This window comes from Treponema sp. OMZ 788 (assembly GCF_024181245.1).
Classification (GTDB): domain Bacteria; phylum Spirochaetota; class Spirochaetia; order Treponematales; family Treponemataceae; genus Treponema_B.
This window is the reverse complement of record NZ_CP051199.1, coordinates 2,479,871-2,537,541: the sequence shown is the minus strand read 5'-3', so window position 1 is coordinate 2,537,541 and position 57,671 is coordinate 2,479,871. Positions and strand designations below refer to the sequence as shown.

Here is a 57,671-nt window from a genome sequence, read left to right as displayed (position 1 = left end):
TTGAATGGTAAGGCATAAGTTTACCTCGTTGGCTGTTACATATTGTCCGACATTGGGAAGGTTTGCTGTTTGGATGCTGTCCAAAAAAATCAAAAAAGAAAGAATCTTATCATAGGCCGTTTTTTCCGGTGCGGATAATTTTCGATAGTCTTGAATATCGGTGGTCATGTTTATTTCTTCCGGTATCCAAAAATTATTCATAGCCTGTCTGTACCAATCGCTTGCCCATGAATACTTCATATTGTTAAAATCGTTTAAGTTAGTTGTATTTCCTCCGATCATCTTGCGCTTGTGAGTTTCTATATCTCCATTTTCGTTAAACAAAGCCTTATGCGGCAAAATAGTTTTTTCCGTTATCATAAATTTTTCTCCTTATACTAAATGTTCAAAACTGTCATCTTCATTTTCTTTTTTTTCTTCTATATCCAATGCCATATCCAAAATTGTAAAGAACAAAATTACAATCATCGGCCCTAAAACAATTCCGTCAAATGAGAACATACTTATTCCGCCCAACATTGAAAAAAAGATTAAAAGAGGATGTATCTTTATTCTATCCTTTAAAAAGAAGGGGCGTAAAAAATTATCCATAAAGCTGATTATTGAACCTGCAACGACCAAAAATACCAATCCCTTTACAAGGCCGTCCGTAAAACATAAGCCCACTCCGACAGGGAACCAAATTAGGCCGCAGCCGACAAGAGGTAAAAATGAACTGAAAAATGTTAGAATTGCAAGCAATAATGCACTTTGAACTCCGAAAATAAGATAAACAATCAAAGATGCAAGACATTGGTAAAATGAAACCAAGAAAAGCCCTTTAAAAAGATTAGTCGTAATTTCTCCTATTTTAGAAAACAGCTTGCTGGATGTTTCATTATCTATCGGGATGGCATGTTTTAATAAACTGAAAAGATATGCTCCGTCTACATAAAAAAAGTAAAGAGCAAAGGCAAAAAAAACAAGGGACAGAAAAAAGGAGCCTGCATTTTTTACAAGGCTTGTTGCATACCGCAATATCCGATCCGATGAGGCTGATAAAAGACTTAAAAATTCTTTTTGTAAATCAAGGTTTGAAATATCTACCGTCCCCATAGACAATCGGTTTACGGCTGCAGCTATATCGGTTTTGGAAAAACCGGATTCCGAATTATTTATGTTTTCTAAAAAGTTCTGAATATTTTGAACAAGAATTTTACCTTGGCCGAATATTTTTATCACTACAAAAAACAAGACCCCGGCAACAACAAGAACTGTCATTATTGCAAAGCTGCCTGCAAGCAATCTTTTTTTTATATGAAAAGTTTTTTTCTCTTTATTCATTTTTGATAATATTTTATTGTATATCGGGCTTACTAAAATATACATTACTGCCGACCACAATAAAACACTTGCATAAGGCAAAAACAACTTACCTACAAGAATCAGCATTCCTGCAAGTAATACAAAAAACGAGATAGTTTGCAGCCTGTATTTATTATCCTGATGCATTAGTTTCTTTTTTCCTTTTCTATATCCAAAAAGTATTTTACCGTTTTTACCTTAAGCTCATCGGTAGCTTCATCATCGCATATTATAATCGATTTGGGGTGAAGTTGTAAAGCACTTACAGTCCACATATGGCTTATCCCACCTTCCACTGCATGATGCACCGCCTCAGCCTTAGCGTGTCCTGTTGCCATTATAAGAACTTCTTCAGCATCCATAATTGTACCTATACCTACGGTCAAGGCTGTCTTTGGAACAAGGTCTTCGTTTCCCTCAAAAAAGCGGGAATTCATTATGATGGTATCGCGTGTTAAAGTTTTTTCCCTTGTACGGGATGTTAAAGAAGAATAGGGCTCATTAAAGGCTATGTGTCCGTCAGCCCCTATTCCGCCTAAAAACAAATTAATTTTTCCGTAAGAGCGGATTGCTTTTTCGTAATCTTCACATTCTTTTTTCTTATCTTTTGCCATTCCGTTTAAGATGTGAATATTTTTAGGGTCGATATCGATGTGATTAAAAAAATTATCCATCATAAAGTAGTGATAGCTTTGCGGATGAGAGGCTTCCAAGCCCACATACTCATCCATATTAAAGGTAACAACATGCTTAAATGATAAAACACCTTCTTTATTCTTTTTTATAAGCTCTTTGTAAATACCTAACGGCGTTGAACCTGTAGGAAGGCCTAGAACAAAGGGCCTTTCCTTTGTAGGATTAAATTCGATAATTTTATTGCCTATATAATCGGCAGCCCATTTTGAACAATCGTCATAATTATTTTTTATGATAAGTCTCATAGAATTTCTCCTCTTAGACTAAAAGTCTAAGGACTAAATAATACAAAAAAACCGGAATTTAGTAAAGAAATGCGGCAGCTTTTAAGTTTACAATTTTACCAGATTCCCATAACCTTTTGCATAAGCAGACTAACAATAGTAATGGATATCCAACAGCTTGCACCCAAAAAAAGAGGCTTGCCGCCGGTTTTTATTAACTTTAATACATTGCTGTTAAGGCCTACAGCCGCCATCGCAGCAGTAATAAGCACCTTACTCAATGTCTTTGCCGGGACAAAAACCGATGATGGAACTCCTAGATTTGATAAAACGGCTGTGATAACCGAAAGAGCTATAAAATACAAAATAAAAAAAGGAAAGATTTTTTTTAGATCTACCTTTTTTTCGGCCGAATTTTTCATCTCTTTTACCCTCAAAAAAGCAAGAGTAAAGGTAATCGGAATAATAGCGAGGGTTCTTGTAAGCTTTACTGTTACAGCCTTATCCAAGGTTTGAGAGCCCAGACTCCACATACTGTCCCATACCGCAGCAGCGGCCGTTACTGAAGAAGTATCGTTTATTGCAGTTCCTGCGAATATGCCGAAGGCCTCTCCTGAAGCCGTATCAAAACCTAATACCCTTCCAAGAGTTGGAAAAATAAGGGCTGCAAGGACATTAAAAAAGAAAATAACAGAAATTGCCTGAGCCGCATCTTCGGCATCTGCATCTATCACCGAGGCAGATGCCGCAACAGCCGATCCTCCGCAAATTGAAGAACCCACACCGATTAATATCGCCGTATTTTTATTAAGCTTCATCAATTTATAAAGAACAAAAGAAATCAAAAGCGATATACCGATTGTACATAATATAATGGGAAGAGATTGCGCTCCCGTTTTTAAAATAACCGTATAGTTTAAACCTGCACCTAAAAGCACAACAGCCCATTGCAAAACCTTTTTTGAAACAAAGGTAATTCCCTGAGCAGCCGGACCCTTATCTTTCCATAAAAGCGTAATAGTCATCCCCATTAGAAGCGCTATTACCGGAGCTCCGGCCAGCGGAAACATTTTGCCCAAAAACCATGCAGGTAAACAAATCAATGCAGATACCGCTATACCTAAAAAATTATTTTTTATTGTTTCCATAAATCAATTCTCCAAATTTGCCGGAATTATATCTCTTATATAATTATGATGTCAATATAAATAAATTACAACTTAAGAATTCTAAAAAGGCTTGACAGCAAAAAAAAGGGATGATAAACTGTACGGCATAATAACTATAGGAGGCTTTTTAATGAAAAAGTATGTACCGGAACCATTTAGAATTAAAATGGTTGAACCCATCAAAATGACAACACGTGAGGACCGCATTAAGTATCTTGAAAAAGCAAAATATAATATGTTTAACTTACGCGGCGAAGATGTCTATATTGACTTACTGACAGACAGCGGAACCAACGCAATGAGCGATAAGCAGTGGGGCGGTGTTATGGTCGGAGATGAGGCCTATGCCGGAGGAAAAAGCTATTTCAAATTAGTTGAAGCCGGTCAAGATATTTTCGGATATGAATTTATCCAGCCCGTTCATCAGGGAAGAGCTGCAGAAAAGGTATTATTCCCCTTGCTGCTTAAAAACGGTCAGGTTGCTATTTCAAATATGTTCTTTGATACGACCAGAGCTCATGTAACTCTGGCAGGCGGAAGACCGCTCGACTGCGTATGCAAAGAAGCAAAAAAACCTTCCGAATATGCTCCTTTTAAGGGAAATATGGATGTTGAAAAACTTGAACAGCTTATTAACGAACACGGAAAAGAAAAAGTCGGCATGATTGTAATGACAATTACAAACAACTCTGCCGGCGGACAGGCTGTTTCAATCCAGAACATTCGTGATGTTGCCAAAGTAGCAAAAAAATACGGCATTTTGTTCAATATAGACGCTGCACGGTTTGCAGAAAACGCATACTTTGTAAAACAAAGAGAAGAAGAATTCAAGAATAAATCCATTAAAGAAATTATCCGTGAAATGTTCAGCTATGCCGACACCTTTACAATGAGTGCCAAAAAAGATGCTATCGTTAATATGGGCGGCTTGATCGGTATTAAAAATAATCAGGAAATCTATCAAATGATTAAGGGTAACTGTATTTCTTTCGAAGGTTTTATCACCTACGGAGGTCTTGCAGGACGCGACCTTGAAGCCTTGGCCATCGGTTTGTATGAAGGTATTGATGAAGAATATCTGAAATACCGAAATGCTTCTATGGAATACTTAGCTTCTCAGCTTCTTGATGCAGGTATTGCAATTCAAAACCCTGCAGGCGGGCACGGCGTTTATGTTGATGCAAATGCCATGTTCCCTCACATTCCGTATTATGAATTCCCCGGCCACACTCTTTGCGTAGAATTATACAAGGAAGCCGGAATCCGAACATGCGACATCGGTTCTTTCATGCTCGGAAACGACCCCGAAACCGGAGAACAAATCAAATCCGAATTTGAATTCGCCCGCCTCGCAATTCCTAGACGAGTATATACACAGTCTCACTTAGATGTTATTGCAGGAGCTTTAATTAACATTAAAGAAAGAGCATCTCAAGTTAAGGGATACAAAATTATCTGGGAACCCCCGATTCTTAGACACTTCCAAGCTCATTTAGAGCCTATAAAATAACAGCCCCTTTTAAATAAGCATACATACCGATTAGTCTTGTAGGCTAATCGGTATTTTTTTGTAAAATTATAATATACCGGCTCGCTCTGCCATCCATCTTATTTGATTTTTCAGGATATCTATGCAGATAAACGGAGTCATTTTTAAAATCAGTTAGTAGTTATTAAAAAATATGATTTTAAGAATCGGGTAATTAAAGAATATTTTAATCAAGTATCAGGCATACCTTGATCTAAGTAAAGCTGTCCGGCTCAAAATCGAGTCCGGACAGCTTTACAAAATGATATTCCTCAGTTTATTTTAGCTTGGCGGGTAAAAATCGTTTTTGAACATATGCAAGTGTTGAACCTTTTGGAACATTAGTCCCTGCTTTTGTGTCAACAATACTAAATTTAAAAAGTTTTAAACCCACATTCTCCTCTTCCAGTTCTTTTTTTATGTCCGCGGCAGACAGTTCGTTACGCTGTACTTTTACGGTTAATTCCACAATAAAGTTACTATAAATGAATTGCTGTTCTTTATCTAAAACAATCCAACCGGGCTGGGTACATGAACTAAAAAGCACTAGCATACTTATTGCTAAAAAAGCACCCATTAAAACATTGATATTTCGTTTCATAATATCACTCCTTTTTTTGTAAATTGAATTTACAAAAGTATAATTTTTTAAGTTTCACATACGCAAAACTTTCTTCTATTATATCCCCCCCCGAAAATGTCAAGAACAAAATTTTAAATACCATAAAAATATCAAGATTTTTACATATACTTATTATAGAGAGACCCTCTAGTGTAAAATTTCCCACTTCGCCAGACACCTTGAATAATAAACGAATTTAATATAGAATAAAAAAGCCATCATTAGTAATTGGCAAATTATTTTAAATTTTATATAAATTTTTTGGAGGCATTATGGCAAAAGTCGCTATAAAAGGAGCAAGCTACATTCTAGTTCATGCTCCCGATCTTCTTTTTCACAACGGTTCAACTCAAACAGGCACAAGGCTTGCAAACCCTGAGGATGAATATTTAAAGGCAATCCCCTCTCATTTACGCAGCTTTGAAGAGGCAGTAAACTATCCGCCTAACCAGGTTTATATCGGAAACATGACTCCCGAAGACTTGGAAGCAATTCCCGAACCTTGGTACAAGGATGCAAAAAAGGCCGAAAGAAACGGAAAATTCGGCGAGATTATGACTCAGGCCGAGTTCTACATCTTGATGAAGCATTCCGATGTTTTTGAACTCGTTTATTTCTCAAAGGAATTCACAGCCGAAGCTGCAAAACTCATCGAAAATCATCCGATTATGAAAACCCAAGACATTAAGCTCGGAGAAGGCCACGACATTGCCGAAATCCAAAAAATGGTAGATGCTCACACGGCTGAAGGCCTCTACGAACAGGGAAAACTCATCGGTTGTGTAAAGCAGGCTCACGACACAGACGAAAACTTGAGTGCCCACACCATGCTCGAAAACCTCGCCACAAAGGCTTCCGGTATTCTTTCCGCATGGCACATGGGAAAACTCGAAGGCATCGATATGAAGGATGTCGAATACATCATCGAATGTTCAGAAGAAGCCGCTGGCGATATTAACCAGAGAGGCGGCGGAAACATTGCAAAGGCAGTCGGAGAAAAAATCAGGCTGTGTAAACGCAACTGGTTCGGACGTTCGAGGCTTCTGTGCAGCTCCCGTTCACGCAATAATCCACGGAGCCGCCCTTGTAGCAGCAGGTATCTTTAAAAACGTATTGGTCGTTTCGGGAGGTTCAGTACCCAAGCTCGGTATGAACGGAAAAGACCACGTAAAAAAAGACCTACCCCTCTTTGAAGACATGATCGGAGGCTTTGCCGTTATGCTCAGTGCAGACGACGGAGTAAACCCCGTTATCAATACCGAAGTTGTAGGAAAGCACGTAATTTCTTCCGGTTCCGCCCCTCAGGCCGTTATGAGCGTATTGGTTTACGATCCTCTTAATGCAGCCGGCTTAAAGATGACCGACATCGAAAAATACTCGGCAGAGCTTCAAAACCACGAAATTACCGCTCCCGCAGGTGCAGGTAACGTACCCGAAGCAAACGTAAAGATGATTGCAGCCTTAAGCGTTATGAAAGGCCAGCTTGAAAAAGCTCAAATTGCCGAATTCGTAAAAAAACACGGAGTTGTAGGTTTTGCTCCCACTCAGGGACACATCCCCTCAGGCGTTCCCTTCATCGGACATGCTCGCCGCGATATGATGGCAGGAAAACTCAAAAATACAATGATAATCGGAAAGGGAAGTTTGTTCCTCGGCCGTCTTACAAACCTCTTCGACGGCTTAAGCTTCTTGATTGAAGCCAATGACGGAAAAGGCTCCGCTTCTGCAGGTCAGGACACAGCCGGAATAAAGAAGATTGTTGCCGAAGCAATGAGAAACGTAGCCGAAAATATTCTCAAATCCCAAAACTAAGGAGATAAGAATATGGCAGATAAAAAACAAATTGCTGATTTATTTTTAGGACTTGCCGAAGGGCTTGAAGGCGGCTCATTTGCCGGCCGATTCCCCGTCGGTTTAACCATTCCGGGAAGCGAACACGGCGAAGCAGAGCTTGTTTATGCCGCAGAACTTGCCGCAAAAAGGAACCCCGATTTGGATGTTATCCTTATCGGAGGCCCTGAAGTAAAGGGCTTAAAGCATTTCCCTGCAGCAACTCTCGAAGATGCTCATAAAGAAATGGAACGCCTTTTTAAAGAAGGAACAATTAAGGCCTGTGTTACCATGCACTATAACTTCCCCTTGGGCGTAAGCACCGTAGGAAAGGTTGTAACCCCCGGTAAGGGACGCGAGATGATTCTTGCTACTACTACGGGAACAACCGATGCAAACCGCTATAAGGCCATGCTTTTAAACGCTATCGGCGGTATTGCCGTTGCTAAGGCTTCAGGAATAGCCGAGCCCACAGTAGGTCTTTTGAACATTGACGGCATCGCCGTTATCGAAAAAGCCTTAAACAAGATGAAGGAAAGAGGCTACAAGGTAAGCTACACTGAATCAAACCGTGCAGACGGAGGCGTCCGCATGAGAGGAAACGACCTCTTGCAGGGAACTCCCGATGTAATGGTTTGCGATACCCTTACAGGAAACCTGCTTATTAAGCTCTTTTCTTCCTTTGTAACAGGAGGAAGCTATGAGGGTTCAGGCTTCGGTTACGGACCCTGTATCGGTTCAGGCTATGATGATGTTGTCGGAATTATTTCGAGAGCATCCGGAGCTCCTGCAATCGCAAATGCCCTAAAGTTCGTTGCAGACTGCGCAAAGAACAATGTTCACGGCATCTACGCAGAAGAACTGAAAGCCGCTAAAAAGGCAGGCTTGGATGAGCTCTTGGAAGATATGCCCGGAGCAAAGCCTGTTGCTGCAGCCGCTGCTGAAGAGGTAAAGGCTCCGCCCAAGAAAACGGTTGATGCCGGTATCCCCGGAATCGACGTTATCGAAATCGAAGACGCTTGCAAGGCTCTTTGGAAAGAAGGTATCTATGCCGAAACGGGAATGGGTTGTACCGGCCCCGTAATCATGGTAAGCGAAGAAGACTTACCCAAGGCAAGGGATATACTCCGCAAAGCCGATTACATTTAAAAACAAAAAAGGCGGGTTGCTTTAAAAGCTCCCGCCTTTTTTTTAGATATGCTTTGAAACAAAGTTTACAAGGCTCTTTTTATCCATGTAACCTATGTGTCTATCCACCTCTTTTCCATCTTTTAAAATAACCAAAGTGGGAATAGACATACACTTAAATTTAATTGCTAATTCGCGTGCATGATCCACATTAGACTGTGCAATCACAGCCTTGTCACCGAGTTCCGCCTCGGCAGCCTGCAGCTCAGGACTGAGCTGTACGCATCCCGGTCACCAAGGAGCCCAAAAATCAACTAAAACGGGCTTGGTAGTCTTTAGGGTCTCATCAAAGTTAGCATTTGTAATATCCAATACTGCCATAATCATCTCCTTATAATTTTAGATTAGAAAAAATCATTTTTCCCGATTGGTTAAAATATACGGAATTCCAAAATACACGGCAATACATAAATTCCATTTATTTTCCCAATTTTTATTGACTTTTTTTTCGATTGCCTGTATTATGAGACTGGACAGTAGTCATTTTTTAAGGAGCATACCAATGAATTGGATTTTGTATGTGATCCTTCCTGCTGTCTGTATAATTCTTGGATGGACGATTCGCTGGCTTTATGCCAGATTTCAACTATCTGCTTCTGAACAACGTGCAGAACGGATCTTACAGGAGGCAATAAAAGATGCGGAAGCTCAGAAGAAGGAATTTCTTCTTGAAGCAAAAGAGCAGCTGATTCGGGAACAAAAACAGCAGGAACGGGAAAATAGGGAACGCAGGAGCGATCTCCAGCGTTTTGAACGCAGATTGACACAAAAAGAGGAACTCCTCGATAAGCGTGTCGAAACTGTAGAAAAGCAAGAAAAAGAACTTGTCAAGAGGGAAGCCGCACTTGATGAGCGTGCTGAAATTTTAAGCGGCGAAGAAGAAAGATACAGGGAAGAATTGGAAAGAATTTCCGGTTTGACCCAGCAGCAGGCAAAGGATTTGATTATCCGTGACTTAGAAACTGAAGCAAAGCATGATGCGGTTACTATTATAAACAAGATAGAACAAGAAGCTCAGCTTACGGCAGAAAAAAAAGGCGCGGGATATTTTAATTACGACGATCCAGCGTCTTGCAACGGAAACGGCGAGCGACATTACTGTCTCAACGGTCAGCTTGCCCAGCGATGAGATGAAAGGTAGAATTATCGGCCGCGAAGGCCGCAACATTCGAGCCTTGGAAACTCTGACCGGTGTAGACATAATAATCGACGATACACCTGAGGCTGTTGTAGTATCTTGTTTTGACCCTGTACGCAAGGAAATTGCAAGGGTTGCCTTAGAAAGATTGATTCTTGACGGCCGAATTCACCCGGCCCGCATTGAAGAGATTGTGCAAAAGGTAACCAGAGAAATTTCGCAAAAGGTTTATGAAGAAGGAGAGAGGGTTTTATTCGACCTCGGTATCCATAACATGAACCAAGAAGGCGTAAGGGCCTTGGGAAGGCTCTACTTTAGAACGAGCTACGGACAAAATGTTCTACATCATTCTAAAGAGGTTGCCATAATAGCCGGAATGATTGCAAGCGAAATCGGCGCAAATGTCGAAATCGCAAAACGCGGTGCCTTGCTGCATGATGTCGGAAAGGGTGCAGAAACCGACTCCGATAAAAACCATGCAGAGATAGGAATGGAACTTGCAAAGAAGATCAATGAAGATCCGAGGGTTGTCAATGCCGTAGGTGCTCACCACAACGATATAGAGCCCACCTGCATTGAATCGGTAATAGTGCAGATTGCAGATGCAATTTCAGCCGCCCGTCCGGGTGCAAGACGCGAAACTATGGATAACTACGTTAAGCGGCTTGAAAACCTTGAACAGCTGGCTGAAGGCTTTAGCGGAGTCGAAAAAGCCTATGCAATCCAAGCCGGAAGGGAATTGCGGGTTGTTATCAACAACGAAAAGATTTCCGATGCCGATACCAAGATTTTAGCCCGGGACATTGCAAAAAAAATCGAAAACGATTTGCAGTACCCCGGAAGAATCCGCGTAACCCTAATACGGGAAACACGTATCGTAGAATACGCCCGCTAAAAACCGCTTAAGCAAAAAAAGCCCTCGATTCCGAGGGCTTTTTTCATTTATACCGAGCACTTTGCTTTTTGATCGTAATCTGAATAAAAGGAATTATCGAAAAAAAATTATTTTTAAAGTTTAAAGGCTTTGAAGTCATTCTTTTTTAGTAATAGCTTTAACAGCCCAAAGATAACCGGGAGAGACTCTAATTTCCATATCGTCTTTAAGGGTTTCTGTGTATTCATTTGAGCCGCTTAACATTCCCTTCCATTCAACAAAAACATATCCGGGCATTAACTGTATATATTTTTCGGCTTCTTTTTTAGCAGCAGCCCACTTTGTGCCGGGTTTTACCCTAAAGGTATCTTCTTTTACAATTATACCTTTGTCTCCTTCCACAACAACAGAAACAGGATGTATAAAAAGAGAACATCCTATAGTTGTCATTATCATAAGGATCAAAATAATAAGTTTTATTTTTAAACTATATTTCATAAATACTCCCATAATTCTAATCTATATTTTTATTTTTAAATAATTATCCACATTATAAATAAAGAAATGTTATTGTCAACTTAAACTTTTTATGTAGAATAGTTTTTTTCTATCAACTTTTTATAAATCTCCTCGTTTTCCTTTCCAAAGCAGACGATAAAAACCTTCATATTCCTATACTCTTTTAAAAAGGCGGAAATTTCTTTTAAGGCAATTTTTGCAGCTTCTTCCTTAGGATAACCGTAAACTCCCGTACTTATACAAGGAAAGGCTATGGATTTACAGCCGTATTCAAGAGCCAAATTTAAGCATGATCTATAAGAACCGGCTAAAAGTTCAGCCTCTCCGTTTTTTCCGCCTTCATAGACAGGACCCGGTGTATGAATTACATATTTTGAAGGCAGTTTATAAGCCTTTGTTATCTTAGCCTCCCCTGTCTTACAGCCCTTTAATTTTCTACATTCCTCCAATAATTCAGGGCCTGCAGCGGCATGAATAGCCCCGTCAACCCCGCTTCCGCCTAAAAGAGTGGTATTTGCAGCGTTTACAATGGCATCAACCCTTAATTTTGTAATATCGGCATTGATTATTTCTATAGATGAAGTACTTGTATTTTCCATAAATTAGATTATAACACAAAAAATCAAAATAAAACACTAGATTTTGATTGTATAACCCCTGTATTTTTTTTAGAATATATGTTAATATATAGCCAAGTTTTGTGGATAATTCTTTTATCACTGTATAATCAGTAATAAAATGTTTATAATTTTACGGACTTATAAATATTATAACTCTATATTCAATATAGAATTAAGCAGCTTATCAACAAATTCACAAGGCTTACTACTATAACTACTAATTATTATAATATAGATATTATAAAACAAGGAGAAAAAATATGAAAATAAGTTTTGACAGAGACACTCTTTTAAAAGAAATCTCTATCGCTCAGGAAATTATCGCTACAAAGACTGCCTTAACAATTCTTTCAAACGTATTGTTATCGGTTAAAGACGGAAGCCTAACTATAAAAGCAACCGACATAAAGGTCAGCTTTGAAACAAAGATACCCGTAAATATCATTGAAGAAGGCTCAACAACAGTTTTTTGCGATAAATTCGCCGGTATTCTTTCATCCTTGCCCTCAGGTGAAGTAGAAATAGAACAAAAAGATCAAAAGCTCACAATAAAATCGGTAGTAAAAAAGGCTAAATTCCAGCTTAAAACAATACCCGAAAACGACTTCCCTGCTTTCACAGAACCTACAAATGTAAACTTCTTCAACATTCCTACAAAAGAATTTAAAGAAATGATTCATCAAACTATTTTTTCGGTTTCAGATGATGAAACTCGATATTTTATGAACGGTGTTTATATTGAAAATAAAGAAGATACCTTATACTTTGTTGCAACCGACGGAAGGCGCCTTGCTCATATTAAGAAAAATTTCGGAATCCCTATCCCCGAATTTAAAGGAGTTATTGTTCCTCCTAAAATTTTAAACATCATCAATAAAAGAGCATCGGATGAAGGAAATATAGAAGTAGGAATAGGCGAAAAAAACATATTCTTTAACTTTAATTCTTATAAATTCTCCTCCGTTTTGATTGACGGTCAATTCCCTAACTACGAAAGGGTAATCCCTGAAAATCAAAACCTTTCATTTGAAGTTTCAAGGACCGAATTTATCGAAGCCTTAAAACGTGTTTCTCTTTTGGTAGAATTAAAAACAAGAAGAATCTTTTTAAACATTCTTCCGGGTTCTCTTATAATTTCTTCTCAAGAAAACGAAATAGGAAGCGCACGCGAAGAAATTCCTTGTAAATATGACGGCCAAGAGGTTATGCTTGCCTTAAACTATGTTTATATCGAAGACCCATTGAAAACCATCAGTTCGGACAGAATAAAGGTAGAATTTACCGAGGCTATGAAGGCTATTACCTTAAAGCCCGAACCGGAAGAAGACTTTTTCCATATAATAATGCCGATGCAGACGGAGTAAGGTTCTAAGTGCCCTTTCTTTCCGCCTCTTTCTATAATTTTAGAAATCTGGAAAATGCCACAGTAGATATTTCTTCCCCCGAAGTTTTTTTGGTAGGAAAAAACGGACAGGGGAAGACTAATTTTTTGGAAGCCCTCTATGTTTCTTCCTATGGAACTTCTTTTAGAACCCGCTCTTTAGCTCAAATATGTACAAGGGACGAAAAAGAATTCAGCGTAAGGGCCCTTTATAAAGAAAACGATCAAATAAGCCATACAATTTCGATAATAATTCAAGATAAAAAAAAAGACATTCAAAAGAATTTTAAAAAGATTAAAAATTCCAAGGAATTGATAAGCACTGTTCCTTGTATTCTTTTTCACGGAGACGATATAGAATTTGCTGTCGGAACTCCTTCCCGAAAGAGGTTTTTTATAGATCAATCGGTTTCGCTTTGTAATTCCGACTTTATAGAAACCTTAGTGAGATATTCAAAGGCCTTAAAATCACGAAATGTAATATTGGAGCAAAAAAAGGCATCTCTTTTAGATTCTATAGACGAAATTTTTGCTTCCCTTGCTCTTTTAATCACAAATGAAAGAAAGAATATCGTAGATGAATATTCAAAGCATTTTTCTTCGATTTACGAGGAGATAAGCGGGGTTTACGGTGTAGAAATGGTTTACCGTCCCTCCATTAAGGTAGAAAGTGAAGAAGATTTACTTATCTTGCTTGCAGAAAAACGCCAGAACGATTTAATCGATAGGACAAGCTCTACAGGCCCTCACCGCGACCGCATTCATTTTATAAAAGATAAAAAACCCTTTACCGAAAGAGCCTCAAACGGCCAAAGGCGGCTTATATCCCTTGTTTTAAGAATGATTCAAGCTAAAATCTATTCCGAAAAAACCTGCCGAAAGCCGATCTTTTTGATGGACGATATTCTTTTAGAACTTGACCCCGAAAAACGCCAAAAATTTATGGAACTCCTCCCCCCCTACGAACAACTCTTCTGCACCTTCCTCCCCGGCGAACCCTACAAAAACTACCAAAAAGAAACCACCAAAATATTTTTTGTTGAAGATGGAAGGTTTAGTGCGGAGAGGGGGTAGAATTTTTCTGATAAAATTTAATAAAGATAAATCTAATCTGCCAATAGTTTATTTATTTGGTTCGTTATTATAGTAGAAAAATTTAATTTTTTATTTTGCCGCATTTTAGGTTGTAAAGTGCTGGTTTTTATGATATTATGAGGAAGGGTCGAAGGAATGTTAGGCTGACGCCTTCGGCGCAGGAGAGAAAATGAAAAAAAATTTTATTTTAATTACATTAATGTTACTGTTGATTTCAAATGTCTTTGCAGAAAAAAATATTATTTCTGTATTCAAAGATTCAAAAAATACAACTGATTTAAAAAAATATCTGGAAGACGGATTAAAAGAATTAAATATAGATATTACAAAAGAAATTCCAAAAGAAAATATATCTATAATAAATTATATTTTAAAATTTGCTTATGAAAATAATATTCATAAAATGAGAAATGAAAATGACAATGTAGTCTATACAAAAGAAACTGGTGAAGAAGCTGTTTTCAATAAAAATGGTGATTTAGTTACTAATGATTGGAATCAAGGTTCTTTTAATTATGGAAAATATGAGCAACCAATTAATAAGTTTTTACTTGATATATGGCCATGGTTAGTTTGGGGAAATACGAAAAATGATCCTACAACATTTGATGAAAGATTTTATTATTATTGTATGGATTTAGATCCTGGAATTCAGGAATATATTTTTTTAGAAGATAAATCACTATTAGAAAAAATAGAATATTCGGAACTAAAAGAAGAAGAAAAACTTGTATATCATTTTTTCAACTATCTATTCTTTAATGAAAAATTTAAATATAAATTAGATGAGAGAAATATTAAAAAGTATAAAAAAAGTGCAGAAAATTATTGGAAATATTTATCCCAAATAATGGAGCTCAGTGGATATAAACAATAATGCCTAACACCCGCTTCAACCTGACATTGCGGACAAGCCGCAAATGCAGGTTAAGCGAATGTTAGTGAATAGGAAATTATTTATTCTGAGGGAGTAAAAATGAGTGATTTATTTGCATTACAGGGAAGAGGTCATAGAGGAAAAACCGGAACTTTAAATGATTTAATTCGGTTATTATCAAGCAAATATAATAATGCCCAAGTTAACATCATTATTAATGGTAATGATAAAAAGGTTATTTTTAAAAATATAAAAGGTCTTACTATTGGAATTGAAACTCAAGGAGATCCAAATTCTCGATTGCAACAAAGTTTGTCAGATTTTTCAAACGCTAAGTGTGATATCATTTTTTGTGCATGTCGTACAAGAGGGATGACTGTCGACTGGGTTAACTCCTTATCAAATAAGTACAAAATACATTTTGTTAAACAAACTATAGTTAATAATAATTTTCAGACTCGTAATATGAATAAAGCAACAAATTTGATGCAATTATCAGGCTTGTAATCTATACTATTATTTATAGAAAAAGAGTTCTAACTCCCACTTAAATCTGATATTAATATGCAATGAAAATTAATAGGTAGATATTTTTAGCACAGAAAAAAGTTTCTTATTTTAGAATATTACCGGTATTGACGATAATAAATAATAAGAGTATAATATTTACGAGGTTAAAATATGCTATTGAGATATGGTGCAAAGAACTTTTTTTGTTTTAAAGATTGGATTGAGATAGATTTAAGTTTTAGTTCACAACCTGCTCGTGAAGCCAACAACGGAGATTTATGTGCAAAATCAATCTGTCTCAAAGGAGCAAATTCTTCCGGAAAAACAAATGCTTTAAAGGCCTTGTCCTTTATTTCCCGCTTTTGTACGGACTCTTTTAAAAATAAACCTGATACTGATTTTAAACTTGATACATTTTTCAACAATGACAATGATTCTGAGTTTTTTATTGATTTTAAAATCTCGAATATAGAATACTCATACGAAGCAATTTTAAGTAAAAATAAGGTTCAATCTGAGAAGCTGTTTCGAAAAGATAAACGGAGAACGCTTGTTTTGTCACGAACAAATAATCAAATAGACAAAAACACTTTTTTTGATTCAAAAAGACAGTTGATTCTTCGTAATAATGCATCGATTATAAGTACTGCAAAACAATATGAAATTCATGAATTTAACATATTATATGACTTTTTTTTTGGAATAATTGTGAATGTAGGTTACCATGGTTTGGAACATGAACGCCTTGATGTTTCGATATTAACCGGATTCTATAAGAAAAATAAAAAGCTGCTTGATTTTGTTAAATCAAAAATCAAACAATTTGACGCAGGTATCGAGGATATTGAGATCGGCTCATATTTTAATGAAAAGAAAGAAGAAATACTATTCCCGATATTCAGTCATCTTTCTGATAATACTACCAGCAAATTAATGTATGAATCTCAATCGAGTGGTACAAAAACATTATATTCATACCTTGGAGTGTACTATTTAGCCCTTGCTGATGGTGGTGTATTAGCCCTTGATGAATTTGATATAAATCTCCATCCAGATATACTGCCTCATTTAGTACACTGGTTTGAAGATAAAGAAATAAACAAGAATGGTGCACAGCTTATATTTACAACACATAACATTGAAATAATGGATTCGATGGGAAAATATAGAACCTATCTTTTCAATAAAGAAAAGGGAAACAGCTATTGTTACAGACTTGATGAATTAAGTTCAAATGCATTGAGAAATGATAGACCTATTTCTCCTCTTTATAAGATGGGCAAACTTGGCGGAGTACCCCTGTTATGAAGCGAGCTAATCCTGCAAAACTGCATTTTATTGGACAATTTCCGGATAAGCTCATTGAGCATGATTCTGACAAGCTGAAAGACAATATTAAATTTAGTTTTCAATATTTTGATAATTCACAAGAGGCCGGTCAGGACTTTAATCAATGGACCAAAGAACAGCTTGAAAAATTATTAAATAAGTTAAAACATTATTCAAGTAATACGATTAGCCATTGGAAGAATCAAAGAGTTGGTAGCGGTGGACTTAAAATTTTAGAAATATACAAAAAATTTCCGACAAAATCGGATTTTGTACATCCAAAACATATACCGCTCGATGTGAGTTGGGCAAGGTTCAGAATGGAAAGTGATATGCGATTGATTGGTTTTCTCGTTCCACCTGATATTGCCGTGCATAGTAACCTCGATCCAAATATATTTTATATAGTTTTTTTAGATCAATATCATAAGTTTTATCAGTCTGAAGAGAAATAATCATCTAATACTCGCCTAGTACTATAATTATACTCGTTTTTGTGCAGAAATTTGAGAAGAAAGGGGGAGTGCTAAAGAGGAGTGAAGATTTTTTATTTAATATGTTTAATTTTAAAAATATCTAAAATTATGGGATTAAGGACTTGAAAAATTAGAATAAGCTATGGATTATGTTTTTGTAAAAGATATGGAAGGATTTGTCGTTAAAAAGTTAAAATCATAGGTAGAATTTGATGAAAAAATCATATCCGAAGCGGAATATAAGGAGGCAATAATGGCAACTACAACACTTGTTCAAGTCAGAGTTGATGAATCTCTAAAAGATGAAGTTACTAATATCTATAAGCATTACGGACTGGATTTACCGACAGCCATCAGAATTTTTATGAAAAAAACGGTTGCAGTTAATGGACTTCCTTTCGATCTTAGAGATGATACAAATAAAAAAAATATCTGGCAATATTTTGGAAGCGGTAAAGATATTGAAATGAATATACCGACTGAGTCGGAAAATGCTATAAAATAAACAAAAGCCGATATAGCCACAGGTAAATTTTATACCGATGGGATACCTGAACATATAAAGAGAATAAACAGTGTATAAAATCATTTTTACAAAATCATATGAAGAAAAAGTTAAAAAATTCTCAAAAAAGCATCTTGATTTACCAAGTTTCAGCTTTTAATTCTTTTTGTGTAATTTATAATATAATTATGGATGAAATAAGGTTTGAATGGGATTCAATACAAGCTCAGTTAAATCTGGCAAAACATGGTGTAAGTTTTGAAGAAGCTACAACTATATTTTATGATGATAAAGCCTTATTATTGTCTGATCCTGAACATTCGGATTTAAATGAGGATCGTTTTCTTATGTTAGGCATGAGTTATGAGTTTCATCTTTTGCTTGTATGCCATTGTTATCGTGAAGATGATGTTATTAGAATTATTTCAGCAAGAAAAGCTACAAAAAATGAAGGAAAATATTACGGAGGGCAATTATGAGAGAAGAATATGATTTTTCAAATGCTATTAAAAACCCTTATGTTGATAGGCTAAAAAAGCAGATAACAATACGCCTTGATGACGATATAATTGCATATTTTAAAAATATGGCGGAAAGTTCAGGAATACCGTATCAAAATTTAATCAATTTGTATCTTAAAGACTGCACAAAAAAGAAAAAAAAGTTGGATATACAATTTTCGTAAATACCGAAAATATTACCTGCATAAATATCTTGATACTTTTCTAATTTTATTATATAATTACAATGTAATAACATAAATGTATGGAGGATAATATGGTGATATCTGTTATTCCAATTGGAAATTCCAGGGGAATAAGATTTCCTAAAGTCATTTTAGATAAGTTTTCTGTAAAAGATAAAATCAATATGAAAATAACCGACAATGAAATTATTCTTACTCCTGTAAAAGATAACCCTCGAACAGGCTGGAAAGAAGCATTTGACGAAATGCATAAAAATAAAGATGACATACTTGAATATATTCCTGATTCAGGAGAATTTGAATGGGAGTGGTAATAAATCAATATGATGTTTATCTTGTAAACCTTGATCCGAGTGTCGGGCATGAAATAAAAAAAACTCGCCCATGCTTAGTAATTTCTCCTAATGAAATGAATCATTCAATAAGTACAGTAATAATTGCACCAATGACAACAAAGTCTCATTCCTACCCTACTAGAATTTCTGTGAGGTTTGATAATAAGAATGGCTGGATTGTTTTAGATCAAATAAGAACCGTTGATAGTATTCGGCTTATCAAATATCTAGGTAAGATAAAACAAAAAGAAATTATTGCAGTAAAAAATGTAATCAAAGAAATGTTGGTAGATTAAAGAAAATAATTTGGCGGACTTCGATTATTTTAAAAAGAGCCTTGCATGTATAGAATAAAACTTACTGAAATTACCGGATAATTAATAAAATCCCCCGCCTTTTCTTAAATAATTTTTCAGATTATAATATAAGCTAATGATTATTTGACAAAAACAGGTTATTGTAGTATAATGTAGTAAAAGGTGGTGAATATGACTACAATATCTGCAAAAATCGCTAATGATGATAAAAATTTGTTTGAAAAAATTTGTAATTCTATGGGTATTAATGTATCTACCGCAATAAATGCCTTTGTAAAGGCTACAATAAGAGAAAACGGTATGCCTTTTGCCATGAAAGCTTCAGAAGATCCTTATATTTATTCCGAATCAAATATGAAATTTTTAAAAGAAAGCATTTCTCAGATTAGTTTATAAAGTTGAAGATGAAAAATTGTACATTGTTCAATGCGGTACACATTATCAGCAATAATTTATAAGACTGAAAGCAATGAAACAAACCTTTTCAGATCTAAAAACAAAAATCGATGATCTCTTAAAAGAAACATCAGAGGAAAAAATCGTCACTATCTTGCAAGGTATAATGCACAGTCTTTTGTCTGGCTATGTATTTAAAATAAGAGGAAATAAGGTTTTTGTAACAATTGATCCTATAGAAATCGAGGCCTATTTTTTTAAAGAGACTTGCTTTGAGGATAATTGTGTGCATCGCAATGAAAAGCAAAAGAACAATTTCGGAAAGCTCTATGTGCATAAAACTAAAAACAATCACTTAAAAGGCGGAACAAGGAAGGGTATGGACCTTTGTCTTTCACATAATGAAAACTACACCCTTGCCTTTTTAATAAGAAGTGCCTATGTAGACAGTAGGGAAAACAGCGGAGAAGAAAGGATAAGGATTTGCGGTCCTTGTTTGTTGACAGATGAGGTTTTTCAAAAGCTCAAGTTTGATTATAAAACTGAATATGATAAACTTGAATTTCAAGAAGTGCTTATAAAAGAAGAAAAACCGGAGGCCGAATTTTACCTAAGTTCAAGAATAAATGTAAACTCAAAAATGCAAAATTCTCTTTTAAGAATGGTGCGTATCGAAGATAATTATTTTACAGGTTTAAAAGAAATTAATAAGCTTAAAAACTGCCTTTTTACATTGATAAATCATACAAAATGATGTATATTGTATGCAAGGAGGTACGATATGCCGCTCTTGCAAGTGCGGGAATGTCCTGAAGATATTTATAGAAAAATTACTTATGCCGCAAAAAATGAAAATAGAACTATTGCACAGCAAATCATTGTTTTACTTGAAAAAGCCTTGGGACAGGAAGAATCAAACATTTCACGCCGTAAAAATATTCTAAAAAAGATTCAAAGCCGGGATGTTTCTTATGAAATAAAAGCTGTAAATCCTGTAGAACTTATCAGAGAGGACAGAGACAGGTGATTATAATTCTTGATGTAAGTGCTGCAATAGAAATACTTTTTCAACGGGAAAAGAGCTGCTTATTCTCCGAGCTTTATTCTAAAGCCGGTTGGATTATAGCTCCAGATTTATTTGTTGCTGAGATCACAAATGTTTTATGGAAGTATTATAAAGCCGGACTTATAACACATGAAGATTGTATCCAATATGTACAAGACGGGCTTGATATGGTGGATGATTTCATTGGTGCAAATACGTTATGGAAAGAATCTTTATCTGAAGGAATCAAAAATAATCATTCAATTTATGATATGTACTATTTGGTTTTAACTCGAAGAAATGACGGTACATTAATCACTAATGATACGGCCTTAGCTGAGATTTGTAAAAAAATGAAGATAAAAGTTTGTAATTAAAATTAGAGTGTATTATATGCAGGAGGAAAACACATGAACTTAATAGAATTTTTCGGAACTACGGTAAAGCCTAAAATTACTAAAGGCAAAAATATGCTCAATCCCATACCTACAGGGAAGATCACGGATGATATTTTTTGTATAAGGGATAAGGACGTAAATGTCTTTTTAATCAAAGCACAAAACTACTATATAGCCATAGATTCCGGCTATAAAAACAGTGAAAATCTTATTAATGGATTAAAAGAGCTTGATATAGATAAAAATGACATAAAATACCTTTTTTTAACTCATTTGGACTTGGATCATGCCGGCGGCATTGACGGAAGATGCGATAATATCTTCCCTAACGCAAAAATATTTTTAGGAAAGGAAGAAGAAAAGTACCTTAAATCGATTTATTTCCGCAAAAAAGTGCTCTTTTTTAACCTTAAAACTCCTATCAAAATATTTAAAGATTATACCTGTCTTGAAGACGGAGAAGCCGTTAATTTGGATGGGTGCTGCATAGAAGCTGTTCTTACCCCGGGCCATACGCTCGGACATCTTGCTTATATATTAAACAATAAAATCATCTTTTCCGGGGATTGCCTTATAATGAATGATGAAGGCGGCTACAGTATGTATGACCTATGGAACATTGACACTGCACAAAATATCCGCTCCCTATTTAAACTAAAAGAAACCGCCCTTCAAAGAAAATGTGAAATGATTATAAGCTCCCATACCGGCTTTACTGCCGATATTGACAAGGCTTTTAAGCATATAGATAAGGCTCCCGATTGGAAGGCCAAAGGGTTCAAGTTTATAGAAAATGCCGTAGAAAATCTGTATGATTAAAAAATATGAAGCTTTTTAAAACCTCAAAAGAAATAGTAGATAATTTTTCTCAAAAATTCAATGAAATGCTTGAAATTGCTTCAAATCTGGATGGAGAGCAAGCTTTATCTGTTTTCAAAGCTTGGGAAAAAGTGATAGGTGACCAAAAATTAGCGTCTTATTGCGAGCTTTACGATATAAAAAATGATACGGCAATTATAAAAACCGAACATACAGGCTGGAGCCAGCAGCTTTTAATTCGAAAGAAAAAAATAATATATAATTTTAAGAAATTTTATCCTGCATTGGGTATAAATAATATTGTTGTTTTTGTGGAATCTGAATTCTCATTAAAACAAAAAGCTGATGTATCAAAAACCTCTTATTCTAATGAAGATATTGAAGACGATAGCTTGAAAACAATTTCCGAACCGGATAAAACCCTGCCTCCAGACTTAGAAAAAGCTTTAAAGGCTCTAAAAAAATCCATAATAAAAAAGAATAAATAGCAAAATATTCACAGTTATTCAAATTTAATAAACAAGTTATCCACAATTAAAAATTAGAATATTTTATGTATTTTTTATTATAAATCGATATTTCCATTAAAACAGAAGAAAAAACGCTATAAATCTCTAAAAACTCCATAAAAAAGGCTGTTTTAGGCTTGTTTTTGTCTATCTTCTAACTAAAAATGTTTCACGTGAAACATTGCTTTTCTGCTTAATTTTAGCCTAAGTTTATCACAAGTTATCCACAAGAGGAATTAATTCTATTTGATATTCTTTTTTCTCAAGGCTTAAAAGAAATCTTTTTCGATCTAAGCCGGCAGAAAAACCGCCTAATTTTCCTCCGGTGCAAATTACTCGATGGCACGGGATTATAATCGGTATAGGATTTTTTCCGTTGGCGTTTCCTACGGCACGGCAGGATTTGGGATTATTTAAATTTACGGCAATTTGCTTATAGGATAAAGTTTTACCGTAAGGTATTTTACAAAGCTCTTTCCATACTGATTTTTGAAAGTCTGTGCCTTCGGGAGAAATTTGAACTGTGAATTGCTTTAAATTTCCTTCGAAGTATTGTTTTAACTCTTCCTTAGCTTGAGTACAGATTTTTACGGCTTGTTCGACATTTTTTTGAGTTGATTCAGAAATCTGTATGACAGAATCCTTGTTTATAAATCTCAATTCTTTTAAACCGGAGTTATCGGCAATGATAAGTATCTTTCCGATAGGACTATCTATTTGTTCGTATATCATAATTTCCTCTATATCTTTTCTTCTTAGTTTTCATTCAAAAGCTTTTCCAAGCAAGGCTCAATTAAAAAAGCGTGTTTTATTTCTCTAAATTCCTCTTTTGCTTTTTGAATAAGAATAGCTTTGTTTTTAGCTTCATCATCTACCTTTACTGCCTTAATCAGAATATTTTTAGGAGTATGTTCCGTTTCGATAAATTCCTCTACGCTCACCCTATATCCTTCCGATTCGAGGAGTTTTCCTCTAATTGTATCCGTCATAAGGGAAGCAAATTTTTCTGTAATAATACCGTAATCAAGCATAGGCGAAAAAGACTTTATAACCTTTTCCCTATTTTTACGTATTTGGGTATTAAGCTCATGCTGACAGCATGGAACTGCAAATATGATTTTTGTCTTGCTTTTGACTGCCTTGGCTATAGCTAAATCGGTAGCAGTATCACAGGCGTGGAGACTTATCACCATATCCGGATCCTTATCAAAGCTGAATCGGCCTATATCTCCGACTTTAAAAATAAGATTTTTAAAGCCGCATTCACGGCTTAAATTATTACAAAAATCTATAACATCCTCTTTTAGATCCAAGCCGTATATCTTAACCGGCAAGCTTTCAATTTCAGTCAAATAGTAGTAAAGAGCAAAACTTAAATAAGCTTTTCCGCAGCCGAAATCTACAATCTGCAGCTCCTTCTTTTCTTTTAAAATATCTTTTAATTCGGGCAAAACCGATTTTATAAATTCCAAATACTTATTTATCTGGCGGAATTTATGATATTTGCTTTGAATTATTTTTCCTTCATCCGTAAAAAAGTTAAGCTTTTTTAAAAAAATAGGCATTTCTGAAGTACTTAGAATATACTCTTTTTGCTTGTCATGCTCAAAAATTTCATTTGATAATACATCTGCTTTATTTGTATGATTTTCTTTTTTTATAGCTTTTGTTTTAAAATGAATAGCTCCTTTACTGTTTTGAAAAAAAATAAGCTGATTATTTGAAGAATTAAATTCTGCAATCTTAAATTCAAAAAAAAGACCTTCAAGTTCTTTTTGTAAGTTTTGAGGTAAAAGGTTTTTATGAAAAACCTTTGTTCCTTCAAAACTTTCAAGCTGATATTGTTCTTGATTTTTTAAAATGATTTTTCTCAACTTTATCTTTTGAATAGCTGAATCTTTTTTTACCGGTTTTGAAAAAAAACCTGAAATAATATTGTTCTCAATACAAAGTGCTGATGCTTTTTCTGTTGATACTATGTTCATAAAATGCTCCGGCAATATCTTATCATAAAGCCCCATCTGATACAAGACAGCAAAATGTTTCACGTGAAACATTTTATATTCTAGTTATAGAGATATATCTATAAGTATATAACTAGAATATAAAAATAAATATTGTTTATCTTGACAAAAAAATTACATTCCGGTAACATACAAATATGTGTGAAATACTTCGTTACATTGGATTTCTAAATGAGGTTTCTAGTTATATAGAATACCCCCCCCCCTCTAGAATAAAACTTAATTGTTTTTATTTAAATTCTTTTTATATTTTTCTTACTCTACATTTTAAAAATATTTCTCAAGATTTACATCATTTAACTATCCTCGTGTTAAAAAAAGAAAATAGGTTTTATATCGGAACGTATTATGCGTTCATGGAACCGATTTTAAATACTTATTTTCTTTTTAAAAATATACAAAAGCAGGTGTGTCCTGCAAGGAGTCTAAAATGAAAAATAGAAAGAACATTGTTTCCTTATTGGTTGTGCTTATTTTAATGGTCAGCACAGTGGCTTTATTTACAGGTTGTGATCATATTTACAAACAGAAGCTTGTTGGTGTCTGGGAAGTAAAAAAGGTGACCGTTGATGGAAACTCTATGGAATTTCCATTAGAAGCTATGGGCAGTAAAACACATAATTATGTATATTTCACTGCTGATGGAAAGCATGGTATGGCGGTAAAGGTGACAGATTCTCTTGTTCCTGCTATGAATGGTCTTTTTAAAGCAGATGATGAGGTTGATTATGCTATTAAAGGTGATAAGATCAGTATAAAAAACGGTTCTGAGAAAATTACCTTTGAGTTAAAAGGTAAGAAATTAACCTTAACTGGTAAGTTTGATGGAAGGGAAAGTATTTTGGAAACTGAAAAAACTAAATCTCCTTCTCTTGATGAAATTAAAAATGCAAAGAGACCGACCATACCAATGCCCTAAATTTAAGTTAAATTACTTATAATTGTAAGAGGTGTTGCCTAAGCTGATTAGAATGTTCCTTCTTTTCTGCTTAGGCTTTTTTATTTAATAATTCGTATTTTATTATAAAATCCGTAAGTTGTAAAAACTGAATTTTACCTATTGACAAAACCCCTGCTTTTAGGGTAATATTAACCCTACATTTTGGAGCGATGGCCGAGCGGTTGAAGGCGGCGGTCTTGAAAACCGTTGTGCTGAGAGGTACCGGGGGTTCGAATCCCTCTCGCTCCGTTAATGTTTGTTGTACAAACTCTGGAGTGGTGCGAGAGCGGCCGAATCGGGCTCCCTGCTAAGGAGTTGTGCCCTTACGGGTACCGGGGGTTCGAATCCCCCCTACTCCGAATAATTTTTGAGGCTATAGCTCAGCTGGATAGAGCGTCAGATTGCGGATCTGAAGGTCGGCAGTTCGAACCCGCCTAGCCTCGTTAATAGCCGGCTGAAAGTTTCAACCGGCTTTTTTTATTTTGGAGAGATGCGAGAGCGGTCGAATCGGGCGGTCTCGAAAACCGTTGTACCGCAAGGTACCGGGGGTTCGAATCCCCCTCTCTCCGTTTAATACGGAGAGTGGTTTAGCCTCAAACGCATTCCTTAACTTTTGGAGAGATGTCCGAGTGGTCGAAGGTACACGATTGGAAGTCGTGTGTGCCAGAGATGGTACCGAGGGTTCGAATCCCTCTCTCTCCGTCCCGGGGCCTATGCAAGAAAGGTTTTTCGAACCCCGTCAGATCCGGAAGGAAGCAGCGGTAGATTAATTCTTTTTGTGCCGTAGTGTTCCCGGGTTTTTTGTTTTAGCCTTATTGACCTTTTACAAAATAACTATTATCATATATCTATGGCCTTTGCAGTAAGTCAGCAGTTAAACAGATATTATAACTTATATAAAGATATAGATGTTACTTTCTCAAAAGAAGTAGTTTTAACTCTTAATTTTGATCCTAAGCAGGTTTTTGTAAGAGCTGCGGGCGGACAGTGGCCTTGTATTATAAATTCAGCTTCAATGACAAAGGCAAAAATAATTTGCGGTAAAAAAAGCGGTTTTATTGAAAATCTAAGAAACGGCGTTACCTCTGCCAATATCAGATTTGCTTTTTTTGATACTGAAGGAAAGGCTCCTCTTTCTTTTTTTGTTGCAGCAAAACTTGTCGGAATCTCATCTTATGAAGCCGGAAACTATGATCTTGTTTTAATTACATTTGAATATACACAACGAGCTCCGGATGACTTAATAGAAAAACTAGGCATTTTACTTGAAGCCAATATGAACTCTCAAAAACGCCAAAATGAGAGAGTTATGATTACCCCGGAAATAAGCCGGAGAATAGGACTTGTAGAAAAAGGTACTGTCGCCTATGTGGATGCTATTCCGAGAAGATGCCTTATAAGAGACCTTTCTTTTTCGGGTGCAAAAATTCTTCTTGTCGGTGTTGCAAACTTTTTGATGAATAAAGAAGTTACCCTCCGTTTTGCGTTTGAGGATCCTCATTCGGTATTTGGAATCAAGGGAAGAGCCGTAAGAACCGAACCGGTTGAAGGCAGAAAAGACTTGGTTGCTCTGGCTATTCAGTACTATCCGCAAAATATTCCGATGATGTACAAGATGTATTTGAATAAGCATTTTTCTGTCGTCCGTAAATCAAATTCGGGCGGTTTTGGAGACGACTTTTTAGACGATGTAGATCCCACTCCATCCTCAGCTCCTGTTTCTGCACCTTCTTCAGGTACAGATCCTTTAACGCCTCCCCCTGCCGCTCCGGCTCTTGAACAGTCTGCTCAACAATAAAAATACTAAAATTTTAATTTACAATATTTAGGAGAAAAAATGCAAAATCCTATTGATTCGCTTTTATATGTAAAACTATCGGCTGAACAATCCGGTAAAATTTTTGAAGGTCTCGATTCTTCTATCCCTCTTCCCATTCAATTATCCGAACTGAACGAAAAACAAAATTTTAAGGCCGAAAACATAAAGCCGGAAATGATTCTTGCCGGGATGCTTACCGTTTTTGCCTATGACCGAGAAAACACAAATATTCAATATTACAGAAAAATATTTAATATTCTTCGTCCCGATATCCGCAAAGAAATGACTCAGGCTGCAATCATCAAGACAAGAAATTCTGATTTTGACATGGCTGAAGAAATATTGCTTTCTCTTGAGGGCCTAAATCCTGATGACGGCATAACCAAATTAAACCTAGCTCTCTTGATGGAAGAGCGTGCTCAATATTGTGAGATGAGAAATCTTTTTGAAGAAGGTTTGAGTTTTAATAAAAAGGCCGAAGATCTCTATTCGGAGCTTATTTCGTTTGAGCCTCCCATACCGGCTGTCTTTTTTAATGCGGCTTATTTTTTTATAAAAATTAAAAATTATGTAAAAGCTAAGTCTCTTTTAGAAACATATTCCGCAATAGAAAGTGATACTTCCGAAACAGCTGAATTCCGAAAAAATAAGGCTGCCGAGATGCTTAAAACTATTTCGGAGCAAGCCTTGGATGATGAGCTTTTTCAGAAGGCACATAAATACATTGATTTAGGAGAAGAAGAAAAAGCTGCTGAAAGTATAAAACTTTTTTTGCGAAAAAAGCCTAAGGTTTGGAATGCTTGGTTTTTGCTGGGCTGGGCTTTAAGGCGGATGAACCGCTGGGAGGATGCCCATGCCTCCTTTTTAAAAGCCGTTGAGCTTTTGGAGCTTGCCGAAATTTCGGACAAGTCACCTCTATGTGAGGCGTATAATGAGCTGGCAATTTGCTCTATGGAGTTACAGGCCTTTAGTGAAGCCGAAAAATATCTGATCAATGCCTTGAGCTTAGATTCCGAAAACATAAAAATTATTTCTAATCTTGGGACTCTTGCCCTCAAACAAGGAAAACAAGAAGAAGCAGAAGCCTTTTTTAGAACCGTTTTAGAAATCAATCCGGATGACAAAATCGCCTTAAGTATTCTGGGTAAAGACTAGTTTTGATAATGTCAACCTATATTGACTCTAATTGTTATTTTATAGTATTCTTTTAGGGTCAATATTATTGGCATTGGAGGAAATATGAAAAAAACATTTTTAAAAGTTTTGTTTATGTTTATTTGCTTCGGTGTACTTTTTGCAGCCGGAAGCAAGGAGCAGACTTCAAAAGATAGTGTTAAGGTAAAAATTGTGATGCCTACAGGAGCTCCTGCGGTATCTATTTCAAAGCTTGTGTATGAAAAGCCTATGATTAATAACTTGGAAACAGAGTATGAAGTGCTTGCCAGACCTGAATTAGTTCAGAGCAGGATTATGTCTGGGGAAGCTGATATTGCAATTGTTCCTACAAATCTTGCTTCAGTCATATATTCCAAGCAAAAGAATATCAGGCTTCTTGGCTCAATCATTTGGGGAAATTTGTATGTTATAAGCTCTGAACCTATTTCTTCAATTAATGAGTTAAAAGGAAAAACAATTTATTCTTTCGGGCGAAATATAGTTCCCGATATAACATCAAAAGAAATTTTTAAAAGAAACGGATTAGATCCCGACAAAGACCTTAATTTTGAATATGTTGCTGCAATCGTTGATATTCCTCCGGTTTTTATAAGCGGAAAGGCTAAAATTGCTATTGCTGCAGAGCCTGTTGTAAGTATGATCATGACAAAAAAGCCGGATACAAAAATTATTCTTGATATTCCTGCGGAGTGGAAAAAGTTTTTTGGCGGAGAATCTTATCCTCAGGCTTCTGTTGTTGTTAATGCAGAATTTGCAAAAAAACATCCTGAATATGTTGTATCTTTTTTAAAAGAACTTAAAGAATCTGCCGTATGGGTAAATCAAAATGCTCCTCAGGCTGCCGATTATTCCGGTAAAATTGGTGTTGAAATTCCAAAGCCGGTTTTATCCAAGGCAATTCCCAAACTGAATATCTCATTTGCGGAAGCCGAAAAGGCACGGCGGGCAGTAGAGGGCTACTTAAAAGTTTTGGCTGAAGCAGATCCTAAATTTATAGGCGGAAAATTGCCTGATGATGCTTTTTACTATAAAGCAAAATAAAATTTATAAAATAAGCGGTGTCTTTTTTTGTCTTGCTCTTTGGGAGCTTTTTGCACAAATCGTAAAGGCTCCGTTTATTGTTCCGCCCCTTAAAGAAATTCTCAAAGCCTTTTTTATTATCATAAAAACCCAAGAAACCTATTTATTTATATTAAGTTCTCTTATCAGAATTTTTATAACCTTATTTTTGGATTCTTTTATTACCTTTGTTTTAGGAATAGCTGCGGGTTTAAATAAAAAGATTGAAGAATTTTTATCAGCACCTGAAAATATTTTAAAGTCGAGCCCTACCATTTCTGTTTTGCTTTTATCTTTAATTTGGTTTAAATCGGATATGACTCCGGTCTTTGTTACATCTTTGATTGTTTTACCTATTTTGTATAGAAACATTGCAGACGGAGTTAAAAATATAGATAAAAATCTTATAGAAATGTCCTATGATTTTAATGTTCCTTTTTCTAAAAGGTTAAAACTTTTGTATCTTCCTTGTATAAAGCCTTTTTTGAGGAACGGTTATGTTTTAAGTACGGGCTTTGCAGTAAAAGTTGTTATAATGGCTGAGGTTTTGAGCCAACCTAAATACGGCATAGGTTCTGCCTTTCAAACCGCCAAGGTACAGATTGAAACGGCTGCTATATTTGCATGGACAGTAATAGCAATTTTATTAGCCGCTATAATGCAAAAAGCCGTAAAAAAAATTTTCGGCTGACATATCAGTAAAATTCTTCCCCTTGACTTTTCCGCATAAATATAGTAAATTACTCACAGCTTGGGGATGTTCCGGTTTCGACCGGAAAGACGGAGGCTTAAGCTGCAGGCGGAGTGCCGATCTCCTGATTCGGCAAACACTATAACTGCCGAAAATAACGACAGTTTCGATTACGCCTTAGCTGCATAATCGCGGAATCTGCTTTGCACTGCTCCGAGCGGGGCATGATTCCGATGCCAATCGGGGCTTGCTTTTTAGCGGTGTGCGGACGTTAAAAAGGACTTCTTCTGCACTAAGGATTCGACGCTTTCGGTGCTGCTACCGGATCCCGACAACTACCTCGCACCGATAAGCCTGTAGACGCTTCTGATTCCCTTTTCGGGACGGGGGTTCAATTCCCCCCATCTCCATAAGCTTTTTAAGATTCTATACCGCGTCTTGCCTGTACACCGTCATTAAAGTAATGCTTTATCATCTTCATTTCTGTTACAAGGTCAGCAGCTTCAATTATTTTTTTATTTGCATAGCGGCCGGTCAGAATAAGCTCAACCGTTTCGGGCTTGTTTTTGATGATGTGCAGGATGCGTTCAATGTCAAAAAGACCGTATAAAAGGGCAACATTGACCTCTTCCATGATTACGACATCGTAGTCGCCTGACATAATTATCTTTTCAATCTTATCCAAGCCTTCATTTGCCCTTTGGATATCCTTTTCTGTAGGATCATTATGAACAAAGTGAGCTTCTCCATATTGCTCTATTTCAAGATTGGGCAAATATTCGGGAGCTTTTAGCTCGCTGTAATTCATTCCTTTTAAAAACTGGCCTATATAAACCTTGTATCCGGCACAGACGGCTCTCAGTGCAAGCCCGAAAGCCGCTGTCGTTTTTCCCTTACCGTCTCCGGTATAAACTTGGACATAACCTTTTTTCATTTTCTATCCTCCAAATAAATAAAGCAAAGACAGTTATTGTCTTTGCTTTACATTATATCATTATAAGCGGTTTTATTAAAGATACAATTAAACGCCGTAAAATACCCATATGAGTACATAGCCGATGACTACCGCAATCAAGGTGTATGGAACGCTTAATTTCATAAATTCGCTGTTTTTTACCTGATGTCCTTCGTTTCTTAAAATACCGAGGGAAGTAATATTTGCAGACGCTCCTATGGGGGTTATGTTTCCTCCGAGGGTTGCGCCTGAAAGCAGACCGAAGAACAAAATGGGAGAAGCAACATTAAGCCCTGCTGAAAGTATTTGTATAATGGGAATCATTGCAGCTACATAGGGAATATTATCGACAAAGGCCGAAATTAAAACCGAGCCCCATACAATGATTGTGTAAATTAAAAATACATTTGAGCCGAGTGTTAAGAACCAGTCGGCAATGGCCTGTATAACTCCTGCCCTTGTAACGGCTGCGATTACCGTAAACAGTCCCATTAGCAAAAAGAGAGTTTCAAGGCTTAGTTCTTTTTTTACAACCTTTAAAATATCGAGTTTTTTTGTTTTTATGATATTGTAAAGAATTCCGACAATCATAAGGCCTGTACAAATCAGCCCGTTTATAGTTTGAGGTTTTTTATCTTCCGGCAAAAATGAAGCTATGATCATAAGAACGACCATTACAAGAAGGAGTATTGAGGGGAAATAATCCGTTACTTTGGTAAGTTCAACCTTATCCGGCTTTTCGTTTGCTTTGCGGAAAATAAAGTAGATAATTCCGGTGGCAGCGACAGCTGCAATTTCGACAGCAAAGAAAAGAGAGGGTTTTCCCAAGTACCAGAAGAAATCAAAGAAGGTCATGTTTAAATGGCTTCCCAAAAGAATTGAAGTTGTATCTCCTACCAAGGTCGCTGCACCTTGAAGGTTTGCAGAGATTGAAATAGCAATTATGGGCTTAACAGGCGACATATTCAGTTTTTTTGATAGAACAATTGCAATGGGAGCAAGCATTAGAACAGTCGCAACATTATCCATAAAGGCTGAAATAAAACCGGCAAAAAGAGAGAGACATACTATTATCCATTTTACATCGGGTACATTATTTATGATTTTATCTGCAATGCGTTGAGGCATCTTAGATTCGGTAAAGAGGGCAACCAAGCCCATTGTTCCTGCAATCATTAAAATAACGTTCCAATCTATTGCAAAAAAAACTTCATTATAAGGTAAAATTCCTAAAAGAACAAAGATAAGGGCTGACGAGCAGGCAACGATAGGTCTGTGATTGGTCAAAGTAATCATCAAAACGTAGGTGAGACCGAATAGTACGGCCGCTAAGATGAGGGGATTTGTAAACATAGATTATATCTCCTAAAAGGAGAATTATTACACTAAATGAGAGTGTTTGTCAACATATAGCAAAGTTTTCTTATTGCTTTATTTTGATTAGTCGCAAGATATCCTTCATTGTTGAGACTAAATCAGTCTCGGCCGTTTTTTGTGCTTGGCTGAATGGAACAGCAAGGCGGTTTATGCTGAATACGGAAGAAACTCCCGTATCATACACAGGATCTATTCCGCTTTCCGCATCACCGACAACGGCTATGACAGGCACATTTTTCTTTTTGGCTCTTTTGGCAACTCCTACAACGACCTTTCCTCTTAAGCTTTGACTGTCCAATTTTCCCTCTCCCGTAAAAACAAAGGAGGCTTCGTCGAGCTTTTTATCAAAATCAACCGTATCAAGAACAATCTCAATACCCATTTTTAATTCGGAACCTAAAAAGATTAGAGTGCCGTAGCCCATTCCTCCGGCCGCCCCTGCTCCCGGAATTTCAGCAAGTTTGGAACGGGAATTAAGCGCTTCCGTTTTTTCTGTAATTAAGGCCAGGTGTTTAAGGCCTTGGTCAAGTTCTTCAACCATTTTAGGATCTGCACCTTTTTGAGGGCCGAAGATATAGGCGGCTCCGTTTTTACCGAAAAGAGGGTTATCTATATCGCACATGGTTGTAAACCTTGCTTTTTTTACAAGAGGGTTTAAGCCCGACATATCTATGCGCTCAATGTTTTTTAATGTTCCGCCTGCCGGAACAAAACTTTTGCCATCCTTGTCAAAAAACTTGACTCCTAAGGCAGCTGCAGCACCGCAGCCCCCATCGTTTGTGGCACTTCCGCCCAAGCCGATTATAATTCTTGTACAGCCATTTTCGAGGGCGTCGGCTATGAGCTCCCCTGCCCCATAGGTTGTGGTAAGAGATGGGTTAAGCCTCCCCACCGCAAGGGGGAGGCCTGCACAGGCTGCCATTTCAATTATTGCGGTTTTTTCGGCATTCGGATTCTCATTTTTTAAAATACCGTAAAAGCCTTCCATTTCTTCAAAAAAAGGATTTTTCACTTTAACCGTTTTTTTTATTCCGCCTGCAGCTTCTAAAAAAGCATCGACACTGCCCTCCCCTCCGTCAGCTACAGGGATTGAAAGAGCTTGAGCCTCAGGGAAAATTTCATGTACCGCATTCTTCATCAAGGTGCATATTCTAACCGAGCTCATTGTTCCCTTAAAGGAATCGGGGATAAGCAGTATCTTTTTCATAATATTAACCTCTTTATAAATGCAAGAAGGATTATATCATAGAAATGTTTATAATGCAAATTTAAAAGAGATTATTATTTTCATTCTAACTTTCAACTTGGTTGACCCTTGACATCATTTTGAAAAAAAGTCATCATAGCCTTAGCGTATTTGATAATTTTAATGAGAGGTTTTGTTTTATGGATATTAAAAAACTAAAGAAGGTTATAATTTTTATAAGTTTTATTCTTTTTGCGGCAGCTTGTTCGGATAATAAGCCGCAAAAAGAGCAAGATATAAAAACTGCGGATAACAAAAACGATAAAGAAGAAGCACCTATCAATTTACCGAATACGGAATCTATAAGTTTGGCCACGGCAAAATCAAAGGGAGAAAAAATACGACTCAAAGTTGAAAGATTTGTCGATAATCGTGAACCTATATGGATTGATTTAAACGGAAATAAACAAATAGATGAAAAAGAAGATATAACTTCATTTGTTACTCCGGGTATGTCCGCTTATCGTGATTATGTTATTGATAGTGATATTATAACTATATACGGTAAAATAAATAGATTTTTTTGTGATGGAAACCGTATCACAAGCATTGATTTAGGTAATAATCCCTCATTAACAAGCCTTTCATGTTTTGACAACAATCTTACAGACTTGCAGCTTACAAATAACAGAAATCTTGTATATTTGTCTTGCGAAAAAAATAGTTTGAAATCCATAAATCTAAGTCAAAATTTTGATCTAAAAGAGATTTTTTGTTATGAAAATCAAATTACGGAACTGGATGTTTCGCATATCACAGGATTAGTACATTTAGAACTGCAAAATAACAAATTAGACTCTCTTGACGTGTCCAAAAATACCTCTCTTACAACATTATATTGTCATGACAATGAGCTGACATATTTGAATACAGACAATTGCAGAGATTTAAAATTTCTCGCTTGTTCAGGTAATGCTCTTACTTCTATAGATATCAGCTCAAGTCCTCTTTTAAAGAAATTATGGTGCGGTAATAATCAGCTTGAAAATCTCGACCTGTCAAAAAATGTTGATATAACCTTTCTTGGAGCGGGTGAGAATTTATTATCCGAATTGGATATAAGCAAAAATTTAAGTCTTAGAGAGTTTTATTGTTATAAAAATAAACTATCTTCTTTATCGTTAGACGGACATGAAAATATTGAGATATTGAATTGCTATAATAACCAACTAAATTCTCTTGATATTTCTAATCTTACTGAATTGCAAGAATGTCATTGTTCCAATACAAATATAACTGAGTTGGATTTATCAAAAAATAATAAGTTGATCAAATTGTCTTGCGGTAAAAATAATATATCTAAAATCAATTGTTCTAATCTTAAAGATCTTGAGTATCTATATGTATTGGAAAATAAGCTCACTGAATTGGATTTAACACAAAATTTAAATCTTACTACTCTTAAATGTCAAAAGAATATGTTGACAGAATTGAATATAAGCAGCAATAGAAAACTAAAAGAATTATATTGTGAAAATAATAAATTAAAAACTCTTAATACATCTAACAATATAAAGTTAAATACTTTATATTGTCATGAAAATGAAATCGGTAATCTGGATCTTACAAAAAATCCGGAGTTAGAGTTTTTGTCTGTAAACGATAACCGTTTGCAATTTTTGAATTTACGAAAAGATTAAGGGTGCAAGTGCAGGTATGGTTATCTGGCTCTATATTCTTATAAGAACAATTGCATCTGCATTCTCGATTAGGTTGGGCGGTCATGTTCAGTTTGTACGGCCTCTTATTCTTCCTATGGCAGAAGGTGCAGCACAAAAGAATGTAAAACTTCCTCCTGAAAAAATCGAAAAGATTAAGGGGCTTGCAGGTGCTTCCGAAAACTACGGAAACTTTTTCGGTCAAAATATCTTCCCTGTTGCATCAGGTGTTCTTTTAATTACAGGAACACTAAAGGAGCAGGGTTTTGATATTACAAATACGGATGTAGCTAAGTACTCAATTTTTGCAGGTGTTGCAATGGTTCTTATAGCCTTGGTACAGTGCTGGCTTTTTGAAAAATCACTTAGAAAGGGGGAGTAGGCTGATGTTTAGTTTTATTAATAATAACAGCATGATCATCGATGAAATTATATATGGTCTTTGCGGTCTTGTTTCAATTATTACTGCCGTGATCTCCTTAAAAGATAAAAAGAATCCTATCGGAACATTCTTGTTTTGGGGAATTTTGGGTCTCTTGTTTATGTTCGGAAAGGTTCTTGTACTCAATGTGCCCTACGGCGGAGCCATCATCGGTGCTTTATTGGTAGGTCTTGGTGTTCTTACTCTTACAAAGCAGGTAAAGGTTGCAGATATTCCTTCTGCAACAAAAGAAGAAATTGTAGAAAATTCAAAAAAGGTCGGAAATAAGATTTTTATACCTGCCGTTTTGATTGGTGTTGTCGCCATGTTCTTGGCACAAATGAAAAGCTTTAAAATTTCTCTCGGAACAAATGCTGCCGGAAAAGAAATTATCTTCGGATTTACTACAGCTCAGGTTGTCGGTATAGCTTCTATCGTTGCCCTCATCTTTGCGGTTCTTTTGACCAAACCTAAGATGAAGGAATCTATTAACGATACATCAAAGATGCTTATGCAGGTAGGTTCTTCCAGCTTACTTCCCCAGCTTCTCGGTGTTTTGGGTGCAATTTTTGCAACAGCCGGCATCGGCAAAATCATAGGCCATTTTGCAAGCGGTATTGTTCCTCAGGGTGTTCCGGTCCTTGGTGTTATTGCATACTGCTTAGGTATGGTAATCTTTACAATGATTATGGGTAATGCTTTCGCTGCCTTTACCGTTATCACAATCGGTGTAGGTGCTCCATTTGTAATTGCACAGGGCGGCAACCCTGCAATTGTAGGAGCCCTCGGTATGACCTGCGGATATTGCGGTACTCTTTTAACACCCATGGCTGCAAACTTTAACATTGTTCCTGCAGCAATTTTGGAAACCGAAAACAAATATACCCTGATAAAAGCACAAGCCTTTATGTCCTTTGCTTTGATTATTGTTCACATTATTTTGATGCTGACTCTTGCCTTTTAATTAGGAGCGATATAATGAAGATTTTAGTTACAGGTTTTGATCCTTTCGGAGGGGAAAAGGTAAATCCCGCCCTCGAAACGATTAAGCTCCTTCCCAATCAAATCTTGGGAGCACAAATTATCAAGCTGGAAATTCCGACCGTTATCGGAAAATCCGTAGCAAAGATAAAAGAAATGATTGAAAAAGAAAATCCCGATGTTGTTTTAAGTATCGGTCAAGCCGGAAACCGTGCCGATATTTCGGTAGAAAGAATCGGTATAAATATTGACGACTGCCGAATTCCCGACAATGAAGGCAATCAGCCGATTGATGAGCCTGTTGTAAAAGACGGCCCTGCTGCCTACTTTGTTACTTTACCGATTAAGGCCATTGTCGAGAAGGTAAAGGCAGGCAAAATACCTGCTTCAATATCGAATACGGCAGGGACATTTATCTGCAACCATGTTTGCTACGGTGTTGCTCATATTGCAGCCGCAAGAACAGCCCAAGGCAAACCGATGAAAAGCGGCTTTATTCATATTCCGTTTTTGCCCGAACAGGCTGTCGGAAAGCCTGCAACAACTCCCTCGATGAGCCTTGAGATGATTGTAAGGGGAATCGAACTTGCAATAGAAGCCATTGTCGAAAACGATGCCGATATAAAGGTTTCGGGCGGCAAAATTTGCTAAAGTTAAAAGCTTTAAAAGCGTTGTTCTAACTTATAATAAAGCCGCCGATTAGGGTTAAATACCTTAATCGGCGGTTTTGTATTAATTTTTATATTTCTTGGTCCGTATCCGTGCCGGTTTTTTTGTACAATTTCCAGTTTTTATTTTTAGCATCGGTCACTGCATTTGTCAAAGCTTCCGGTGTTGTAAAAACGGTTACATTACCCGTTTCGCCTTCTTTTTTGCACAGCACAATCTTCCCCTCCGTCTCGGCGGAAGTTCTATTCGGCAGGGTATTTAAAAGCGTTGTAAATGCGTTTTCCTTCAAGTTATTGTTATAACACTCTATTTGTTTTAATTCGGTACAGCCGGTTACGGTAAGCTCTGTTAGCTTATTTGACTTACAGTTTACTTCTGTCAAAGCCGTTAAATTACTGAGATTAAGTGCCGATAAATTGTTGGTTTCGCAGTCAAGATTTGTTAAAGCGGTGCAGCCCGTCAGCTTAAGTTCGGTAAGATTATTTTGCCAACACTCCGCTTTAGTCAATTTGTTTAACCCGCTGAGGTCGAGCGATGTCAGCTTGTTGTTTCCGCATTCAAGGCTTTCAAGGTTTTTACATGCTTGTATATTAAGAGCAGTAAGTTTATTCTCCGCACATGCTAAATGGGTTAACTGCGAATCGGCAGGAAGAATAAGGCTGTCCAGCAGATTTTTATTGCAGGTTAAGCTTGTAAGCGTTTTACATCCTGAGGCATTTATTTTCAGCACGGCTTGGTTAGGACAGTTTAATCCTATAATATCGGCACCAGTTTGAGGCTTTAAGATGATGATTCTGTTTTTTGCCGTTACATTTTCGTATGTATCATGCGGAACGGAAGATGCGGTACATTCTTCGAGTTCAATCGGTGTGCCGTTACTGCTTTTTACGTTAATATTTATCGTCTTTTTATCCTGACTTACTACCAGCGAAATACCGCCTTCGACATAGGGTGCGGAAGGAACGGAATCCTGTGAGCCGGAGGTTATGTCAGGGTAGGCTCCCTTATTATGGGGACAGGCGGTGCACAGCATAAGAATAAATATGCTTATAACTGTATATTTTGCAATATTTTTCATAATTTAATCTCCTATAAATATCAAAGGTTTTGGTTAGAATAAATTTTTAGCTTAATTCACAACAATTGTAATTATCTATAGATAACATTATATATCTAAAAAATAATAAAATCAAGAGAAAATTATTAATATTCACGGCTTACGCATGAATTCCTTAGCTAAATAAAACATTAAACCTAAATGAATCATCAAAAGTACAAAGCATTTTCTTCCTTTTCAGAGTTTTACCGTTTTGATACATTTTCATTCGATTAAAGCAAATCCTCCTTAAAATTGCTATGTTTTCAGCAGTATTTTTTTCTCGAATTTGACATTCATCGTCTCTAAATATTACATCCAGCGACCAGTGTAAGGTGTTTTCTATTGTCCAATGTGTTCTTACAGCTGTTACAAACTCATTTATATCCTCTATACTGCTAATAAAGTAACGCTTTTCACTGTATTGTTTGCCTTTGCACCTTACAGTGCTTTTGACCATTCCAAAACTCTTTAAATTTGCCCATTTATTCTTATCTGCAAACCAGTTTATATTAGAAGAAAGAAAGTATTCTCTTTTTTTCTTCTCTGCCATGCCCTATATCCAAGGTTTCAAATCTTAAAAGTGTGTTTTGAAAGTCTTTATCTTCTATAGAAAAATAATCTTTTACATCATTATACGCTGCCGGTTGATTTTCTTTTAGAGCCAATACATAATCACATTTTTTCTTTGTGATTTCTTTTGCTATTTCTTTTTGACAACCCATGGCATCTATAGTAATTATCGAGCTTTTTAGTTTTAAAAGGTTAAGGAGTTCAGGAATTGCTGTGATTTCATTCGATTTTTCAGCACATTTTATTTGTCCTAGTACAACTCCCGCTTCGTGAGCAAATGCACTTACTAAATGAATGCCCTTGCTTTGTTCACTTGCACTTCCACGTAATGTTTTTCCATCAATGTGAATGTATGAACCTGCTGGAATATTAAGGGATTGTTCAATCCACGAGATAAAAAGGCTTTGAAATTGTTTGGGATTAATCATCGCAAGGACTCTTCCTATGGTGTCGTGCGAAGGAACGCCATTTTCTAACAAGAGTCCTACCTCATTTTTTAGCCAATCCTTTTTTACTTCGGCAAATTCCCCTATTTCAAATACAGTTTGAACTCCGCTACAAACAGCACACAGTGCTATTACCAATATTTCACTGATTAGATGTTTTACTTTGCCAGACTGACGATTATCATTAAGTTCGTTAAAATATTCTTTTAATGTTTTCATACTTTAAATATCGGCTATTTTTTTTCGTGCGTAAGCCGTGTATTAATATTCTTGTAACTAAATTCTCTCTCTGTTTGTTAAAACCTGGTTAAAATGATATATTTATGTTAGGAGTTTTATGAAAATAAAATTAAACAATATAATGGCAGCTGCTATAATATGCTGCATTTTTTTATTTGCGGGATGCCCTAATTCGGCAATACCGAAAACTGATATAAACTCAAATGCACCGCTTAATCCGCAGAGACAGCAGGGTGATTTGTTAAAAGAGGATATTATGAGCGCCTTTGCTTTAACAAAGGGAAATATAACCGCCTCCAATGCGGCAAAAAAAATCCGTGATACGGATCCTTCTGAGGGTTCGGTGCTGACCTTTACCGAAAAAGCAATTACCGCCTACGATGATAAAGCCGGAACCTTTACCGTAAAGGTAAAGGGCACAAAAGGAGAAAAGTCCTTTGAAAAAGAATTGACCTTTACAGGCTTTGAAAATCCCTATGCAAAGATTTTTCCTTCCCTCAGTGCAGCAGAATTGGATTTTTCGGAAGCTATAGAGTACAATAAAACATTGGATACCTTTATTTCGGATGCGGCCGGTAACTCCGCTCTTTTAAAAAAGCTGTCTTTCAGTGATGATAATACCGGCACTCTCAGTTTGGGAGTTCATGACCGTTACAGCTTAGCCGCGGCATTGGAAAAAAACGGCGATAAAATAAAAATAAAACCAGAGTATAAGGTTAAATACTTAAAAAAAGAGGCTGGCGGCATTGAAACTTCAACAGAAACGGATAGAAGTGCTTTATTTGCACGCTTGGGAGCCGACCTTACAAAGCCCTATTTTTCGAAAGAAGATGTGTTTAGGTATCTTATAAACAAAACCGATGACGGCATTATCAATGTATCTGCCGATGTGTTCGGTTCGGAATATTATGCTTTTGCAAAGCACCTTAGGGTAACACCTGCGCGTCTTATAAATGATGCCCATATACAAACAATTATGGCCCGTTATAATCGGGAGGGCGGACAGTTCAATATGGAGATGGACACGGCTTTGTTTCATCCGGAAAATGAAGGTATAAAGGCGGATGATATTGAAGGAACTCTTGAAATAACTTATTGTATTGCCGAAAAGGAACAAATCGCAGAAATGCTTTCTTCCAAACCCGACCCTTCCGTACGGCGCATAACCGTAACAAAAACGGCAAAGGCGGCAGGGTTTAAAAAGATTCCTAAAGACAATATAGCGTCTTTATTTAATTTTTCCGTAAAGGTAAAAGATGACCCAAATTCGCGTCAAAAATGGCAACATAAAGTTTTTGAAAACTACCGCTTTTTATCGGAACAATACGATACCGAAAGAGAGATGACGATGTTTGCGCTGGAAAATCCCTTACAAAAGACAGCGGTTTCCGTATTTTATTTGGAAGTAAACGGCAGGGAACCTGAAGACGTTTTAGCCTTTAACGAGCCTATATCCTTTTCAAAAACGGCGGACGGTAAACATATTTTTATCAAATATGTTTATTTGAATAAAGAAAGCGGAAGTGATAAACTTAAAATACATATAAACTTTACCGGTGAAAGCGAAGGAATCGCTTTGGAAGTAAGTCCGGAATATGTCATCGGGAATTAAAGGTGAGTATGCAGTTGTGCGGCGGCAAGATTGTCGAAATGACAACACGGCCTTTTTTAGGATATAATCCGTAATTGCGAAGGAGTTTTTATTTGAAATACGGAGACAAAAAATAGGTAACATAAAGCATATAAGCAGCTTATCTTGTGCTCTGTATTCATTGAAAAACAAGATACGCCATTATGCATACAAACGGCTGGAAGGCGGAAAACTTGTATAATATATTACGCGTTATGCGCAAAAATTATAGTTATAAATAATATTTTTAAGGAGATTTTAATATGAAAAAAATTAAAACACAGTTAACGGATTATACTATGAAACAATATACAAAAAAACATATATCAAGAGTTCAGCTTTTTTTAAACCTTTTCGGGGTGTCCGCCCTTATTTCGGTTTTGGCACTCGGATGCTCGGCCCCCATAAAGCCTGAGCCGTTAAAATATGAGGTACAGTTCGGTGCTGAAGGCGAAGGAGGCCGACTTAAGGCTGTGATTGACGGAAAAAGCATTACACCAGGTGCTAAAGCCGAAAACGGCACAACTGCCGTTTTTACCGCTCAGCCTGGCGAAGGTTATGTAGTAGCAGGCTGGAATGTTACGGGCGGTGAGATAGTATCGGGAAGAACCGAGGGTGATTTAACTGCGGCGGTAAAACTTACTTCCGATGCATCGGTAAAGGTATTGTTTAAGCAAAATCCTGTTTTGGGACAACTGCCGGCATCTTCCGGTCAAGGTATGGTTCCCGTAAACACTATAACTTTTAAGGGAAAAGATACACAAGATGGTACGGAATTTGCGATAACGAATTTTATGAATCTTGAACTGAATAAACCGTATGAGCTTATCCCCGTTTTCGACCCGCCCGAAACTTCGGACAAAACCCTTCGGTATGAGGTAAAAAAAGGCGGTATTTCCGTTAGCCCCGAAGGAATTATTACGGTAAACAGCTTTGGAGATGCCGAAATCGCGGCGATAGCGTCAAACGGACGCGAGTACACTATGTACTTTAAGGTTAAAGACGATTATACTTTTAAGGTTGCAGGTAAAACGGCAATAAAACACAGCCGTGATGCTTTTACCGAAACGCTCGTTATTGAAAAAAAATATAACAGCACCAAGTATGTGCTGACGGTTAATCCTCCCGAACCTTGGCTGACTGTGGAAAAAACAGGCGAAAACACAAAAAAAGAAACGCTTACGCTCCGTATTGCCGAAAATACATCGCCCGTGCCCAGAACGGTTTCGCTGACTGTTTCAAAAATGGAACCGGCTAGACGAGGAACGCAACAACAAAAAACAGTACATACGCTGAACATTACCCAAACGGCAAACATTGTTAACCCCAAACTTACTACAAAGTGGGTGCACGGCATTACACCTCCGGCGGAAAGCGAAATTAAAAAGGAAATAGGAACTGATGTGCGTTACCGCAAATGGGAAGAAACGGCACATACCACGTGGTTTAATGCCCGTAAGCTCCGTTATACACGAAATCATAATTATGTTGCGGATGCCAATATGTGCTGGGCAATGTCTACCTCCGACCTTTTACATTGGTGGATGCGGGAAAACAAAGACAACCTTGACCGCTATATGCAAAAAAAAGGAATTACGCCCGATAAAGCCGAATATCCATATTACACAGGCGAATACAAGGGCGGTTTAGGCGATATAGGCGAAAAAGATAAAAGCAGCATCGCAAATGTATTCCGCAACGGGTACGGCGATGTCGGGTTACAGTTACACACCGCCGTTAATTGGTATTTACGCGGCGTTTCCAACGGTTCACAAAAGATTGCTCCGCCCGGTATTGTGCAAGACGTATTTACGGGACAGGAAGATTTAAACAAGCTGATAGAAGTCCGTTACGCACATAACAAAAAAGAGTTTGAAGATATGATAAAGGGTGCTTTAAATGACGGACATGCTATTGCCGTTGTTATAAAACCGAAAACCAATATTATCGACCCGCTGCATGTCGTTACCGTATGGGGGGTTGTCTTTGACGAAGACGATAACATCGTAGAGCTGTGGACTTCCGATTCCAATGACAGAAACTCGCATATCGTAAAGTTCGGCGTATATTATCCTGATGGAATACCGCATAAAATAAACTATGCTGCTCCTAACGATAAGGGCGACACCCGCATTGAAGAAGTAGCTGTTATGAAATCGGCAAAAGAAGAATTTAAAGCATGGTTGGATGCCGCGAACTGAAAATTGCGAGTGTTTAGAAAGATAATATCAGCACGCTTCATAATGTGCTGAGGATATATTAAGGAGATTTAAATGAATAAAAAACGGCTCTTATATGCGGGGTTATTAGGTGTTCTTACGGCGGTCATTGTACTGCTTGCCGGCTGTCCGAATAGTCTTGCAAAAACAATCCCTTCCGGCAGCGGTACTGCCAAACCGCACTCGGGGCAGGGACAAAAACCGGACAATTCCGGGCAGCTCGCCCCGTTTATACCGGAGTATGTTCCGGTAACTAAAGTTGTTCTTCACGATATAAATGATGAACTTATCGGAGAAGATACTACTTTACCGGTTAAGTTGAGGGAACAGTTTCAGCTGAAACCCGTTATTGAACCGAAAAATGCTACAAATAAAGAGGTAGAATATAAGTATGAGGAGAATCTGGTTTCAGTTACGGAAACCGGTCTGGTTACGGCAATTGCAAAGGGAATTGCAACCGTTAATATTTGGGCCGACGGTAAGCACCGTGCTTCTATCCGTTTCCAGATAAAGGACGATTCTACGTTTGAGTTCAGCCAGTCGCAAATAGAATCCGATCATCAGGCTTCCTCTAGGGTGTTATCTATTACAAAAAAAACGCAATATTCAACATATAATTGTACCGTCAGATATGCTTACGGGAACGGTAATTGGGTGGAAACGGCACCTGTTTCGAAAGGGAATATTGATGAGATTACCGTAGAGCTTAAAGAAAATAAATCGCTATTTGAGCGAAGGGCTTATCTTGTGTTTAAAACCGATAACACTGATAAGGCAAAACTCATTCGTGAAATACCGATTATTCAACAGGCTCATCCCAATCCGGTACTTAAAACAAAGTGGGTACAGGGTATTACCCCTCCGTCAGAAAGCGACCTCAAAACTGAACCGGCAACGGATGACAGGTACCGCAAATGGGAAGAAACTGCAAGTACAACATGGTTTAATGCAAGGAAGCTGTGTTACACGGAAAACTTTAAAGCGGTGCAGGATAATCAGATGTGCTGGGCAATGTCAACCGCCGACTTAATTCACTGGTGGATGAGGGAAAATAAGGATAATCTTTCCCGCTACATGCAAAAAAAAGGTATAATAGCCGATACGGAAACATATAAAATATATGCAGGCGAATACAAAGGCGGCCGCGGTGATGCAGGTGAAGGAGAGAAAAGCAGCGTTGCAAACGTATTCAGAAAGAGTTTTCCCAATCAGGGAGGCACTTTAGATACCGCCGTTAATTGGTATTTACGCGGCAAGGACGCTCCTTCCCAGCAAAAAGCTCCCCCCGGTATTGTAAAAGACGTATTCGGCGGACAAAACGATTTAACAAACCTTATTATAAGCAGGGCGGTCAAGACCAAAGCAGAGTTTGAACAGACGATAAAGGAAGCTCTTAACAAGGAGCACGCAATCGCCGTTGTTATAAAACCGGTAAAGAACGTTGTTGATCCGCTTCATGTTGTTACTGTCTGGGGTGTTGTTTTTGATGAAGACGATAGCATCGTCGAACTGTGGAATTCCGATTCAAACGATGCATATTCGCATATCGTAAAATTCGGTGTACATTATCCGGGCGGGGTTCCGCATAAGATAAATTACGGTGCCAAAAACGATAAGGGCGATACCCGTATTGAAGAAGTAATTATCATGAAATCGGCAAAACAGCAATTTAAGAATTGGCTGGATAGTAATAATTATTGATACTAAAGAGGGCTGTCTGAATAGACTTTAACATTTCAGACAGCCTTTTTTTATTAAATGCTTAGTTCAAGCCTATTTCATTTTTTAGGGCATTTACGGCAGCGGTAATTTCATTTGAAGCGGTGTTGAATGAACTGGCAGTATTGAGCATGGCTTCTGCTTTGGTAAAGCTGCCGTCATTGATTGCAGAGGCAACCTTTCCTGCTTCTGCATGAAAAGCGGCATGTTTAGCCAGACATTCTTTATATGATGATAAATGCCCGTATTTTGTTTTTGCTTCTCCATGCAGCCATTTGCCGAATTCGCATTCCGAATCCTTAGAAATGATTCCTACATCAAGTTTTTCCTTTGTTGATATTGCTGCCCTAAGTTTAACCTTCCAATCTACATGAACTTTGACTGCATTACTAAGATTAATGCCGGAAGTTTCCTTTTTATTTTTTACGAAGCTTATTTCGCCGCTTACTTTGAATTTTCCTACTTCCTTAACAAGATTATCAATGCTTTGCTTATTTTTTTCAGTTATTACAGCAACATCTTCCATTGCATTGCCAATATGGGCAGCACCTTTAGCCATCTCGTTCATACTGCCGGTTATAATATGGGTTAGGCCGTCCAGTTTATTCATTTCCTCTGCGACTCCTTCTCCGCCTTTGAGCATTTCTTCCGAACCTGCTTGAACTTCGGCAGTAATTCTGTTTATGTCTCTGATCGCTGTTAACACTTCTTGACTTCCATGCTGCTGCTCCTGCATGGCATTCATCAAAGTTGTGCTCATTTGTTTTACCTGCTCGGATAGGTTAAAGATAGCATTAAATTTTGATTCGGCCGTCTTTGCAGAATCAGATAATATTTCGATTTCTCCGGATAGTTTTTTTAATGTTGAGGTAATTGTTTTTCCCTGAGTGCTTGATTCTTCTGCAAGTTTTCTGATTTCATCGGCAACAACGGCAAACCCTTTTCCTGCTTCTCCTGCATGTGCTGCTTCAATGGCTGCATTCATAGCCAAAAGATTTGTCTGACTTGCAATATGCTGAATAACCGTCGAAGCTTCCAATAAGCCTCCCGATTCTTCCGAGATTTTTTGTGTTACTATGTTTGCATTAGTAACTGTTTCTTTACCATCGGCTGTGGCTTCTGCAAGAGTCTTAATAACATTATCGGTTTTTCCCAGAGTGTTTGTTATGGAGCTTATGTTTGCAACCATTTCTTCAATAGCAGAAGAGGATTCTGCAACACTTGCGGCCTGACCTTCAATATTTCCGTTAAGCTGTTTTATTGTGCGGATTATTTCTTCCACCGTTGCAGCTGTTTCGGTTACACTTGCAGCCTGAGTTATAGCCTGTTGTTTTACTTCTTCAATGTTTGCACCTATTTGCTGTACTGAACCTGTAGTTTCATTCATATTGTTTGCAAGCTCGGCGGCTATGGCTTCCATTGCGGAGGTATTTAAGCCTACAGTTTGAATGGACTCTTCTATTTTCTTTATTGTCCGGTTAAAATAGTTAGACATATCTGTGATTTCATCATTTCCCCGTAAAGGCAGCCGTACGGTTAAGTCCCCGCCGCCTTGTGCAATATCTTTTAAAGCTGAAACGGCACTATTGATCGGTTTTACTATACGTAGAGCCACAATAAATATAACAGCAAAAGCACTTATTAAAATAATCAAACCGACTCCATAAAGAGATTTTTTTAAGATGCCGATTGTTCCCATAAATTCTTCTATGGGGGCTGAAATAATAACTGTCCAGCCCGTTTCCTTGATATGAGCAAAAGATGCTATTTCAAGCTCACCATCCCAATAAAAAGACCCTACGGAAGGTTCTTTTTCGGATAGAGCTTTTTTTTCTAATGCTGCTATGCTTTCAAAGGAAGGATCTTTTTTTGCCTTATTTACACTGGATTCAAGTTGTGAAACTATTGCCCTATCTTTATCGGCAATTGTTATTCCATCAAGGCCGATGATATAGCATCCTCCTGTATCTCCTATTTTTATATCTTTTATGTCATTCGATAGCTTAAAGCCGTCTACAGCAGCAGATAAAACCCCGATGATTTTATTGCTGTCATTATATATAGGAACCGCAAATGCACTGATCAATGAACTGTCGGTCCGCGATATTATCGGCTCTGAAGCAAATCGTTTGCCGGCAGCAGCGGTCTTATACCATTTAAGGTCTCCTACAAATATGGTCTTTCCGCTTTTGCTATAACGGTTTCCCTTTAAGTCGGTTATGTTCAACTCCAATATAGACTTATCGAATGAATTTTGTTTTTCTAAATATTCTGTTTTTTGCAAATAAGATATTTCGGGGTCTGTCAATACAGGAGATTTAGCAATACCTTCTAAAAATTGAAAAAAAGCATTTATTCTGCCGTCTATAATTTCAGCCGTATCCTTTGCCTTATCTATTAAATGAGTTTCCGCTTTTTCTTTTACAGCTTTTTCGGCAATATTTACAGCTAAAATACCGAAGATAAAAAGTGCAATGCTTACCAATAATCCGAAAATAACAATTAATTTATTACGGATCGAAAATCTCTTTTTCATAATATTATCCTCCAAAATTGAATACTTTAATTTATTTATAAATAATCGGTTTTTCTGCCTTAGCTTTTAAAAACCGGTTTTGCTTTTATTAGCTGCTGTTTTAAATCTCTCATCTTTTCACTTAAAGAAACTTTGTATATGTGAGGATTTAAAAGACGTTTTGAGGTATAGTCTAAACTATCAAGCTGTTTTTCGGCATAGGCTTTGATTTCTTTTAGCTTTGGAGCCTTGCCGACCGCCTTTCCGTTTTCGATGCGTTTTTCTAAAAGAGCCTCGGCCTTTGCAGGCGTAAAGGTAAAATTCTGATAATCGTTTGCTGGATGATAAAAGGTCTGCTCTACGCCCTCTTCAATTTTTTCGTTTTCGAGGCTTAGAACATCGGCTTTAAAGGTCCCATCAGGGTTATAAAGCCGCCATACCTGTTTGCTTGCAGGATTAGTCATCTTTGCAGGGTTATCCGAAAATTTCATAACCGGGGTCCATTCTGCTTCTCCTAAACTCTTACGAGCAGCCATCTTATATACTCCCGTAAGGGAGGCCTCATTTCCGCCTGTAACCATGTGGGTTCCGACTCCCCAAGAATCTATAGGGGCATTGTTTTGAACAAGGGATTCTACAATTTCTTCAGTAAGCTCGTTTGAAACGGAAATCTTTGCATTGGGGCAGCCGGCTTCGTCAAGGCGTTTTCTTACATCCTTGCTCAAATAATAAATATCACCTGAATCAAGGCGTACACCGAAGTTTTTTCCCTTTTCTTGTAGGCGTTTTCCAACCTTGATAGCATTTACAATTCCTGAACGGAGGGTATCATAGGTATCTATTAAAAATATCGAATTATCGGGATACATATCGGCATAGGTTTGAAAGGCCTCCTCCTCGTTTTTAAATGACATTATCCATGAGTGGGCCATTGTTCCTAGGGCCGGTATTCCGAGTTCTTTGGCGGCAAGGGAGTTGCTTGTACCGAAGGCTCCTCCTATGTAGGCTGCCCTTGTTGCACTCATAGCCCCGTCGTTTCCCTGAGCCCGGCGGAGTCCGAATTCCATTATAGAGCCTTTTTTTGAAGACAGCCAAATTCTGGCGGTTTTTGTTGCTATGAGGGTTTGAAAATTTATCATGTTTAAGATGAGGCCTTCTAAAAGCAGGGCTTCAACTGTATCAGATTCAATTCTAATTAAGGGTTCATTCGGAAAAACAACACTCCCCTCTTTCATTGCCCAAATATTACCTGAAAATTTAAAGCCGGCAATATAGTCTAAAAATTCTTTTTCGAATATGCCGAGAGAATTAAGCCAATCGATATCGCTTTTTTCAAAGTGAAAATTTAGAATTGTTTCTAAAAGGGGCTCAAGACCTGCAAAGACGGCATAACCGCCCTTGAACGGATTCGATCTAAAAAACATTTCAAAAACGGTTTTTGTGTTATTTCCTTTTTTCCAAAAACCTTGAGCCATCGTCAATTCATAAAAATCCGAAAATAAAGCGTTATCAATCATAAATTTTACCTCATATAATTATTTTTTAAGAATGCGTAATTACTTCCCTCGGTTTTGAACCGTTTGCAGGACCGACAACTCCGCGCTCTTCCATTTCTTCTACTATTCGTGCTGCCCGGTTGTAGCCTATTTTAAGCCTTCTTTGGATATAAGAAGCGGAAGCCTTTCCTTCGGCTAGTACAATCTGCAAGGCCTCATCATATAGGGGATCGCTTTCCTCCCCGAAAAGGGTTCCTTGGGAATACTCTTCATCATCTACAAATATTTCGTCATCTATGTAGTCGGGTTCTCCGAAGGTCTTTACACATTCCACAACCTGTTCTACCTCATCATCGGAAACAAAGGTGCCTTGTATTCGGGCTGGAAAGGGTTTTGTTGTGCTTACGTAGAGCATATCTCCCTTTCCTAAAAGCTTTTCTGCACCGATATTATCGAGGATAATCTGGCTGTCTACACGGGAGGCGACCATAAAGGCTATCCTGCTGGGAATGTTTGCCTTGATTAAACCTGTAATAACATTTGTAGAGGGCCGCTGGGTTGCAAGTACCAAGTGAATACCTACGGCACGGCTCATAGCACAAAGCCTTGAAACTGTTGCTTCAAGTTCTTTTCCTGTGGTAGCCATAAGGTCAGCGAATTCGTCAATGATTATTACGATGTAGGGCAGGGGTTCGGCTGCAATCTTTTCGCGTTTTATTTTTTTATTGTAACTTTTGATGTCTCTTACACTCATTGAGTCAAGCATCGCATAGCGTCTTTCCATTTCGCAGATACAGTACTGCAAGCCTTGAAGTGCTCTTTTAGGTTCCGTAATTACCGGAGTCAATAAGTGCCCGATTCCGTTGTAAAGTTTAAGTTCTACTATTTTCGGGTCAACCAAGAGGAGCTTTACTTCCTCAGGGCTTTTATTGTAAAGGATTGAAAGAATAATAGAGTTTACACAGACCGATTTACCTGAACCTGTAGCACCGGCTATCAAAAGATGCGGGGTTTGACAAAGATCTAATGTTTGGGGTTCCCCTGTTACGTCTTTTCCTAAGACGATAGGGATGCCCATTTTTTCCGTTCCGGGAATTTGAGTTTCAATTAACTCTCTAAAGCCGACTATTGCACGCGATTCATTAGGCACTTCGATACCGACAGCCTGCTTTCCGGGAATAGGGGCAACAATTCGGACGCTTTGGGCCGCAAGGCGCAAGGCGATGTTATCTTGAAGGGCTGTGATTTTACCCAGTTTTATTCCGGGAGGCGGAAGGACTTCAAACATTGTAACGACCGGCCCCTTTCTGATACCTGTAATTTCAATAGCTATGTTAAATTCTTCAAAGGTGTTTTTTAGAGCTACAGCCGCTTTTCGGGTTGAATCGTCTACTATCCAGTATTCGTTTCCCGGATATTTTGTTAGTAAATCATAAGGAATGCGGTAGCCCTTTTTTTTATCCTTTGAGTCTTTTTTAGGCTTTAAAGGCTGGGCTGCACTAATTTCTATATCTCCGCTTAATTCTTCTGAAGGAAGGTTCTCTTCTTCATCTTCTGTATCTTCATCATCAGTATCGGTATTTTCAGAATCATCAGTTTCAATTTCATCGTCTTCGGCAATTTCATTCGGCTCAAGGCTGCCGTATTCAGAAATTTCATCCGGTCCTGATTCATTGTATTCGTCAGTATCATCTTCTATGGAGCTAAGTTCTTCCAAGTCCTGTTCAATGTTTATATCTTCTATTACGACAAGAGAGTCTATAATGCCTTTTTTAGATTCTTGAGGAGGAGCTTCTCCTATGTCGACCTGTATATCTGCATCTATTTTTTCAAGAGGAGGCGGGACATCTTTTACTGTTTCTGCTTCGTTAGTTAGTTGGGATTTTATAAACTGGCTTCGTGTCAGAATGGCTTCTGTCAAAGTTTGCCTATTGGTATCGGGACCGTGTTTATTTGCATTTGATTTTAGCCAAAAGCCTGTTTTGACCGTTTCGTTTCCTTCACCGAATACCATAGAAGTTTCTGATGGATAATAGCTGTCGCCTATAATATCTTCCATTGCTTCTTTTTCGTCAGACTGCATCGAGCCTTTATGATGTAATTTTTCACTTAGTATAAGGGTAAGAAATACTTCCATTAAAAGTAAAAGGCCTGTGGCCAAAGTTACGGCAATTTTTGTAAATTCTTGTACCGTTTCATTTTCAATTTGGGGAAGTAAAAAATAAATTAAATGTTCGCCGATTACACAAGTTAAAAAATACACCGGCATGAACGATAATAAAAATTTTGAATGGAGAGACCAGCCGGGAATCATCAATAAAATTGAAGAATAAAGAAGAATGATTGGTATTAGCAGGGAAGAAAATTTATATGTAGAAAAAAGAACTGTGCCGACTTTTTCAAATGGAAATATATAACCCTTAAAACCGAAAATGGGCAAGAGAACCGCTAAGGCTATGTATACCGAGATTATAAAAATGATGATGCCCAATATAACCGATATGATTCTAAATTTTGATTCTTCTATCAAATTTCAACTCCGAAAGCGTAAAAATTATCCGGCAAAACCCCAAAAATAAATACTAAGACCTATTCCCAGCGGGATCAGGTAGAAAGCAAAATACATTAATCTTCCTTTTTTTATAAGTTTAAGCAAAAACCGGAGAGAAAAATAACCTACAACAAAGGCACTTATCATTCCGGCTATTAAGCTTATAGGGCTTATACCTGCAAGAAGATTATCGGCAGATTTAAGTTCAAGTATAAATGCTGCAAGGATTGCCGGTATCGACAATAAGAAGGAAAATTCTCCGGCCTTTTCACGGTCAAGTCCCGCAAAAAGAGAGGCGGAAATAGTGCTGCCCGAACGCGAGATACCGGGTAGGACTCCTATTCCTTGAGCAAATCCCGTAATTGCTGCCGTAAGGAGGTTTATATTTTTTGACTGTTTTTTAGGCTTTACCTTAGAAGATGCTATTAAAAGAAGTCCTGTTACGATAAAAAAGAGGGGAATAAAACGAATGTCGATGGCTTTTACCCAATCTTTTAGTAAAAGACCTATGACACCTGTTACTGCGGTTGCAGTTATAATGGCTGCAATCATCATAAGATCGTCTTTATCTTCCGGTTTTGATTTTTTTATAATAAACCTGCCTAAAACACAAAAAAGAGATGCAATTTTTTTTGCAAAAACTGTACATACAGCCGCAAGGGTAGCGACATGCAGGAGTATGTCAAAAAGGATGGGAAGGTTTTCTTGTTTAAAAAAATATTCTACAATGGCTAAGTGCCCTGAACTTGAAACAGGTAGGAACTCGGCTAAGCCTTGAACGGCTCCCAAAATAATAGCTTGAAAAATAGACATAAAAATTCTCCCAAAAAGCTTTTACAAAAGATAAGGTTACTGTATCATAAAAAAGAGAAAATTTCCAGCCGGAAATGGTGAAAGATTTAAACGGGGGGGTATTGAAAATTTTCAATCTGGACAAAAAGATACTTATGATATATAATATGTGTAAATACGAAGAGTTAGATAAATAAATATGTTACGGCAAGACAATGAAAGAATGAAAAAATTATTTCCGGATTACTTTATTAAATTTGAATTACCGGAAGGTGCCAGAGAAGAACTTATACAAGTGTATAGAGCATGTAAAAGCGGAAAATGCGATAGGGAATCATTTTTACCCTCTTTTGAAGAGAAAAGTTGTAATGAGAGTTCTCTATCCGATCCTGCAGATCCAAGCGAATATTCTCTTTCTACATATGAGAAACCTAAAGATATAAAAAGATTTGTTTCAATGGATTCGGATATGGAAGATCCTTGTCGGATTGCGATCGGGGAAACCAATCCTGTATACGGTTTAGTACAAAGGACAAAAGAAAGAAAACCAGAATGTAAATCATCCCATGTGGATTGGTGGCTTTATAAGGATGCCACTCCTTATACGGAATTTAAAATAATTGATAATTTTAAAGAGTATTTGGCAAACTATAAAAAAGAAAGGGATAAAAATAAATGAAAGATATTTTTGTAGAAATTAAAGAAGGCGGAAAATTATATATTGATAGAATTTTATTTGAATCATATTATCCTATTTTATTTTCCTGCAAAAATAAAATAGGTGAGCATTATATTTGTGTTTGCTGTCAAAATAACAAGGATGGAAAAAAATGGCTGCTCGGAAAGACTGATGTAAATAACATCATTAAGATTCTTAAAAACGAAATAACAATCCGCGATTTATTATTGAATTATACTTCTTCAAAGATTTCCGTTGACAATATAAACGGTGAGCAAAAAATACGTTATAATAATGATGACTGGAGGACCGACAGTATTTACCTTCCGAAAGAAGATTCATATCTGGAGCCTGAAGAAGGAGAATTTGATGAAGAGATCGAATACTATAGTCAAGAACTTATTAGCAGACAATATGATTCAAAGCCTTTAAACAATATAATACAAAAAAAGGTAGAGAATGACGGTATAAAATTGGAGATTGATACTTTTGAATTTTATTTTGCTAATAGTATCGATATTGTAAGTAAAGTTTTTGAAAACTATAGAGGAATTGCCGATATTACTATTACTAATGTAGAATCAAAAAAATTAGAATATGAATATAATAAAAAGATAGATAATGATTTAAAACCTTATGAACTAGATATATCAGACAAGGTGCAAATAACGATATCTGATGATAATTTTGTGATAGCTGCCTAAAGGAGAAAGAAAAATGAGTAATTATGACAGTGTTTTACATATGCAAGCAATAGTTTTTGATAATATCGAATTTGAACGAAAAGGATTCAAAAATGATAATGAGTTAGAGTTTAACTTAGAAATCCAGATAGGAACCGATAAAGAACACCGGTATAAAGTTACTCTTATTTTGAAAGGAAATAAAAAAGATGAGTATGAATTTTCTGTAAGCCTTTCCGGGTTCTTTATGATTGAAGATGTTAAAAATATGGATGACAAATTAAAGCAGAACCTTATCAGCAAGAATGCTGCAGCTATTATGATGCCTTATTTACGAAGTGAAGTTACATTACTAACTTCTCAACCCGGAACAGATAGTGTCGTTCTTCCCATATTTAATATTAACAAGATTATAGATTAACCCCGTATTTTTATTGCCGAGCCGTTGGCGGTTTTTTCTATTTCGATTTTTTGGGGGATGCGGGTTTTTAGCTCGCTGACATGGGAAATTATTCCGACCATCCGGTTGCCCCTTACTTCGTCGAGGATGCTGATAGCGTTTTCAAGGCTGGCTTCATCGAGGCTGCCGAAGCCCTCATCTATAAACATTGAATCCAGCCTTATGCCGCCGCTTCTTGTTTGAATGGAATCGGCAAGGCCGAGGGCAAGGCTGATTGAAACCATAAAGGTTTCTCCTCCGGAAAGGCTGGCTGTGGGACGGATGCCGCCTGTGTAGGCATCATAAATTTCCATGTCCAGTCCTGAAAGGTTGTTTCCCGAAAGCTCCTTACTCAATTTTAAAACATAGCGGCCGCCGCTCATGCGTTCAAGGCGGGTGTTGGCATAAACGATTATTTCGCGTAAAAAGGCCGAGAGCATCCAAATATCGAATTTCAGTTTATACTTATTGCTGCCGTTTAAACTTAAAGAAAGTTCGGTTATAATACGGGCTTCTTCGGCCCTTTGTTTTAACTCGGTCAAAAGATTTTGCCGTCTTTCAAAAAGGTCTTTTAGCTTGTCGAGAGCGCTTTTTACTTCCGTAAGGCGGTCTTGCTCTTCGTCAAGATTTTTTTGTAAAACTATAATTTCGTCTTCAATTTTTTCGGGAGGAATGAAGGTCTTGCCTTCAATATCTTTTTCGAGGCCTGAAGCGGAGTGCTCCAAGGTTATCTTTTCTTCCTTGAATTTTGTTACCGTTTCTTCAAAACCATCGATTTTTTCTTCAGGTAAAATAGAATCTAAAAGCTCGTTTAAAGAGGTAAAGCCCTTCCGCTCAAGCGAGGTTTTTAAATTTTCTTCTTCTTCCAATAAGGATTTTTCCCATTTTGCCAGCTGTTCCTGCCTTTGAATGAGTCCGGCCTTTATGCTCGTATGCCGGTCATTACTTTCTTTGAGCCTTTCCTCGTAGCCGCTTATTTTGCGGTCGGAGGCAAAAATCCTTTCATTGCAGCCTTCGATTGTGTCCTCGATGTTTTCTTTTTGGATATCGGAGGGGATTGCCTTAAAGGCATCATCGTATTGCTTTTTCTTTTCGTGGAGGATTGTGTTTAACTCGCTTTCTTTTATCTTGATATTTGTAAGGGCATCGCTTAAGGCTTCTTTTTCATTTTGGATAGAAGAAAGTTTTTGCTCTAAATTTATTTTTGCAGTGTTTGCGGTCTGAGCTTCTTTTAAAAGAAGGCTGTCTTTTTCAGCCTCCTTTGAGGTTTGAGGAAGGAGTTCTCCTATTGTTTTTTCGGAAGGCATTTCTTCAAAAATAAAAGAGCCTTTTTTAAATTCTTCATTTAGTTTAAAAAAAGAGCGGCCAAGTTCTTCAAGCTGCTCCTTGTGCCATTCTGCATCCTTATTGCGGGCGGTTAGATTATTGCTTAGAGTTTCCTTATCATGATTAAATTTTTCGATGCTGCGTTCGCATTTTTGTATTTTTTCTTCTAGTGAAAAAATGCTTCCCATATTTTCGGCGGCGGGAGAAGGATGATGTATTGAACCGCAGACAGGGCAGGGTTCTCCGTCTTTTAAGTGAACGGCAAGGGAGGAGGCCTCTTGGTTTATTTCAAAATCTTTTTTTTCTTTTTTGAGTTTTTCAAAAAGCTCTTTTTCAATTTCGATGTCTTTTAAAATTAACTGTAAATCATTGTAGTTTTTTTCGGCCGCTGCCTTATGGGTTGTATAGAGCTTTGCCGCTTTTTCTCTTTTTGAAGCAATCTCAAAAAGCCTTTTTAGGTAAGAAAGTTTTTGGGACGAGGTTTCGGCCCTTTCTTTTCTGTTATCGAGATCATTGATTATTTCAAGATATTCCGAAGCCTTGTGTTTTAGTTCCTGAATATTTTTTTCGCTTTGTGCAAGCTTGTCGGTCTTTTCTTTTTTTTGCAGAGAAAGTCCTTTTTTTTCGTATGATTTTTCTTCTATTTCTTTGTAAACCTCGGCGGCCCTTTTTAGACGGTTTAAGTTTTGTTTTAACTCGGTATTGTTTTCTTTTTCGGATTGTATGTCTTTTTCTTGTGTTTTAAGGGTTTCCAAAATTTCGGTTACGGTATTTAAGTCTTTTATCTTTTTTTCGATATCGGTTTTATACTCGGTTATGCTGTTGTTCAGTTTGGTTACAGAATCGGCGAGGGCTTGAAGAGATGAGGCTCTGCGGGCCTTTTCGGCAGCTTCTTCCATCATTTTTATATCGTTTTGATGGGCTTTAAGATTTTCGAGCCTTGTTTTTATCGCTGTAAGTTCTTCCTTTTTTTCTTTGAGAACCTTTGCTTGCTCTTTTTCCGAGATTTTTACCTCGATTTTTTTGGAAATTTGGTTGTAATTTTTTTTGATAAGTTCAATCTCTTTTTCAAATTCGCTCTTTTTTGAAGGATAGGAATCGGCATCGAATTCTTTGCCGAGGTTTTCAAGGGCATCTTCGATATTTTTTATCTTATAGGATTCTGCCTTTTCCCTCTCCTTCAGGTTTTCCATTATTTTGGTGTATCGCGAAATAGGAAAAAGCTCTTCAAGGGTTTCTTTTTTTTGGCTTGAATTTTCGCGTAAAAAGGCGGCAAATTCGCCCTGCGGAAGAAGGACAATGCGGGCAAATTCTTTTTCGTTTAGGTTTATGATGTTCAATATTTTTTTGTCCGTGTCCCGCTTATTTGTTGCACTCAAATCTTTCCAAGTTCGGCCGTCCCATTCGGCTAGGGCCGATTCTTCGGGACTTTCGCTTTTTTTCCCCGGGCGTAAAAAGGGGAGCCGTCTAAAAATTTTGTATTTGGAGGGGCCCATTGTAAAGATAAGCTCAACCTCTGCCGTTTCAGTTTCCGGGGCAAATTGGCTTCGGAGGCTGCGGGCAATTTGAGAGCGGCTTCCCAAGGGCTTTGAGTAGAAGGCATACGAGATTGCATCGAAGATGGTCGTTTTTCCGGCTCCGGTTTTGCCGCATACCAAAAAGATAGAATCCATGAGACTGAAGTCTATTGTGTGTGTTCCTCGAAAGGGGCCTATGTTTGTTAGTTTTAAAAGTTCAGGTTTCAAATTTATTCCTCCGTTAAAATCTTAAAAGTTTACTCGGTAAACCCTTCTCTGCAAAG

The 57,671-nt window shown here is 37.2% G+C and carries 55 protein-coding genes, 5 tRNA genes, 2 other RNA genes and 4 pseudogenes (2 of these 66 running past the window's edge); 43 read left to right on the top strand and 23 right to left on the bottom strand.

Going from position 1 to position 57,671, the window contains the following annotated elements:
* The 4 genes from E4O00_RS12650 to E4O00_RS12635 all read right to left on the bottom strand — a co-directional run.
* Positions 1-360, bottom strand: the 5' portion of a protein-coding gene (locus tag E4O00_RS12650; protein WP_253677701.1) for a ribonucleotide-diphosphate reductase subunit beta. Its footprint begins 696 nt before the window's first position; the window shows 360 of its 1,056 coding nt (coding positions 1-360); the start codon lies at positions 358-360; the stop codon falls past the left edge of the window.
* Between the two features lie 12 nt (positions 361-372).
* The gene (locus E4O00_RS12645; RefSeq protein WP_253677700.1) at positions 373-1,491 is read right to left on the bottom strand and encodes an AI-2E family transporter; all 1,119 of its coding nucleotides are present in this window, start codon (positions 1,489-1,491) and stop codon (positions 373-375) included.
* Entirely contained in the window at positions 1,491-2,285 is a 795-nt protein-coding gene (nagB, locus tag E4O00_RS12640; RefSeq protein ID WP_253677699.1) for a glucosamine-6-phosphate deaminase, read from the bottom strand. Before nagB ends, E4O00_RS12645 begins: the two co-directional genes overlap by 1 nt.
* A gap of 95 nt (positions 2,286-2,380) precedes the next feature.
* Entirely contained in the window at positions 2,381-3,412 is a 1,032-nt protein-coding gene (locus E4O00_RS12635) for a YeiH family protein (RefSeq protein WP_253677698.1), read from the bottom strand.
* A gap of 151 nt (positions 3,413-3,563) precedes the next feature.
* On the opposite strand from E4O00_RS12635, the gene E4O00_RS12630 reads away from it, so the two are divergent.
* Positions 3,564-4,943, top strand: a complete 1,380-nt coding sequence (locus tag E4O00_RS12630) for a tryptophanase (protein WP_253677697.1) — start codon at positions 3,564-3,566, stop codon at positions 4,941-4,943.
* Positions 4,944-5,238: 295 nt separating this feature from the next.
* Here E4O00_RS12630 and E4O00_RS12625 read toward each other — a convergent pair whose 3' ends face one another.
* The gene (locus E4O00_RS12625) at positions 5,239-5,562 is read right to left on the bottom strand and encodes a hypothetical protein (RefSeq protein WP_253677696.1); all 324 of its coding nucleotides are present in this window, start codon (positions 5,560-5,562) and stop codon (positions 5,239-5,241) included.
* A gap of 293 nt (positions 5,563-5,855) precedes the next feature.
* Between E4O00_RS12625 and grdC the strand changes: the two are divergent.
* Both grdC and grdD read left to right on the top strand, forming a co-directional pair.
* Positions 5,856-7,395, top strand: a pseudogene (gene grdC / locus E4O00_RS12620) (glycine/sarcosine/betaine reductase complex component C subunit beta).
* Positions 7,396-7,407: 12 nt separating this feature from the next.
* A complete protein-coding gene (gene grdD / locus E4O00_RS12615; RefSeq protein WP_253677695.1) occupies positions 7,408-8,562 on the top strand; it encodes a glycine/sarcosine/betaine reductase complex component C subunit alpha in 1,155 nt (384 codons plus the stop codon).
* 42 nt (positions 8,563-8,604) lie between these two features.
* On the opposite strand, the gene trxA is transcribed toward grdD, so the two are convergent.
* On the bottom strand, positions 8,605-8,928 hold the full coding sequence (gene trxA, locus E4O00_RS12610; protein WP_253677694.1) for a thioredoxin: 324 nt from the start codon (positions 8,926-8,928) through the stop codon (positions 8,605-8,607).
* Between the two features lie 175 nt (positions 8,929-9,103).
* Here trxA and rny point away from each other — a divergent pair.
* Positions 9,104-10,634: pseudogene (gene rny, locus E4O00_RS12605) on the top strand (ribonuclease Y).
* A gap of 135 nt (positions 10,635-10,769) precedes the next feature.
* On the opposite strand, the gene E4O00_RS12600 reads toward rny, so the two are convergent.
* Complete coding sequence (locus E4O00_RS12600) at positions 10,770-11,111, bottom strand: hypothetical protein (protein ID WP_253677693.1); 342 nt, start codon at positions 11,109-11,111, stop codon at positions 10,770-10,772.
* Positions 11,112-11,200: 89 nt separating this feature from the next.
* On the bottom strand, positions 11,201-11,731 hold the full coding sequence (locus tag E4O00_RS12595; protein WP_253677692.1) for an O-acetyl-ADP-ribose deacetylase: 531 nt from the start codon (positions 11,729-11,731) through the stop codon (positions 11,201-11,203).
* A 281-nt stretch (positions 11,732-12,012) separates the two neighbouring features.
* On the opposite strand from E4O00_RS12595, the gene dnaN reads away from it, so the two are divergent.
* The 17 genes from dnaN (at position 12,013) to E4O00_RS12510 (ending at position 22,429) form a co-directional block, all read left to right on the top strand.
* Positions 12,013-13,116, top strand: coding sequence for a DNA polymerase III subunit beta (dnaN, locus tag E4O00_RS12590; protein ID WP_253677691.1), 1,104 nt, complete (start codon positions 12,013-12,015; stop codon positions 13,114-13,116).
* 8 nt (positions 13,117-13,124) lie between these two features.
* Positions 13,125-14,207, top strand: a complete 1,083-nt coding sequence (locus E4O00_RS12585; RefSeq protein ID WP_253677690.1) for a DNA replication/repair protein RecF — start codon at positions 13,125-13,127, stop codon at positions 14,205-14,207.
* A 190-nt stretch (positions 14,208-14,397) separates the two neighbouring features.
* Complete coding sequence (locus tag E4O00_RS12580; RefSeq protein WP_253677689.1) at positions 14,398-15,105, top strand: hypothetical protein; 708 nt, start codon at positions 14,398-14,400, stop codon at positions 15,103-15,105.
* 99 nt (positions 15,106-15,204) lie between these two features.
* Positions 15,205-15,612: a hypothetical protein gene (locus E4O00_RS12575; RefSeq protein ID WP_253677688.1), complete on the top strand. Its 408-nt coding sequence runs from the start codon at positions 15,205-15,207 to the stop codon at positions 15,610-15,612.
* Positions 15,613-15,786: 174 nt separating this feature from the next.
* The gene (locus E4O00_RS12570; protein ID WP_253677687.1) at positions 15,787-16,923 is read left to right on the top strand and encodes an AAA family ATPase; all 1,137 of its coding nucleotides are present in this window, start codon (positions 15,787-15,789) and stop codon (positions 16,921-16,923) included.
* The gene (locus E4O00_RS12565; RefSeq protein ID WP_253677686.1) at positions 16,920-17,399 is read left to right on the top strand and encodes a hypothetical protein; all 480 of its coding nucleotides are present in this window, start codon (positions 16,920-16,922) and stop codon (positions 17,397-17,399) included. The genes E4O00_RS12570 and E4O00_RS12565 overlap by 4 nt, the downstream gene beginning before the upstream one ends.
* 274 nt (positions 17,400-17,673) lie before the next feature.
* Positions 17,674-17,925, top strand: coding sequence for a type II toxin-antitoxin system RelB/DinJ family antitoxin (locus E4O00_RS12560; RefSeq protein ID WP_253677685.1), 252 nt, complete (start codon positions 17,674-17,676; stop codon positions 17,923-17,925).
* A 98-nt stretch (positions 17,926-18,023) separates the two neighbouring features.
* Positions 18,024-18,404, top strand: a complete 381-nt coding sequence (locus E4O00_RS12555) for a BrnT family toxin (protein WP_371922696.1) — start codon at positions 18,024-18,026, stop codon at positions 18,402-18,404.
* Positions 18,401-18,610 (top strand): BrnA antitoxin family protein, encoded by a 210-nt coding sequence (locus E4O00_RS12550; RefSeq protein WP_253677684.1) that lies wholly within the window; start codon positions 18,401-18,403, stop codon positions 18,608-18,610. The genes E4O00_RS12555 and E4O00_RS12550 overlap by 4 nt, the downstream gene beginning before the upstream one ends.
* Positions 18,611-18,702: 92 nt before the next feature.
* Positions 18,703-18,945: an AbrB/MazE/SpoVT family DNA-binding domain-containing protein gene (locus E4O00_RS12545; RefSeq protein WP_253677683.1), complete on the top strand. Its 243-nt coding sequence runs from the start codon at positions 18,703-18,705 to the stop codon at positions 18,943-18,945.
* Complete coding sequence (locus E4O00_RS12540; protein WP_253677682.1) at positions 18,933-19,262, top strand: type II toxin-antitoxin system PemK/MazF family toxin; 330 nt, start codon at positions 18,933-18,935, stop codon at positions 19,260-19,262. The genes E4O00_RS12545 and E4O00_RS12540 overlap by 13 nt, the downstream gene beginning before the upstream one ends.
* A gap of 192 nt (positions 19,263-19,454) precedes the next feature.
* Positions 19,455-19,679: a type II toxin-antitoxin system RelB/DinJ family antitoxin gene (locus E4O00_RS12535; RefSeq protein ID WP_253677681.1), complete on the top strand. Its 225-nt coding sequence runs from the start codon at positions 19,455-19,457 to the stop codon at positions 19,677-19,679.
* Between the two features lie 73 nt (positions 19,680-19,752).
* On the top strand, positions 19,753-20,433 hold the full coding sequence (locus tag E4O00_RS12530; RefSeq protein ID WP_253677680.1) for a hypothetical protein: 681 nt from the start codon (positions 19,753-19,755) through the stop codon (positions 20,431-20,433).
* 27 nt (positions 20,434-20,460) lie between these two features.
* Positions 20,461-20,706 carry a hypothetical protein gene (locus tag E4O00_RS12525; protein ID WP_253677679.1) on the top strand — a complete coding sequence of 82 codons (246 nt, stop codon included), beginning with the start codon at positions 20,461-20,463 and terminating at the stop codon, positions 20,704-20,706.
* Complete coding sequence (locus E4O00_RS12520; RefSeq protein WP_253677678.1) at positions 20,703-21,101, top strand: type II toxin-antitoxin system VapC family toxin; 399 nt, start codon at positions 20,703-20,705, stop codon at positions 21,099-21,101. Before E4O00_RS12525 ends, E4O00_RS12520 begins: the two co-directional genes overlap by 4 nt.
* Positions 21,102-21,134: 33 nt before the next feature.
* Positions 21,135-21,941, top strand: coding sequence for an MBL fold metallo-hydrolase (locus E4O00_RS12515; RefSeq protein ID WP_253677677.1), 807 nt, complete (start codon positions 21,135-21,137; stop codon positions 21,939-21,941).
* A 5-nt stretch (positions 21,942-21,946) separates the two neighbouring features.
* A complete protein-coding gene (locus E4O00_RS12510) occupies positions 21,947-22,429 on the top strand; it encodes a DciA family protein (protein WP_253677676.1) in 483 nt (160 codons plus the stop codon).
* 234 nt (positions 22,430-22,663) lie between these two features.
* Here E4O00_RS12510 and E4O00_RS12505 read toward each other — a convergent pair whose 3' ends face one another.
* Both E4O00_RS12505 and E4O00_RS12500 read right to left on the bottom strand, forming a co-directional pair.
* Positions 22,664-23,182 (bottom strand): methylated-DNA--[protein]-cysteine S-methyltransferase, encoded by a 519-nt coding sequence (locus E4O00_RS12505; RefSeq protein ID WP_253677675.1) that lies wholly within the window; start codon positions 23,180-23,182, stop codon positions 22,664-22,666.
* Positions 23,183-23,205: 23 nt separating this feature from the next.
* Complete coding sequence (locus E4O00_RS12500; RefSeq protein ID WP_253677674.1) at positions 23,206-24,435, bottom strand: class I SAM-dependent methyltransferase; 1,230 nt, start codon at positions 24,433-24,435, stop codon at positions 23,206-23,208.
* Positions 24,436-24,904: 469 nt separating this feature from the next.
* Here E4O00_RS12500 and E4O00_RS12495 point away from each other — a divergent pair, with 469 nt between their 5' ends.
* The 12 genes from E4O00_RS12495 to ssrA all read left to right on the top strand — a co-directional run bounded on the left by E4O00_RS12495 (position 24,905) and on the right by ssrA (position 30,572).
* Entirely contained in the window at positions 24,905-25,393 is a 489-nt protein-coding gene (locus E4O00_RS12495; protein WP_253677673.1) for a lipocalin-like domain-containing protein, read from the top strand.
* A 185-nt stretch (positions 25,394-25,578) separates the two neighbouring features.
* Positions 25,579-25,663: transfer RNA gene (locus E4O00_RS12490), tRNA-Ser, on the top strand.
* Positions 25,664-25,686: 23 nt separating this feature from the next.
* Positions 25,687-25,773, top strand: a tRNA-Ser gene (locus E4O00_RS12485).
* Positions 25,774-25,783: 10 nt separating this feature from the next.
* Positions 25,784-25,857, top strand: a tRNA-Arg gene (locus tag E4O00_RS12480).
* A 41-nt stretch (positions 25,858-25,898) separates the two neighbouring features.
* Positions 25,899-25,983 (top strand) — tRNA-Ser (locus E4O00_RS12475).
* Between the two features lie 46 nt (positions 25,984-26,029).
* Positions 26,030-26,116, top strand: a tRNA-Ser gene (locus E4O00_RS12470).
* Positions 26,117-26,215: signal recognition particle sRNA small type (gene ffs, locus E4O00_RS12465), an RNA gene on the top strand.
* 49 nt (positions 26,216-26,264) lie between these two features.
* A complete protein-coding gene (locus tag E4O00_RS12460; protein WP_253677672.1) occupies positions 26,265-27,212 on the top strand; it encodes a PilZ domain-containing protein in 948 nt (315 codons plus the stop codon).
* Positions 27,213-27,251: 39 nt separating this feature from the next.
* The gene (locus E4O00_RS12455) at positions 27,252-28,388 is read left to right on the top strand and encodes a tetratricopeptide repeat protein (protein WP_253677671.1); all 1,137 of its coding nucleotides are present in this window, start codon (positions 27,252-27,254) and stop codon (positions 28,386-28,388) included.
* An 84-nt stretch (positions 28,389-28,472) separates the two neighbouring features.
* Positions 28,473-29,450 carry an ABC transporter substrate-binding protein gene (locus E4O00_RS12450; RefSeq protein ID WP_253677670.1) on the top strand — a complete coding sequence of 326 codons (978 nt, stop codon included), beginning with the start codon at positions 28,473-28,475 and terminating at the stop codon, positions 29,448-29,450.
* On the top strand, positions 29,422-30,159 hold the full coding sequence (locus tag E4O00_RS12445; protein WP_253677669.1) for an ABC transporter permease: 738 nt from the start codon (positions 29,422-29,424) through the stop codon (positions 30,157-30,159). The genes E4O00_RS12450 and E4O00_RS12445 overlap by 29 nt, the downstream gene beginning before the upstream one ends.
* 62 nt (positions 30,160-30,221) lie before the next feature.
* Positions 30,222-30,572: a transfer-messenger RNA gene (gene ssrA / locus E4O00_RS12440) on the top strand.
* Positions 30,573-30,577: 5 nt separating this feature from the next.
* Here ssrA and cobO read toward each other — a convergent pair.
* The 3 genes from cobO to E4O00_RS12425 all read right to left on the bottom strand — a co-directional run bounded on the left by cobO (position 30,578) and on the right by E4O00_RS12425 (position 33,698).
* The gene (gene cobO / locus E4O00_RS12435; RefSeq protein ID WP_253677668.1) at positions 30,578-31,093 is read right to left on the bottom strand and encodes a cob(I)yrinic acid a,c-diamide adenosyltransferase; all 516 of its coding nucleotides are present in this window, start codon (positions 31,091-31,093) and stop codon (positions 30,578-30,580) included.
* Between the two features lie 87 nt (positions 31,094-31,180).
* A complete protein-coding gene (locus E4O00_RS12430) occupies positions 31,181-32,467 on the bottom strand; it encodes an ArsB/NhaD family transporter (protein ID WP_253677667.1) in 1,287 nt (428 codons plus the stop codon).
* Positions 32,468-32,537: 70 nt separating this feature from the next.
* A complete protein-coding gene (locus tag E4O00_RS12425; RefSeq protein ID WP_253677666.1) occupies positions 32,538-33,698 on the bottom strand; it encodes a glycerate kinase family protein in 1,161 nt (386 codons plus the stop codon).
* Positions 33,699-33,877: 179 nt separating this feature from the next.
* Between E4O00_RS12425 and E4O00_RS12420 the strand changes: the two genes are divergently transcribed.
* From E4O00_RS12420 to pcp, 4 genes are read left to right on the top strand one after another with little or no spacing between them, the layout of a single operon-like run.
* A complete protein-coding gene (locus tag E4O00_RS12420) occupies positions 33,878-35,377 on the top strand; it encodes a leucine-rich repeat domain-containing protein (RefSeq protein ID WP_253677665.1) in 1,500 nt (499 codons plus the stop codon).
* Positions 35,378-35,393: 16 nt separating this feature from the next.
* Entirely contained in the window at positions 35,394-35,777 is a 384-nt protein-coding gene (locus E4O00_RS12415) for a 5-oxoproline transporter, DUF969 family subunit (RefSeq protein WP_253677664.1), read from the top strand.
* 4 nt (positions 35,778-35,781) lie between these two features.
* On the top strand, positions 35,782-36,780 hold the full coding sequence (locus E4O00_RS12410; protein ID WP_253677663.1) for a DUF979 domain-containing protein: 999 nt from the start codon (positions 35,782-35,784) through the stop codon (positions 36,778-36,780).
* A 14-nt stretch (positions 36,781-36,794) separates the two neighbouring features.
* Positions 36,795-37,448, top strand: a complete 654-nt coding sequence (pcp, locus tag E4O00_RS12405; protein WP_253677662.1) for a pyroglutamyl-peptidase I — start codon at positions 36,795-36,797, stop codon at positions 37,446-37,448.
* An 88-nt stretch (positions 37,449-37,536) separates the two neighbouring features.
* Here pcp and E4O00_RS12400 read toward each other — a convergent pair whose 3' ends face one another.
* The 3 genes from E4O00_RS12400 to E4O00_RS12390 all read right to left on the bottom strand — a co-directional run bounded on the left by E4O00_RS12400 (position 37,537) and on the right by E4O00_RS12390 (position 39,800).
* Complete coding sequence (locus tag E4O00_RS12400) at positions 37,537-38,544, bottom strand: leucine-rich repeat domain-containing protein (protein ID WP_253677661.1); 1,008 nt, start codon at positions 38,542-38,544, stop codon at positions 37,537-37,539.
* 154 nt (positions 38,545-38,698) lie between these two features.
* The gene (locus E4O00_RS12395) at positions 38,699-39,115 is read right to left on the bottom strand and encodes an ISAs1 family transposase (RefSeq protein ID WP_253677383.1); all 417 of its coding nucleotides are present in this window, start codon (positions 39,113-39,115) and stop codon (positions 38,699-38,701) included.
* Positions 39,075-39,800 (bottom strand): ISAs1 family transposase, encoded by a 726-nt coding sequence (locus tag E4O00_RS12390; RefSeq protein WP_253677660.1) that lies wholly within the window; start codon positions 39,798-39,800, stop codon positions 39,075-39,077. Before E4O00_RS12390 ends, E4O00_RS12395 begins: the two co-directional genes overlap by 41 nt.
* A gap of 118 nt (positions 39,801-39,918) precedes the next feature.
* Here E4O00_RS12390 and E4O00_RS12385 point away from each other — a divergent pair, with 118 nt between their 5' ends.
* From E4O00_RS12385 to E4O00_RS12375, 3 genes are all read left to right on the top strand, one after another.
* Complete coding sequence (locus tag E4O00_RS12385) at positions 39,919-41,433, top strand: lipoprotein 17-related variable surface protein (protein ID WP_253677659.1); 1,515 nt, start codon at positions 39,919-39,921, stop codon at positions 41,431-41,433.
* Between the two features lie 281 nt (positions 41,434-41,714).
* A complete protein-coding gene (locus E4O00_RS12380; protein ID WP_253677658.1) occupies positions 41,715-43,652 on the top strand; it encodes an IdeS/Mac family cysteine endopeptidase in 1,938 nt (645 codons plus the stop codon).
* A gap of 72 nt (positions 43,653-43,724) precedes the next feature.
* Positions 43,725-45,371: an IdeS/Mac family cysteine endopeptidase gene (locus E4O00_RS12375; protein ID WP_253677657.1), complete on the top strand. Its 1,647-nt coding sequence runs from the start codon at positions 43,725-43,727 to the stop codon at positions 45,369-45,371.
* Between the two features lie 61 nt (positions 45,372-45,432).
* Here the strand turns inward: E4O00_RS12375 and E4O00_RS12370 are convergent.
* The 5 genes and pseudogenes from E4O00_RS12370 to E4O00_RS12350 form a co-directional block, all read right to left on the bottom strand.
* Positions 45,433-45,750 (bottom strand): annotated as a pseudogene (locus tag E4O00_RS12370) (CZB domain-containing protein); the annotation flags it as partial.
* An 84-nt stretch (positions 45,751-45,834) separates the two neighbouring features.
* Positions 45,835-47,925: pseudogene (locus tag E4O00_RS12365) on the bottom strand (methyl-accepting chemotaxis protein); the annotation flags it as partial.
* A gap of 59 nt (positions 47,926-47,984) precedes the next feature.
* Positions 47,985-49,421, bottom strand: a complete 1,437-nt coding sequence (locus E4O00_RS12360; protein ID WP_253677656.1) for a nicotinate phosphoribosyltransferase — start codon at positions 49,419-49,421, stop codon at positions 47,985-47,987.
* Between the two features lie 25 nt (positions 49,422-49,446).
* Complete coding sequence (locus tag E4O00_RS12355) at positions 49,447-51,930, bottom strand: DNA translocase FtsK (RefSeq protein WP_253677655.1); 2,484 nt, start codon at positions 51,928-51,930, stop codon at positions 49,447-49,449.
* Positions 51,931-51,954: 24 nt separating this feature from the next.
* Positions 51,955-52,764: an undecaprenyl-diphosphate phosphatase gene (locus tag E4O00_RS12350; protein WP_253677654.1), complete on the bottom strand. Its 810-nt coding sequence runs from the start codon at positions 52,762-52,764 to the stop codon at positions 51,955-51,957.
* 202 nt (positions 52,765-52,966) lie between these two features.
* Here E4O00_RS12350 and E4O00_RS12345 point away from each other — a divergent pair, with 202 nt between their 5' ends.
* Genes E4O00_RS12345 through E4O00_RS12335 form a run of 3 tightly spaced genes read left to right on the top strand, consistent with a single transcriptional unit; the run spans position 52,967 to position 54,526 of the window.
* Complete coding sequence (locus E4O00_RS12345) at positions 52,967-53,422, top strand: hypothetical protein (protein ID WP_253677653.1); 456 nt, start codon at positions 52,967-52,969, stop codon at positions 53,420-53,422.
* On the top strand, positions 53,419-54,126 hold the full coding sequence (locus tag E4O00_RS12340) for a hypothetical protein (protein WP_253677652.1): 708 nt from the start codon (positions 53,419-53,421) through the stop codon (positions 54,124-54,126). Before E4O00_RS12345 ends, E4O00_RS12340 begins: the two co-directional genes overlap by 4 nt.
* A gap of 13 nt (positions 54,127-54,139) precedes the next feature.
* Positions 54,140-54,526, top strand: a complete 387-nt coding sequence (locus E4O00_RS12335) for a protein-export chaperone SecB (protein ID WP_253677651.1) — start codon at positions 54,140-54,142, stop codon at positions 54,524-54,526.
* Here the strand turns inward: E4O00_RS12335 and E4O00_RS12330 are convergent.
* Positions 54,523-57,615 carry an AAA family ATPase gene (locus tag E4O00_RS12330; RefSeq protein WP_253677650.1) on the bottom strand — a complete coding sequence of 1,031 codons (3,093 nt, stop codon included), beginning with the start codon at positions 57,613-57,615 and terminating at the stop codon, positions 54,523-54,525. The genes E4O00_RS12335 and E4O00_RS12330 overlap by 4 nt on opposite strands.
* A 29-nt stretch (positions 57,616-57,644) precedes the next feature.
* Positions 57,645-57,671 carry the 3' portion of a hypothetical protein gene (locus E4O00_RS12325; RefSeq protein ID WP_253677649.1) on the bottom strand. 456 nt of this gene lie beyond the right edge of the window, so only the last 27 of its 483 coding nucleotides appear in the window; its start codon lies off the right edge, out of view; the stop codon is at positions 57,645-57,647.

Bases quoted from the DNA above. Each gene is read 5' to 3' on its own strand.
- E4O00_RS12645 (WP_253677700.1), bottom strand. From the start codon at position 1,491: ATGCATCAGGATAATAAATACAGGCTGCAAACTATCTCGTTTTTTGTA.
- nagB (WP_253677699.1), bottom strand. From the start codon at position 2,285: ATGAGACTTATCATAAAAAATAATTATGACGATTGTTCAAAATGGGCT.
- E4O00_RS12635 (WP_253677698.1), bottom strand. From the start codon at position 3,412: ATGGAAACAATAAAAAATAATTTTTTAGGTATAGCGGTATCTGCATTG.
- E4O00_RS12630 (WP_253677697.1), top strand. From the start codon at position 3,564: ATGAAAAAGTATGTACCGGAACCATTTAGAATTAAAATGGTTGAACCC.
- E4O00_RS12625 (WP_253677696.1), bottom strand. From the start codon at position 5,562: ATGAAACGAAATATCAATGTTTTAATGGGTGCTTTTTTAGCAATAAGT.
- grdD (WP_253677695.1), top strand. From the start codon at position 7,408: ATGGCAGATAAAAAACAAATTGCTGATTTATTTTTAGGACTTGCCGAA.
- E4O00_RS12600 (WP_253677693.1), bottom strand. From the start codon at position 11,111: ATGAAATATAGTTTAAAAATAAAACTTATTATTTTGATCCTTATGATA.
- E4O00_RS12595 (WP_253677692.1), bottom strand. From the start codon at position 11,731: ATGGAAAATACAAGTACTTCATCTATAGAAATAATCAATGCCGATATT.
- dnaN (WP_253677691.1), top strand. From the start codon at position 12,013: ATGAAAATAAGTTTTGACAGAGACACTCTTTTAAAAGAAATCTCTATC.
- E4O00_RS12580 (WP_253677689.1), top strand. From the start codon at position 14,398: ATGAAAAAAAATTTTATTTTAATTACATTAATGTTACTGTTGATTTCA.
- E4O00_RS12575 (WP_253677688.1), top strand. From the start codon at position 15,205: ATGAGTGATTTATTTGCATTACAGGGAAGAGGTCATAGAGGAAAAACC.
- E4O00_RS12570 (WP_253677687.1), top strand. From the start codon at position 15,787: ATGCTATTGAGATATGGTGCAAAGAACTTTTTTTGTTTTAAAGATTGG.
- E4O00_RS12565 (WP_253677686.1), top strand. From the start codon at position 16,920: ATGAAGCGAGCTAATCCTGCAAAACTGCATTTTATTGGACAATTTCCG.
- E4O00_RS12560 (WP_253677685.1), top strand. From the start codon at position 17,674: ATGGCAACTACAACACTTGTTCAAGTCAGAGTTGATGAATCTCTAAAA.
- E4O00_RS12555 (WP_371922696.1), top strand. From the start codon at position 18,024: ATGAAGAAAAAGTTAAAAAATTCTCAAAAAAGCATCTTGATTTACCAA.
- E4O00_RS12550 (WP_253677684.1), top strand. From the start codon at position 18,401: ATGAGAGAAGAATATGATTTTTCAAATGCTATTAAAAACCCTTATGTT.
- E4O00_RS12545 (WP_253677683.1), top strand. From the start codon at position 18,703: ATGGTGATATCTGTTATTCCAATTGGAAATTCCAGGGGAATAAGATTT.
- E4O00_RS12540 (WP_253677682.1), top strand. From the start codon at position 18,933: ATGGGAGTGGTAATAAATCAATATGATGTTTATCTTGTAAACCTTGAT.
- E4O00_RS12535 (WP_253677681.1), top strand. From the start codon at position 19,455: ATGACTACAATATCTGCAAAAATCGCTAATGATGATAAAAATTTGTTT.
- E4O00_RS12530 (WP_253677680.1), top strand. From the start codon at position 19,753: ATGAAACAAACCTTTTCAGATCTAAAAACAAAAATCGATGATCTCTTA.
- E4O00_RS12525 (WP_253677679.1), top strand. From the start codon at position 20,461: ATGCCGCTCTTGCAAGTGCGGGAATGTCCTGAAGATATTTATAGAAAA.
- E4O00_RS12515 (WP_253677677.1), top strand. From the start codon at position 21,135: ATGAACTTAATAGAATTTTTCGGAACTACGGTAAAGCCTAAAATTACT.
- E4O00_RS12510 (WP_253677676.1), top strand. From the start codon at position 21,947: ATGAAGCTTTTTAAAACCTCAAAAGAAATAGTAGATAATTTTTCTCAA.
- E4O00_RS12505 (WP_253677675.1), bottom strand. From the start codon at position 23,182: ATGATATACGAACAAATAGATAGTCCTATCGGAAAGATACTTATCATT.
- E4O00_RS12500 (WP_253677674.1), bottom strand. From the start codon at position 24,435: ATGAACATAGTATCAACAGAAAAAGCATCAGCACTTTGTATTGAGAAC.
- E4O00_RS12495 (WP_253677673.1), top strand. From the start codon at position 24,905: ATGAAAAATAGAAAGAACATTGTTTCCTTATTGGTTGTGCTTATTTTA.
- E4O00_RS12460 (WP_253677672.1), top strand. From the start codon at position 26,265: ATGGCCTTTGCAGTAAGTCAGCAGTTAAACAGATATTATAACTTATAT.
- E4O00_RS12455 (WP_253677671.1), top strand. From the start codon at position 27,252: ATGCAAAATCCTATTGATTCGCTTTTATATGTAAAACTATCGGCTGAA.
- E4O00_RS12450 (WP_253677670.1), top strand. From the start codon at position 28,473: ATGAAAAAAACATTTTTAAAAGTTTTGTTTATGTTTATTTGCTTCGGT.
- E4O00_RS12445 (WP_253677669.1), top strand. From the start codon at position 29,422: ATGATGCTTTTTACTATAAAGCAAAATAAAATTTATAAAATAAGCGGT.
- cobO (WP_253677668.1), bottom strand. From the start codon at position 31,093: ATGAAAAAAGGTTATGTCCAAGTTTATACCGGAGACGGTAAGGGAAAA.
- E4O00_RS12430 (WP_253677667.1), bottom strand. From the start codon at position 32,467: ATGTTTACAAATCCCCTCATCTTAGCGGCCGTACTATTCGGTCTCACC.
- E4O00_RS12425 (WP_253677666.1), bottom strand. From the start codon at position 33,698: ATGAAAAAGATACTGCTTATCCCCGATTCCTTTAAGGGAACAATGAGC.
- E4O00_RS12420 (WP_253677665.1), top strand. From the start codon at position 33,878: ATGGATATTAAAAAACTAAAGAAGGTTATAATTTTTATAAGTTTTATT.
- E4O00_RS12415 (WP_253677664.1), top strand. From the start codon at position 35,394: ATGGTTATCTGGCTCTATATTCTTATAAGAACAATTGCATCTGCATTC.
- E4O00_RS12410 (WP_253677663.1), top strand. From the start codon at position 35,782: ATGTTTAGTTTTATTAATAATAACAGCATGATCATCGATGAAATTATA.
- pcp (WP_253677662.1), top strand. From the start codon at position 36,795: ATGAAGATTTTAGTTACAGGTTTTGATCCTTTCGGAGGGGAAAAGGTA.
- E4O00_RS12400 (WP_253677661.1), bottom strand. From the start codon at position 38,544: ATGAAAAATATTGCAAAATATACAGTTATAAGCATATTTATTCTTATG.
- E4O00_RS12395 (WP_253677383.1), bottom strand. From the start codon at position 39,115: ATGGCAGAGAAGAAAAAAAGAGAATACTTTCTTTCTTCTAATATAAAC.
- E4O00_RS12390 (WP_253677660.1), bottom strand. From the start codon at position 39,800: ATGAAAACATTAAAAGAATATTTTAACGAACTTAATGATAATCGTCAG.
- E4O00_RS12385 (WP_253677659.1), top strand. From the start codon at position 39,919: ATGAAAATAAAATTAAACAATATAATGGCAGCTGCTATAATATGCTGC.
- E4O00_RS12380 (WP_253677658.1), top strand. From the start codon at position 41,715: ATGAAAAAAATTAAAACACAGTTAACGGATTATACTATGAAACAATAT.
- E4O00_RS12375 (WP_253677657.1), top strand. From the start codon at position 43,725: ATGAATAAAAAACGGCTCTTATATGCGGGGTTATTAGGTGTTCTTACG.
- E4O00_RS12360 (WP_253677656.1), bottom strand. From the start codon at position 49,421: ATGATTGATAACGCTTTATTTTCGGATTTTTATGAATTGACGATGGCT.
- E4O00_RS12350 (WP_253677654.1), bottom strand. From the start codon at position 52,764: ATGTCTATTTTTCAAGCTATTATTTTGGGAGCCGTTCAAGGCTTAGCC.
- E4O00_RS12345 (WP_253677653.1), top strand. From the start codon at position 52,967: ATGAAAAAATTATTTCCGGATTACTTTATTAAATTTGAATTACCGGAA.
- E4O00_RS12340 (WP_253677652.1), top strand. From the start codon at position 53,419: ATGAAAGATATTTTTGTAGAAATTAAAGAAGGCGGAAAATTATATATT.
- E4O00_RS12335 (WP_253677651.1), top strand. From the start codon at position 54,140: ATGAGTAATTATGACAGTGTTTTACATATGCAAGCAATAGTTTTTGAT.